A 49,065-nucleotide genomic window follows, 5' to 3' on the forward strand; every position below is an offset into this window, starting at 1 on the left:
GAGTTTTTTCAAAAATCAAATAGGAGTCCTATACATCTTTAGTTGTTGGAGATAATGACAACCGAATTTTACCAGAATTTACGCATTAGACAGACTTTTAATAGTCTCTAATGAACAATATTCCCATCCAGTGAGCAAGCCGAAAGTTGTACAATAGCAAAGATTTGGAATCTCGCAAGAATATCGAAACTCCTTCTGATGTTAGCTACTGTACTAAATCTTGCGCCAAGGTTCACTTTATCCTGTAAGGTGTTAAAAAAGTAAATGATAGAAACTTTCCTATTAAATTCTTTATTGTTACTTTCTCAAAGACCTACCCCTGAACGACAATTTTTGGATTTAAAAAATCAATTAGAAAGATTTGGATTTCAGGTAGTAATTGAGCTACCACCAAAGCGAGGTGCTTATGGGTTATTAGAAGTGGCTAACAAAAAAATTTGGATTAATCCAGTAGTTTTTGAGCTACACATTGGTACTCAGACCCTAGTTCACGAAGCTGTTCATGCCGCACAAGTATGTGCGGGAAAAGGAAAAATAAAAACTTTAGGTTTAGAGGTTCAGCCAATCAATTATGCTCGACCATTTTTTATGCGGTATACTAATATCCACAGGCAAGATTTAGAAAGAGAAGCTTATGCAGTACAAACTCAACGTAATAGTTTTGAACTGGCTATATCTCTTCTTCAGCAACACTGTAAATAATGTAGAAGTGTAGATATTTTCCCAGTTGAGGTACAGCTTAATTTGTATAAGTACTTATTTAACGAATTATAACAATAGTAAGTATCTTTGAAAACTTGAGATAAGCGATAAACTAAGAAAAATTCTTTGAGGAAGCGTTAATGGCACGGTCAAACGGGATTAAAAATGAAACGTCTGTACAGAAATTGCCTACAGTTTCAGATGAAGATATGGAAACAATTGAAGATTCGGTTGAACTAACAGTTTCAGATGAAGATACGGAAACAATTGAAGATTCACTTGAACCAATAGTTTCAGATAAAGATACGGAAACAATTGAAAATTCACTTGAACCAGTGGAAGATGCCCAGAATATTGACGATATATTGAACTCATTAAAAAGCTTACTGAGTACTTTAGAAAAGCTCCAAAAAGTCCGCCAAGAAGTGGGTGATATCAAACCTTTGATTGGCCGGATGCTCGATGGGGAACTGGTTGCTGGTGAAGAACTTGAGCAACTCAAAACAGGTGTAAGCGGTCTTTCTCGCCTTGTTCGCGCTTATAGTGACCATCAAGCAGCATTGGCTAAAGCCCAACCTGCTAGAAACTTACTAGATCAAGTGCTGAAAGAGCGTAAAGGTAATTAAAATAAGAAGCGATCGCCTTTTTTGAAAGAATGCGATCGCACCTCCATCACCTTTAGGTATGTCTACACCAGCAAGGTAGATCATTGAAGTAAGTAGAGTACAATATCTTACTATTGATATTTTTCTCAATAATTGGCTAATAACCTAAAATAGGTTATAATCACCAGAGTCTAGTATTACTTGCAAGGTAGGTATCGTAATGAAGACTAATAGAGAGAATCTCCCCTTAGACCAGATTCTCTTAGAGGATAGCTTACAACTGCTCAGTAATCTGCCAGATGAATGTATTGATTTAGTTGTATCCTCTCCACCTTATAATTTAGGCAAAGAATACGAATCAAGGCAGGCTCTTGAGATTTATTTGGAAGAACAGAAAGCCGTGCTGCTTGAATGTAGCCGAATTCTAAAAAACACAGGTTCGCTATTTTGGCAAGTTGGTGCTTTTTCTAACCGAGGAATGCTGATTCCTCTGGATATTCGCTTTTTTCCGATTTTAGAGTCATGCAGATTAATTCCTCGCAACCGAATTATATGGGCTAGACAACATGGTCTTCATGCCCAGAAAAAGTTTTCTTGTAGACATGAAACTATTCTTTGGTTTACTAAATCGGATAACTATAAATTTAATCTAGATCCTATTAGAGTTCCGCAAAAGTATCAAAATAAGAAACATTATCGGGGAAATCGGAAGGGGGAACTCTCATGTAATCCAGAAGGGAAAAATCCTGGCGATATTTGGCTATTTCGGAATGTTAAACACAACCATGAAGAACAAACTATACATCCCTGCCAATTTCCAGAAGACTTGGTAGCTAGAATTATCTTAGCTACAACCAACAAAAATGATATTGTTTTAGATCCATATATAGGATCTGGTACTGCGGCGGTGGTTGCTAGAGATCATGAACGCCATTTTATCGGTTCAGAAATTGAACCAAAATATCATCAAGTTGCCTTGCGTCGTCTCAGTGGAAATCCAGATAAAAATGGCTTTTTTCCAAATTTAAAAACATTACGCGATTATATTGAAAAAACTGGTCAATCTATTGATAAATTCAATTTTGATGTGCAAATAGGAAATAAAGCTTCAGAACGCAGCAAAGCAAAAATTTATCCAGAAGAGTATCACTTGCAAGAAATGGAAGATAGATTAATCTATGAGGAATCTGCTTTTGCAGCTAATCTAAGAGGCGAAGAAATTCCAGTAGATCCAAAGCTTAATGGTAATGGAAAAAAGACCTCTTTGCAAAATAAAGTTGTAAAACAAGCAGAAGAAGTAGAACAAATTGAACTGAGATTATGGAGTTAATAGATTAATTATTACAATAAGTTAAGTATACAGCGACTACGGGCTGAACGTCCCGCAATGACTTGGCATTGGCGACTAACTCTAGTATTCACAGTTCTAGAATATCTTTTATATAAATACTCAGTCCAGATGATAGGCACTATTGTATTTTGTTGTTCAAATAATCCAACCAGTCTGATTGGTACATCAAAAACTTGGTATTTAGTCAAAGCTGTTAACTGATTAACAGCTTGTTCGTAATAAAGAGTGCTATTGGAAGCAGGAAACATCAGAGCCTTTGTTACCAGAACTACCAAATTAGTTTGGTATCCAACAAATTCGGTTTTAGCTTTGAAGAACAATTCTGAGCGCAAAGTGTTATTGAGTAGGAAGGGATAGTTAGAAAACTGAATTTCAATGATAATGCCAGCTTTAGCAAAATCAACCTCTGTACCCAAAAATCTGTAAGGTGCTGGAATAGGTATATTCGATTGCCAACCATCATGAATAAAGGCAGCTTTAATGTATTCGTTCGTACCTACTGGATCGAATATTGCATTACCCTGAATTCCGGCTTGATCTGAAGCTTTGATGTGCAAAGGCATTCTAGTGAGCGTAGTAATAATCTCATGCCATTCGTTCTGGTATTTGGTATTAATGATTGTATCAGCTGCGTTAAAATCAACATATTGAATAATGATTATTATGTCTCCTTTTGGTATTTCAATAGTTCTTCGATAAAAGCAAGCGGATCTATTTCAAGAACTTGGGCAACTTGTAAAAATTCAATCACGTCAAGACGACGCTCTCCACGTTCATACTTTGATACATAGGATTGCGTAAGCTCTAGCTTTGCTGACAACTCTGTTTGAGTGAGCTTGGCAGCTTTGCGGGCTTCGATAAGTAGCTGGCGAAACCGATTGTACTCTTCGCTGAAAACTGATTTAGGCACTTTAGCTTGCCTTTTTTCTGGCGGATGGTTTATTCGCTCTCAATGACAGTTAGTACATAATATGTTTAAATCTATGGTTTCATTTGAAGGATATCAAATTTTGCAAGATATCTACCTATGATCATGAACGTTGCACCCGCCATTGTAGTACTAGGTCAAAATAGCGTGATAGTAGCACGCAAAATAATCAGCGTCCTACCAGGAGCGACCCTATACGGTTTAGCGGGTCGCACGTCTGGAGTTGATGTCAGCTTCACGAATTTTGGCGAAACGCTGCGCGAGTTATTTGCCCAGGGAACGCCTCTGATTGGTATTTGTGCCGCCGGCATTCTGATCAGAACACTAGCTCCCATGATCAGCGATAAACGACAGGAACCACCAGTGCTAGCTGTGGCTGAAGATGGTAGTGCTGTTGTCCCCCTCTTAGGCGGGCTTGCTGGGGTAAACGATTTGGCACGCCGTATTGCCGAAGCCCTTGATGTCAAACCTGCAATTACCACCACAGGCGATTTACGTTTGGGTACAACGCTGTTATCTCCTCCCCCTGGATATCATTTAGCGAACCCAGACGATGCTAAGAAATTTATCTCGGATTTGCTAGCCGGGGCGCAAGTCAAACTAGAAGGAATAGCATCTTGGTTAAGCAATAGTAAACTGCCTATAAATCCAAATGGAGATTTAACAATCCAAGTTACAGAAGGCTTGGTGACTCCTAAACCCAACTGCCTTGTCTACCACCCAACAACGATCGCGATCGCAATTAGTGGCATCATTGGTCATGTAGATCAAACAATAGCTTTAGTACAGCAACTACTAACCGATGCCGCACTTGCACCGACATCAGTCGCCGGCATATTTGCACCCATGATCGCTGCTGCCGATCCAGCAATCCACGCCGTAGCTAGCGCCTTTGGAGTGCCTGCCCGCTTTTTTACCCCAAATCAGCTAGAAAATCTACTTTCACAAGGTTATAGCCCCGCCCAAGCAGCAGCGATCGCCGCCACAGGCATATTCCCTCTTTCCTTCTCTCCCCATATTGCGATCGCTATTGCCCCCCAACCAATTGACCCCAACACCATCGGTCAGCCACGCGGACGGTTAGCGATTGTTGGCACGGGCCCTGGTGGATCGCAGTGGATGTCAAAAGAAGTGAAGGAGATACTCAAGTCTGCAACTGACCTAGTGGGTTACAAAACTTATTTAGATTTAGTTGGTTCTTTAGGTGATGGCAAGCAACGGCATGAGTCAGACAACCGCCAAGAAGAAGCACGGGCCATCCTCGCCCTTGATTTGGCAGCATCAGGACGATATGTAGCTGTAGTTTCATCTGGTGATCCCGGTATCTATGCAATGGCAACAGCAGTTTTCGAGGTATGCGATCGCTATGCCAAACCTGAATGGGACAGTATTGACATTCATGTAGCACCAGGCATCTCTGCTATGCAAGCAGCAGCAGCAGCGATTGGTGCACCCCTTGGACATGACTTCTGTGCTATTTCCCTCTCTGACATCTTGAAGCCTTGGGCTGCGATCGAACAACGAATTGCTGCTGCTGCCGAAGCTGATTTCGTAATTGCTTTCTATAATCCTGTTTCCAAAGAGCGCACTTGGCAATTGGCACAAGCGAGAAATATTTTGCTGCTACATAGAACACCGGATACACCAGTGGTGTTAGCACGGAATCTCGGTAGACCAGGACAGACTGTGAAAGTGATCACACTTGACCAGTTAGCACCAGCTACCGCCGATATGCGGACAATTATTCTCGTCGGTTCTACAAAAACCCGAACCATCAAGCGCAGCAATGATAGTATCTGGGTTTATACGCCGCGTCGCTATATCGACTAGCAGGCATATCAGAGTTTAATTGGGAGACTTCAAGCTTTGATGTAGTTACCTTTATCTTGTGGTTTCCCCTTCTTTTTTACTACCCAACTCACATAAACCGGATGATCCATAGTATTGAACCATACAAAAACCGTTGTTTATTGTATAATCAGGGACTAGTCTCTTACTTAGATGCTCATGCATGGCAGCGATCGCTCCTCACCGAGCGTATTCATGATCCTAGTCTAGATGACGTGTTAATTTTGCTAGAACATCCACCTGTCTACACTTTGGGACAAGGATCTAACTCAGATTTTATCAAATTTGATATTGACAACAGCGTTCATAATGTGCATAGAGTTGAACGAGGCGGCGAGGTTACTTACCATTGTCCTGGTCAACTGGTAGGGTATCCTATTTTAAATCTGCAACGTTATCGCAAAGACCTCCATTGGTATTTACGGCAATTAGAAGAAGTAATAATTCGCGTATTGGCAGTTTATGGATTGCAGGGAGAAAGAATTCCGGCTTTTACTGGCGTTTGGTTGCAAGGGCGAAAAGTTGCGGCTATTGGTATTAAAGTTAGCCGTTGGATTACCATGCACGGCTTTGCATTAAATGTTTGTCCAGATATGACAGGTTTTGAGCAAATTGTACCCTGCGGGATCTCTGATAAACCTGTAGGCAGTTTAGCAGAATGGATTCCAGATATTACTTGCCAAGAGGTACGTTCTTATGTAGCGGAATGCTTTGCAGAAGTGTTTAGCGTAGAATTAATTGAGTCTCAGTCTGAAGAATTTTTCCGCTCTGAGTAAATGTAAGCCTGTAACTATGTAATAAATACTATAGCAGTCCTAGTTAAGTTGTGAGACACTTATAAGAGTAGTCCATATTTAATATTATTCAAATAAATATTTTACTGTGGTTGTCAAAGCTAGAATCTAATTTTTACGGCTGTCAAGTACAACTTTACGCGTGAATTACTCAAATAATCTCCAGGTATATGCTCCATCATTAACGTCTTTGAGAGAACGTGATTGGACAGCTTTGATAGAACTATTTCATAGAGACGATAGTGATGAAATTGAAGCTGACATCAACAGGAGTTTGTTTTGGCTTATACCTGAACCTTGTTGGGAAGATGATCCATTTGATTTCTTACGCGAGTACCTTTAAATAGTGCTGAGTTGAATTTTACTAAGAAAGTCATGAGTTTAAAGAAACTCTTTAATTACGAATTATGAATTAGCGATCGCTTTGCGGATTGGCCAGTATTTTATCAGCTTCGTCAAATAGCAGGATTTAGGGATTCATACATAGACATTTTAATTTACACTAAAATAACCATTCTCAGTCAGCCGCTCAGGAAAGAGAATATAACCAATGCCTAACCTCAACCTCATTTCAGAATATAAAAGCTTTGGTGGTAAACTCGGCTTTTACAGCCATCCCTCCTCAAGGTGTAACGGTGAAATGCGCTTTGCTGTTTATCAACCACCACAAGCAACTCTAAAACCTGTGCCGATTCTCTATTTCCTCTCTGGGTTAACTTGCACGGAAGAGAATTTTATGGTTAAGGCGGGCGGGGTACAGCGCTTTGCAGCTGAGTACGGTTTGATACTGGTTGCACCAGATACCAGTCCGAGGAATACTGGCATTGCAGGTGAGGATGATGACTGGGATTTTGGCACGGGCGCAGGTTTTTATGTTGATGCTACAGAAGAACCGTGGTGTCAACACTACCAAATGTATAGTTATGTCGTCAACGAATTACCTGCTTTAATTACCGCAAACTTCCCCGCCCAAGCTGAAAAACAAGGCATTTTCGGTCATTCGATGGGAGGACATGGGGCGCTAGTCTGTGCAATGAGAAACCCAGAACTCTACAAATCAGTATCAGCATTTGCACCGATCACTGCACCTATGCGTTGTCCTTGGGGTCAAAAGACTTTCAGTCGTTATCTTGGCAGCAATCAAGAAAGTTGGCGTGTTTATGATGCGAGTGAATTAGTTAAGCAAGTAGGATATCACAGTCCAATTCTTATTGATCAAGGGACTGCTGATAAATTTTTAGTTGAGCAATTGCTGCCAGAGGTTTTTGAGCAAGCTTGTGCAGAGGTTAACCAACCCTTAAATTTACGTTATCAAGAAGGCTATGACCACAGTTATTATTTCATAGCCAGTTTTATTGAAGATCATATCCGCCATCATGCGATCGCTTTAGGAGTTAAGTGACTAAATAATTCGTAATGACGTTCACGAACTTGCTACCGCGAGTAACGACACTTGAGTGATATCGTGTCTGGTTAATCAAGCTGAATAAAAATGTTCGTTTGTAGTCAAGACTTCAGTCCCCACTACAAAAAGCAGAGCGCTATTCCAGATACCTCAAATTCCGAAGATTTCTTAATTTTCCTCTGCTTAAAGTGATGCAAGAGCCTTACAACGACTCTAAATAGATCAAAAGATCCGCCATTTCTTGAGCATTGGGCTGGAATTTTGGCATTGGCGGCGTGTCGCCACTAATCACTTGATGAATCAGTCCATAGTGAGATTTGCGCTTTGAGACAGCTTGTAAACTCGGCCCTACTCGCCCGTCTGCTTCCAAGCCATGACAACCAGCACAGTTGATTTGAAAGATAGCGTGTCCTTGAACTGAGTTTCCTGTCAAAGATAGAACACTCTTGACGTATGGATCGGAGGCTCGAACCAACTGAACACCAAAAAAGCCCAAAGGGACTGCTAGCAATATCGCTAAAGTAAACAAAACGATTCGCTGAATCAAAATTTCAGGTTTGGTAATTTGGTTATCCAAAAGGTTTGCTCTGAAAGTCGAGGTGTACTAAAAAATTTTCATTTCCTACACATAGCTTAAAAGTTCTTGATGGTGTCTGCAAGCACAGAAGATTATTTTATTGTAGGTTCGCCCTCCAAAAAGGCTGTAGGGCGAAGGATTCATCCGAAATTTGGTAAAATCAAAATCAGGAAACGAATATTTAATAATTGCAAAAAGGAGATTTACAGTGGTTGAACCCTTGCTATCAGGTATTGTCCTGGGTCTAGTTTTCGTCACCCTTGCCGGACTGTTTTACGCTGCCTATAAGCAATACAAGCGTCCCAACCAGTTGGGAGGCTAATGAGTGCTGAGTTAGGAGTGCTGAGTGCTGAGTGCTGAGTTAGGAGTTAGGAGTTAGGAGTTAGGAGTTATTACTCCCCCCTGCTCCCCTGCTCCTTCATTCCGAATTCTGTAAAAAGTTAGTGATGTGTTGCCGTAAACTTTCTCGCGGCAAATTTCCCAAGCGGGAAGCTCTGGCGGTGTCCAACTTTGCGAGGCGTGTTCAACTGCGATTTCCCCGCTAGGCTCTAAAATCTGATGGTGAGCGATCGCTTCTAAAACTGGCTCATATAATCCACTGGCATAAGGTGGATCAAAGTAGATTTTATCAAATTGCTTCCCTGATAAAGCCTTTAACTGTTGGGTAATATCTCCCCGCAATACCCGAAATTCTTGCTCGGTATTAGCTACCTGCTGCCAATTTTGTTGGATGGTGGCACAGGCTCGGCTCGATTGTTCAATTCCCACTACTAAGCTGGCTCCTCTACACAAAGCCTCTGCACCAATTGAACCAGTACCCGCGCACAAATCTAACCAGCGACACCCTGCAATTTCTCCTTGCCAAATATTAAAAACTGCCTCTCTTACCCGCGCACTGGTAGGTCTAGTTTCTTTACCTGGTAAAGTTTTTAGCTGTCGATTCCCGTAAATTCTCAGACTCATTGCTCATTGGGCATTTTCATTTATTAACAAATGATAAAGGACAAAGAACAAAAATAGTATTAGGCAGCAACTTTTTCGCGGACTTGAGCAACAAAATTGGACAGGATTTGTAATCCGATATTAGAGGATTTTTCGGGGTGAAATTGGACTGCCATCAGGTTTTCATGAGCGATCGCAGCTGTTACAATTTGAGTACCGTGAGTGACAGTTGCTGCACGGATTAGCGGGTCTATTGGGTCAACATAGTAGGAATGGACAAAATACACCCAAGGATCACACGGTAAATGCTCCCACAAAATACTTTTTGGCTGAGTCATTTCCAGTTGATTCCAACCTGTATGCGGAATAGTGATGTCAGGTTCTGGACGAAACCGCCGCACTTTTCCTTTGATAATTCCTAGTCCTGGTTGGATGCCTTCTGCACTTGATTCAAAGAGAATTTGTAATCCCAAACAGATGCCTAAGAAAGGTTTTCCCGATGCGATCGCATCTTTAATTGGTTGTTCTAAACCACGCGATCGCAAGTGTTGCACTGCTGGATCAAATGATCCCACTCCCGGCAAAACTATTGCATCTGCCTGCTCTAATTCCTTTGGAGAATAAGTAACATTAGGATTTGCCCCAGCTTTTTCCAAGCCTTTGCAGACTGAGTGCAAATTTCCCATCTCGTAATCTACGACCGCAATCACTGCCATTTACCTGCTCCCTTGTAAATTTATTATGGAGGGTTTTTCTATTCTAAATAATATTCCTATTCTAAATAACATTTGTTATGAATAAAATAATTCTATTAACTTCTTTTGACATTTGGCTGTCCGATCAACTCTCAAATTCCTCTGATGATTTATTACTTGAAGTTACCAAACTTAATTTGATACCTCATGACTTAACTTTTTTACGCCAGTTACCCGTAGATGTTCAACTTGCTAGTTCTCTGGTAATTGAAAAAATCAATGCAATCCAACCTGATTACATCATCTGTTGTGGCATGGCTGCAAGTCGCACACAATTAAGTGTGGAAGCAGGTGCTAGCTGTGGAGAAAGTGTTTTACAGACAGAAGTTGATTTAGAAAAATTGGTGGCGGGAGCAGTGGCAATTGAGATTAGCCACGACTGCGGTAAATTTGTCTGTGAAGGTCTTTACTATTCAGTGTTGGATTACCTACGCCAAAGCCAACTCACGGCGCGTTGTATCTTTGTTCACGTTCCGGTTCTTAATCAAGAAAACTTGATTGGGATACTTGCAGATTTCATCTTAATTATTGACAAACTAGCACTTTCATAAATTTGTCGCCGTCTGTATGGTGGAGAAAATATTTAAACTTATGTTGCCATTGTTACTAAATTTTCTGCTTGGCCAAACAACTCCTGCTACGCCACCACCTGAAGAAGTGGTGCAATTACAAGAAGTGCGTCCTTTGCCAGGACAATTGGATACAGTGCCAACCTTTAACAGTAATAGTCCAGAGTTGGTATTGAAAGAAGGGATTTTACTTTCGACTTTTCCACCAGATGGGAAAAAAGTGCCAACGGCGCATTTGAATTTTCCCTTTCGAGGACGATTTGATATTTTTGCCCATCATGTTGCTAAAGCTGAACCACCAGAAAATTTGCGTTCGCTCTATTTAGGGATAATTTTGCATAACCCTGGTTCGGAATTGGTGAAGGTAAATATTTTGCAGGCGGCGAGTTATTTGAGTCAACCCGATGCACCATTTATTGAGTTACCATCTTTTAGTGAAAATATTTTAGGTAAAGTTTTTGCAGGGCCAGGCGATCGCGTCATGTCTAATGTGCTTCGTGGAAAACGACAAGAGATTTTCCCCGCCCAAATTGAGATTCCGCCAGGGCAAAGTCGAATGTTACTAAATTTACCAATTCCTGTACAAGGACTAACACCACCCCTCAATGGTCGATCTACGTTGATGCGACTGTGGAGTAATGGGACTGTTTATGCAGCTAGCCTTGCAATGTTTGCACGCACAAATTCCGATGGCAGTGAGCGAGGCCTACGGCAACCCGTTCGCGTAGCGTCTCCGACAGGAGAAGCGGGATCGCCTACCTTAGAAGAGTGGCAAAATTTACTTGATAATAGTGATGTGGCTGGGCCACGAGATAAAACCCCCACTGCCTTAGAGGAAACTGACAAGCCAAGAATTTATGGGCGTGTTGCTGGAGTAGTTAATGGTTCCCAATGGCAAGCTTTATTAATAGATAATCCCAAAGCCAGATATCTAAATATTCCCCAGCCTGGTGAAGTGTTTTCATACCCTCTGAGTAGCCTGCATGGTGGTACTTTCGGAACTGGTCAAATTCAGAGTGCACCGATGCTGGTGCGTTATCCTGACACTGCATATCGCGCTCATGGCAACTATGGAATTCAATATAATCTAACGTTGCCGCTATACAACAATACTCAAAGTCCTCAAACTGTTAGTGTATCAGTGCAAACGCCACTAAAAGAGGATCAATTAGTCAAAATAGGGTTACGCTTTTTTAATATACCAGCCCGTCAAGTGTTCTTTCGGGGCACAGTGCGGGTACGTTACAACGATGACCAAGGTCTACCACGAACTAAATTTGTGCATTTAGTGCAAAGGAGAGGTCAAATGGGGGAACCGCTAGTTTTATTAAATATAAAACCAGGCGATCGCTCTTTAGTACAAGTAGACTTTCTCTATCCCCCAGATGCCACACCACCGCAGGTATTAACAGTCTCAACTGAGGCTGAACCTCGGTAATGATTGATGGGTAAAGGGTAAGAGCTTTTCTTCAATTACCTATTACCAATAAATATTAGTCAGCTCATTTACAATGTTTACTGATAGCAGGCATAGTATTTACCAAGCAGACAGTGTTTAAAAACAATTCAAGATTGTAGACACCTATTGAAGTTGCAGTAATAGATACTATGACTACTAAGGTGGTAGTCCAAGGCTTGATCTCACGCATAGATTCTTTTGTTTTTATTGATTGTGCAAAGCGTAGCCCAAATACTCTATCCGAATCTAGTCCTGGCCAAAATCTTAGTCCGGTAAGATTAAGTTTTGTATATACTTTTTTGACCAATGGTTATTGAAGCCTCTAGACATAAATGGCTTGGTTGGGGCGATCGCTCTTTAGTACAAGTAGATTTTCTCTATCCCCTGGATGCTACACCACCGCAAGTATTAACAGTTTCAACTGAGGCTGAACCTCGGTAATGAGTCATGGGTAATTTTTTGAATTTAAAGGCATTGCTGAATTAAGGGATGAATATCTCACGCAAAGGCGCAAAGGCGCAAAGAAAAATCCATAAAATCATCCCGTATTTATGCAACGCCAATTTAAATTATTTCATGAGAAATTTATTAAATGCATTAGAATGCTCTTGAACTGACAAATTTCAGAAGTGATGAAACGCAAATCTTACCAAAAATATCGGTCTGCTCATAATCTTTTCAAGACACAAATTCTTAAACACAACCCCCTTGGTTGGATATCTATTAATATTTACTGCTTGACTATACTTCATGTCTTTACTGGAGGACTAGCTTCTTTGTTGGGATTATTAATCCAGCATAATACTGCGGAGTCTGCCATTACTCACGAAATCGTCAATAAAAGTTCTTCCATCACAAATAATATTCAGAATAACGAAACTCAAATACAAGATTTTTCATCGCCAATACTAGAGCTTAATCACCGTATATCAACGCTTGCAACTACTTCTGCATTCATATCTAGTTGGCTAAGTCAGCCAGAAAAAGGCGTAATAAATATAATTGAAACACTTTCTCCTTATGCCTTGGCGTATCTTAGTTCTAGCCCATGGCCAGACATTCAGGAACGGGCAAAATTAGCAAAAGTACCTATCATAATGTACCATGATATTTTGCCAGAAAAAGAAGTATTCTTTGATGTTACTCCTAGTGAATTAGAAGAACATTTCCAATTAATAAAAGAGCAAGGTGTGGTTCCGATCAGCATTGAGCAGCTAACTACTCATTTGCAGACAGGAATGCCACTACCAGAAAAACCAGTTTTACTGACATTTGATGATGGTTATGGTGGGCATTATCAGTATGTTTATCCATTGTTAAAAAAATACGGTTATCCAGCAGTATTTTCGATTTATACTAAAGGTGTGGGCAATAATGTTGGTCGTTCTCATGTCAGTTGGGAACAATTACAGGAAATGGTAACTAATCCCTTAGTAACGATCGCATCTCATACCGTTACTCATCCAGCCGATTTAAGAACTTTGACCGATGAACAGCTAAGTACAGAAGTCTTAGAATCTAAAAAAATTCTAGAGTCAAAATTAGGTATTCCGATCCAATATTTTACTTATCCTGTTGGAAAATATGATGACAGAGTTGCCAGTTCAGTGCGTGAAGCCGGATATAATGTAGCGTTGACAATGAGTGATACAGATGAAAGATTTGCAGGTAGTTCAGATAATTTATTGGCAGTTTCTCGCTTTGGTCAATCGAAACTAAGACAAGTGATTGCCCAAGCATGGGGAGGGTCACAACTACCAAAATGGAAATTACTCTTGGATTTTACACATCCTATTGAACGGACTGATACTACCATTAATAAGATTAATCTCATCCTAATTTCAGGTGGTAAACCTAGTACTATTCATGCTTCAAGCCGTTATCAAGTCAAGGAAATTTTAGCTAAGGATAGCCCCAAAGCGATCGCAGCTGTAAATGGAGGTTTTTTCTCTTTAAAATCTTTAGATTCCAATGTGATGATTGGGCCTATTTTCAGCCAGGTTACAAAACAATTTATTCCCGGTAACAGTTATGATATCCAGAGAATGATTGGACGACCTTTAGTATTAATTAGTCCTTACACAGCACGTTTTATTCCCTTCGACCCTAGCAAGCACAACACTTTAGCAGGGATACAAGCTGAGATCCCAGAAGTCACGGATGCTTTTGTCGCAGCAGCATGGCTAGTTAAAAATGGCGAACCCCAGTCAGCAAATACCTTTAACAACCTTTATGGTTTTGACATAGCGCGTTACCGAGCTTTTTGGGGCATTAATCAAGCAGGATCTCCCACTATCGGTATTTCTCGTGAATCTGTTGACTCTGTATCTTTGGGATTGGCGCTAGCTAAAGCTGGGTTAAATGATGCAGTCATGCTTGATTCTGGTCAGAGTACTTCTTTAGTTTATAAGGGAGAATCTCTAGTAAATTACATTGCTCGCCCAGTACCTCATACAGTTGTACTTCTACAACCTTAGTAGGAAGTTTTTTAGGCGTTGCTGAATCAAAGGATGAAATTTTAATGTATTGAAATCCAAAACTCCTTATCCTCTCTGCGCCTCTGCGCCTCTGCGTGAGAAAAATCATCCCACAATTATGTTATGCAACGCTGTTTTTTAGTACACCAGCCCATCAAGTATTCTTCCGGGGAACGGTGCAAGTACATTATGAACAAAGTCAACTGCACACTCAGTTTGTGCATTAGGTGCAAAAGAGAGATCAACTAGGGGAGGTGTTAGCTTTTATCCCTTAACAGGCGATCGCAAAATCGAAGTCTTGGGGCGGTTCTGGGAATACTAAATACTGATGTCTTAAAAATTCAAAAGTATGATTAGCACTGTAATTAGCATTCCCGGCTATCAAGTCAGCGAAGAACTCTACAACGGTTCTAGAACCCTGGTTTATCGAGCAGTTCGAGAGATTGACTCATTACCTGTAGTCATCAAGCTGCTGAAAAATCCTTATCCCAGTTTTTCTGAATTAGTACAGTTTCGCAATCAATACACCATCGCCAAAAATCTCAACTCACCCTTGATCATCCAAACATACAGCCTAGAACCTTACCAGAATGGCTATGCGCTGGTAATGCAAGACTTTGGGGGAATTTCCTTGAAAACGGAGATGGGGGGAAAGCAACATCCACTCATGGAATTTTTACTTTTGACTATATCTCTGTGTGACACTTTGGATATTCTAATTCGCGATCGCATTATTCATAAAGATATTAAACCTGCCAATATTCTGATTAATCCAGAAACAAAACAGGTTAAATTAATTGATTTTAGTATTGCATCTCTGTTGCCACGAGAAACTCAAACATTAATTAGTCCCCATGTATTAGAAGGAACACTTGCTTATATTTCACCAGAACAAACTGGACGAATGAATCGGGGGATTGACTATCGCACAGATTTTTATTCTTTGGGTGTGACTTTTTACGAATTACTGACTGGAGAATTACCCTTTCAGTCAGAAGATGCGATGGAATTAGTGCATTGTCATATTGCGAAAGCACCGCCTTTAGTACATCAGATAAATTCTAAAATTCCATCTGTACTCTCAGAAATTGTGAATAAATTGATGGCGAAAAATGCCGAAAACCGCTATCAAAGTGCATTAGGGCTAAAGTATGATTTAGAAAAGTGCTTGGTTCAACTGAAGGAAACAGGCAAAATTGAGACTTTCCCAATTGCCCAACGGGATGCGTGCGATTGCTTTATTATCTCCGATAAACTCTATGGCAGAGAAGCAGAAATAGAAACCCTACTCAAAGCATTTGAGCGCGTCAGTAAGGGGACAACCGAAATAATGTTAGTAGCAGGCTTCTCTGGCATTGGAAAAACTGCGGTTGTCAACGAAGTTCATAAACCTATTGTTGGACAACGTGGTTATTTTATCAAAGGCAAATATGATCAATTTAATCGTAATATTCCTTTTTCTGCCTTTGTACAAGCCTTCCGGGATTTAATGGGGCAACTATTAAGTGAAACCGATACCCATTTACAGCAGTGGCAGGATCAAATTATCACAGCCTTGGGTGAAAATGCTCAAGTTATTATTGAGGTAATCCCAGAACTAGAACGAATTATTGGTTTCCAACCTCACGCTGTAGAACTATCTGGAATGGCGGCTCAAAACCGCTTCAATCTGCTGTTCCAGAAATTTATTCAGGTTTTCACCACACCAGAACATCCCTTAGTGATCTTTTTGGATGACTTGCAATGGGCAGATTCAGCATCACTAAAGCTGATGCAGTTGCTCATGGATGAATCCCAAAAGGGCTATCTGTTGCTACTTGGGGCATACCGAGATAATGAGGTCTTCCCGGCACATCCCCTAATGTTGACATTAGATGAAATAGCCAATGCCGGAGCCAAAATTAACAAAATCACACTCAGTCCACTGTGTCAAGTAAGTGTGAATCAGCTGGTAGCAGATACCCTCATTTGTCAACCGGAACTAGCACAGCTATTGATGCAACTGGTGTATCAAAAAACCAAAGGGAATCCCTTCTTTACCACCCAGTTTCTCAAGGCACTGCATGAGGATAATTATATTCAATTTAATTTTCAAATCGGGCAGTGGCAGTGTGATATTGCCCAAGTCAAGCAACTGGCGCTGACAGATGATGTGGTGGAGTTTATGGTACAACAGTTGCAGAAACTTCCAGCACCAACTCAGGAGGTTTTGAAGCTGGCGGCTTGTATTGGTAATCAGTTTGATTTGCATACCTTAGCGATTATTTATCAACAATCCCAAGCTGAAACCGCCGTCGCGTTATGGAAAGCATTACAGTTCGGCTTGATTTTGCCAACTAGCGAAGTTTATAAGTTTTATGTCGGGCAAGAAAACCAAGCACCTAATCAGAAAATCGCTCATTCTGTAACATATAAATTCCTACACGATCGCGTCCAACAAGCTGCTTACTCACTGATTCCTGAAGATCACAAACAGACAACCCATGTCAAAATTGGTCGCCTGCTGTGGCAAAATACCCCTGAAGCTGAACTAGAGAATCAGATTTTTGCGATCGCTAATCAGCTAAATATTGGCATTGAACATTTCCATCAACCTATAGAACGCCATGAACTCGCACAGTTAAATTTTATTGCTGGGAAAAAGGCAAAAGCCTCAACTGCATACAATTCAGCACTTGCTTATCTGAAAATCGGTATTCAGCTACTATCATCTGACCCTTGGGAATCTGATTACAATCTCACCTTAAGCTTGTATAGCGAAGCAACCGAAGCCAGTTATCTCTGCGGCGAACTTGACGCAATGGAAGATTTTGCCCAAGAAATTTTACAACACGCAAAAACTGTAACTGATACAGCTAAAGTCTATGAAGTAAAAATTGAAGCCTACACAGCACAAGGGAAATTCTTGGCTGCGATCGATACAGCCATGCAATTTTTGCAGCCGATAGGCATTGAGTTTCCCCAAGAACCAACGACTGAGGATTTTGTTCTCGCTTTGCAAGAGACTCAAGCTAGCTTGAGTGGCAAAACAGTTGCTGAATTGGTTGATTTGCCAGAGATGCAGAATTTGGAATTACGTGCAGCCTTGCGTGTTTTAGTCAAAGTAAATAGTCCTACTTATCTGGCAAAACCTGAACTCAATCGCCTGGTGGTACTGAAGAAAGCTACTCTTTGTGTAAAATACGGAAATACTTCCGCTTCTGCCTTTGCTTACTCAGGGTATGGACTCATGCTTTGCGGTCAACCAAGCAGTATCTCAACAGGTTATGAATTTGGAAAGTTAGCGTTGCAACTGGTGTCCAAGTTTCAAGATCAGGAATACGAAGCAAAAGTCCTTATTGTCGTTTATCTTTTTATCACCCACTGGAAAGAGCCTGTAACAGCAACCCTCAAGCCATTACTAAAAGCTTATACCAGTGGGTTAGATAGCGGGGATTTGACCTATGCTGGTTATGCCGCCCACGCTTATTGCTTCCAGGCTTATATCGTTGGTCAAGAATTAACCAAACTAGCTCATGAATTCGCAATTTATGGGGCAGCAATAGAAAAAATTAACCAAAAAGCCGCACTCAATTATCACAATATTTACCACCAAATAGTTTTGAATTTAATTGAGTCAAAAACTACTCCTTGGGAATTAGTTGGCACAGCTTACGATGAAAGGTCAATGCTGGCTTTACATGAGCAAAGTAATGATGGCACTAGTTTATGGAATTTCTTTGTCAACAAATTGATGCTTTGTTATCTGTTTCAAGCATTGGATTTGGCGGTGGAATATGCTGTCAAAGCTAAACAATATTCCGCTTCAGGATATGCTACGGTGATTGTCCCACTATTGAACCTTTATGATTCGCTGCTGCAACTGGCTTTATTTCCTACGTCGTCAGCCGAAGAACAACAGAGGATATTACAGCAGGTAGCAGAAAATCAGGACATCATGCAACAGTGGGCAAATTATGCACCCATGAATCATCTGCATCGATTTCAGTTGGTGGAGGCAGAAAAGTATCGAGTTTTAGCAGAAAAAACCGCAGCAATGGAATTTTACGATCGCGCCATTTCTGTTGCTAGAGAAAATGGCTACATCCAAGAAGCAGCACTTAGTAATGAACTGGCTGCCAAATTCTACCTCGACTGGGGCAAAGAAAAAGTTGCCCAAGCATACATGGAAGAAGCATACTACTGCTATGCTCGTTGGGGTGCAAAAACCAAAGTAGAAGATTTAGAACAACGCTACCCAGAACTTCTACGGGTGATTCTGCAACAGAAAACCCTCAAGTTCAACTCGCAAGAAACACTGTATTATACTGTGATATCCAGTGCCTCTATTCACTCCTCAACCCAGATATCAAGTTCCTCCAGCAGCATCAATTCGTCGCTGGATTTTGGATCTGTCTTTAAAGCCTCCCAAGCCATCTCTACCGCAATTCAGTTGGATCAGTTAATCCAGACACTAACTCAGATTATTCTCGAAAATGCTGGTGCTGATCGGTGTGCATTAATCCTCTTTCAGGATGGGTCATGGCAAGTGCGGGCGATCGCCACCCTAGAAGGCACTATGTTGCAAACAGCACCTTTAGATAATCATCCTGGTGTTCCAGTCAAACTGATCCAGTATGTAAAAAACACTCTAGAAACAGTTGTAATTGACGATCTCAAAACCCATCTGCCTAGTGTGATTGGGGAATATATGCGCCAGCATCAACCCAAGAGTGCGCTGTGTATGCCAATTCGCAATCAAGGGCAGTTACTAGGGATTTTGTACTTAGAAAATCAGCTAACAATGGGTGCATTTGTGGGCGATCGCCTAGATGTCCTACAATTATTAACCACCCAAGCGGCGATTTCCCTAGAAAATGCCCTACTCTACAATACTCTAGAGCGAAAAGTAGAGCAGCGTACTCAAGAACTACACAATAAAAATCAGCAGTTGTCTCATACTCTCCAGGAATTACAACAAACCCAAACCCAATTGATTCAAGCTGAAAAAATGTCGAGTTTAGGGCAAATGGTCGCTGGGATTGCCCATGAAATTAATAACCCAGTCAACTTTATCTCCGGCAATATGAACCATCTCAAAAATTATTTTCAGGACTTGCTAGACAGTATTAGTCTCTATCAGCAGCAATACCCACAACCCACTTCCGAAATTCAAGCTTATCTTCAGGACAGGGATTTAGATTATGTGATCAAAGACATACCAAATCTGCTGGATTCAATCCAACAAGGTAGTCAACGTATTCAACATATTGTCTTATCTCTGCGGAATTTTGCCCGCCTTGATGAAGCAGATATCAAAGCCGTAAACATTCACGAGGGTATTGAGAATACGCTGTTAATTCTGCAACACCGACTCAGTAAAATTCAAATCATCAAAGACTATAATGATCTCCCACAAGTGAGTTGTCACGCCAAACAAATCAATCAAGTAATTCTGAATATCTTGAATAACGCCATTGATGCCTTAAATGAAGCACAAATCACAACTCCTACTATTACAATTCGTACCAAACTGAGCAATTCTCTAACTAAGAGTGTGAGCATTCACATTGCCGATAATGGTACTGGAATTTCTGAGGAAATCCAAAAACGAGTATTTGACCCTTTCTTCACTACAAAAGCTGTGGGTAAAGGAACGGGATTAGGATTAGCAGTTGCCTACTCCATTATGTCAACTCATGGCGGACAAATTAACCTCGTTTCTAAATTAGGACAAGGGACGGAATTTGAAATTATTCTACCTGTCGAAGGATGATGTATTACCTCAATTGGGTGTACTGGTGCCACCATTGCGGTCACGCAAATACTCCCAAATTCTGCGGATTTCTTCTTGAAAGGTTTGGCGATCGCGTTCGGCTTGTTGGCGATCGCGTTCGGCTTGCAGCAAAGAAGCAAGCAAGATTTCACGATCTTGGTCAGTTTGAAGTTCAACTTCCCTTGTCGCTTGGCGATCGCGTTCGGCAACACGTAGTGCTTCTTGGTGTAAACGGGCAATATCACCTAATTCTCGAATACTGCGCTCTAATCGGGCGATGGTTTGGTAGTTGCCCCGTGTTTCCCTTCGATTGGCATCTTGTATTGTACGGATTAGGTCTAGTTGGTCGCCTACTTCTTCTAAGCGAGTGTCAATATCGTCCAGTCTGACGCTGATATCTTCTGGTTGACCCGAAGAAGTCATGATGTCTTTCACCTCTGTTTACCTTCCATAATGCCACAAAACCCCAACTTTCAATACTTCTCGGTTAAGCTCTAAGCATTGATCAAGCTTTTAACCCCAAGTTTGTGTATTTAGGATGAATACATATTCCGCTCCATCCGTTGCAATAGAGATAGCAAACTATAGCAGGTAACAAAGGGGCGGCATGACAACAGATCAAAAAATCAACCAAGAAACTGAGTTAAATTTGTTCCAGGATCTTATTGGAATCCTAATATTACTGGTAGAGGATGAGCCAGATATTGCAGACTTGCTCATCTTCATCTTGGAAGCAGCAGGTGCAGAGGTGATGGCTTTGACCGATGCAGAAGCAGCCCTTGATTTGGTGGAATCGCTTCATCCTGATATTCTATTGTGCAATATGAAGTTGCCCCATCATGATGGAAATTGGTTAATTGAGCAAATTCGAGTGCATTCTTGCCCATCCATAAGACAGTTGCCTGCGATCGCAATTACTTCTTATACACGGGAGGTATCAAGTCATAAGTCTTTAAATGCTGGTTTTAATCAATTTCTAGCCAAACTTGAGAGTCCAGATAAAATCGTAGATGAAATTGTTCACCTGCTATCTATTGCTCGTTAAATATAACTATCCAGTCTTCATCTCGTTTTTAACGCTAATTTCACCCAATCCATTTGTAATAGTACACAGTTTGGTGTGTACTATTACAAATAACTCTACCTTTGGAATCATATAACCCTAAGTGGGTAGGGTGAGATGTGGGATATATTTATTAACCTTATTGAAAACCTTTTGTTGACTTTTTCTGCCCCTTACTCTTGGGCTTAGATTTGTTAACTTCTCCTAAAGCTTCTTGAAATAAGTTGTGTAAATGTATGGGGACGCTAGCAATTTCTGGTAATTCTGGCTCAATAGGTTTATTAAAATCTTGCAACAGGGCATCTAAGTCACTTTCAAGGCGAAACTCTGGACGTTGCAGATACATCTGCAACACCTTTTCTAACTGAGTTGGATACTGTTGCGCTAACCGATGCCAGATAAAAGCGTTAATACTTTTATCTTCGAGGTAATAGCGAATTAATTTTTCAGCACCTTCAATACTTTGCCAATTCTCTGCCGCTAAAATTGCTTGTACCTTACTATATGTTGGTAAAAACATTTGTCCCCAACGGGGATGAGAAAGAGCCGTTACCTGTTCTGCTTTCTTGAGTTCGGCAGGCAAATCAACCTTTGGCATGACCATTTTGCTGTTAAACATTTGAGAAACTACGTTTGAGTCAGCACCAAATTCTTCTGCTGCTGCTTTGATTTCCTCGTCTCCAATGCCAGCTGCTTCTGCTACTTCAGCTAAAGATTTGGAAGTATCAATTCCTGCTGCTGCCAAGGTCTTTTCAGTAATTACTCCTTGTAACTCCGCTATTTTTTTATTAAGATGGTATCCAGATAAGGTAATTTCATCAGTGCTAAAAAAGTCCACAAACTGCTGATGATATTTTGCTACTGATTGCCAAGCTTCCTCTAGCAAATCTGGAGCATCGCTGTAAAGATTACTTTTATAGTTTTCTTTAAAATTACCAATTGCTACAGCGAGTTTTGGTTTACCCAATTTACCCATCACTGTGTAGGGGCCAGAAAACATCCAGTAGCTATTAGTAACAGGAGAAATGCGAGTTAGTAAGATTTCTCCTACTTTCAACCGAGATATTGCTTGTAGGGTTTGAGTATTGTTTGGCTTGACAATGTAGCGTTTGTCTGTTAGCCAGTTCGTCAACTCAAAGCCATCAGGTAGAATGTTAGCGATCGCAAATAAGCCAATAAAACTATGATGCCAGCTGTTGATCAGATTGCGATCGCTTTCTTCTAAATCTGGATGGCTGGCGATAAACAACTCTAATGGTGACTTATCACCAACTTTCCCTGCTGTCAGAAAGCTATCGATAGTTAAGTCCTGCTGTGTACTATCTCCACTTCCCCGGCGCAACTGTGCTGCTGCGTAAGTTTCCAGTGCTTGTGCCAGTTCGCCTTCAGCATCAAGGACAAAATCAACTAAAGCTTGTTTTAATTCGTGCGATCGTTCTAATATGACATCCACAAGTTAATCTCTCGGTGCAACAGACGTAAATTATAGCTTTTAAGAGAATTACAGCATCTAGCAATAGCTAGATTTCTGATTAGGAGATTTAGCCGTCAGCTTCTCTTAAACTAGATACAAGGTTACAACACAAGGTCAGTACAAATGGTTGCAAATGTCAGTTATAGCTATATTTCTCCTGAAGATTATCTAAAAGCAGAAGAAACCAGCCCTATCAAGCATGAATATCGGCAAGGAGAGGTTTATGCAATGGCGGGGGCAAGTAATAGTCATGTTATCATTTCTCTTAATGTTGCTTCAATGTTGAGAAATCATTTGCGTGGGAGTGGATGTCAAGCTTATATATCGTCACATATTGAGTCTCTTAACATTTATTACTACCCTGATGTCATTGTAAGTTGTGACCAACGAGATAAAGCTTTTGATAACTTTCTACGTTATCCCTGTTTAATTGTAGAAGTGCTATCTCCTTCAACAGAAGCCTTTGACAGAGGTGATAAATTTGCTGACTACCGACATCTGGAGTCACTTCAAGAATATGTGCTTGTAAGTCAAACGCGGATGAATTTGGAGTGTTTTCGCCGTAACCCAGAGGGACAATGGGTACTTTATCCCTATGCACAAGGGAATAATATACATCTGGCAAGTGTAGATTTTAAGTGTGCTGTTACAGATGTGTACGAAGATGTCACTTTTGAATTTCTTTCTACTGAACTTGGCTAAGTTGAGAAGATTGTGTGAAGCGATTAATCACATTGTATATTGGGTAATTGCCGAATAATACACCAAGGATGATTATTTGAGGTTGGTATTATAGGCTAATCCCTTCCACTTGGTGGGGATGTGTTAGAAATAGCCTAGACGCGCAGTAGCTTGGCGTCAGATATCACTCTGTTTGTTTTCTATGTGTCAAAAGTATACTGGGTCTTGGCTCCATTTTTCAAATTAACCTTCTCCTCAAACTTTGACCCGTCTTGATGAGATGAAAACTTTTCACTGCTGTGATAACTTCTTCGCCATTTTTCCAGATGATTGATAGATATTGATTTAGATGTGACATTCACACCATTTCCTCGCCAAGCAACTTCTGAATCTGTTGTAAAAACCCCGCACTCTAATTGCTCCAGTCTCATATTCCAATATTCACTAAATCGGCTTTTTAAAGTAATCACTTGCTCAAATACCTTGTTTCTGTGTTTATTTCTTCTTTTTCTTTCTGTCGCTCCTGTTGCTTCGGTATCAATAAACTTAGTTTCAATTAAAAACAAACTACCTTTAAAGGTCAGGAAAACAAAATCACATTTACCCAAATCTGTATAATCTGAAATCGGAGATTTTTCAAATAACAACAATTCAGCGCACGAGGGAAACAAGTCTTTAATATTCAGAAATAAATAAGCTTGTAATAAAAGTTCCTTATCATAAGGAAACAAGATTACCCCTTCAAAAAATTTTTGAATGTCCTCCTGAGTTTGAGGTTGAATTATTTTACAGTATGAAACAAATTTATGTAGATCGTTGACAATCATCAAGTTTTAACTCCTTCCCCCGGTCGCAGCCTTAATGGCTATGGCATAAAATGATACCATTGCCTTTAGGAAATTATCATCCGCATAAGTAACTAAAAAACCGATTGCAATCCTTAATACTTAAGGCAATTTACTGTTGACAGTTCAGTAAAACTGATTTTAAGCAGCTTTCGATACTGTGAACTTTTCACTTCTGGCATCAGCTACCAGTCAGCGATTTTATATGAGCAAGAAAACTGGCATTTTGCAAAGCTTGAACAGCTATTCTAGAATCTTGTACACAAAATTGCCAACCCAAACGAATAAGTTTACGAGAATTTTCAGTTTGGATAATTCCAATTACTGGCATTTTTGCCTTTTCTTTGTCTCCTGAATGTTCTTGCAAAATTGTTTTCAAGCGATGTAGTTCTTCGATATTACCTGCTTGCTGGGGAGTTAATTCCACCATCACCATTTGTACTGTTTCCACTGGTTCTACATCTTCAAGGATAAATTGAGTTTGTTCGTCACGTCGATCTACTTTTCCCCAAATAATTAATCTGGTATCAACTTGCAGTAGGGAACTAATGCGTTCATAAGTTTTGGGAAAAACTACAGCTTCTGATTGTGTAGTTAAGTCTTCTATTTGCAAAATTGCCATCTGATCGCCTTTTTTAGTAACCACTTTTTTCACGTTATTCAACATGACAACTGCACAAAGTTTTATTTCTTCCCTTTGTTCTCCGAGTTGCGAAAGGTTAATTGGTGTCAAAAGTGGCGCTATTTGCCGTAAGGATTTCAGTGGATGATCTGATACATAAAAGCCTAATAATTCTTTCTCCTTCTGTAACTTTTCTTGTGGGGGGAAATCCATTACGGGTTTAGTTTTGGGAGCAGTTTCAAGGGCATTATTTGCTCTTTTATTCTGAGTCGAAGAAAATCCGTCGCCCAATAAATCAAAGAGATTTCCTTGACCACTAGCTCTGTCTTTAGCGCGAGATTGTGCCCAATCATACACTAATTCTAAATCGTTAATTAACTGCTGGCGGTTTGGTTCAATTTTGTCAAAGGCTCCACAGTAAATTAGCGATTCCATAGTCCGGCGGTTAACAGCGCGTAAATCGACGCGATCGCAAAAGTCCGCAAGGGATTTAAACTCTCCTGTCTCATTTCTCGCCTCTAAAATACAAGCGATCGCATTCTGCCCCACGTTACGCACCGCCGAAAACCCAAACAGAATCTTTCCTGCCGTCGGCGTAAAATCAACACCAGAACGATTAATATCTGGCGGATCTATCGGAATACCCATATTACTACAGTTAGTAATATATCTCTGCACCTTATCTGTATCGCCACTGTTCGCCGTCAACAGTGCCGCCATATATTCCAATGGGTAATTAGCTTTTAAATATGCTGTTTGATAAGTTACATAACCATAGGCAGTCGAATGAGATTTATTAAAACAATTGGCAGCTATTAAACCATTTTTGATCGCAAAATTATGGTCATGCTCAACCCCAATATCATAGACATTTTGTTTGCCTAAGTATTTGCGTGTGGCTATTTTAATCATCCTACCCTACCCCCGAAAAATTTTGCGAAATTAATTAATTGATAAAATTATGAAACTTGTAATATTGATAGCGTGTATATTACAAAACTATATATATCCCTAGAAAACACTGCTATACTCCTACACGATAGTAGTTAATATATATCAAAACTTTGGCAAACTGTTCAATAGACAGTTTATAGCTATATATTTGCTGTTTTTCAAAACTTATTAAACACATTTGAATACACATTAATCCGCTTAGTTAAGATCGGTGGGGACTAAGGCGTGTTTTCAAACTGGTTGTATCCTAAAAAAGATGCGATCGCTATATAGTCATGATCAACAGAGGAAATTGGGGTTGGAGGATCTCTTCTGCGTAAGCCTTAACATGTTTTCATGATCCTGAATGCTTCAGCCTTTCCGAGTCAATCCGGTTTCTGTAAAAACAGCTTGTAGTGGTTTATCCCAAAGTTCAATTGGTATTTGGGATAAATAGGCAAAATCAAAGACAATTCCGACAGTCGGCTTTGTCTGCCACTGCGGTAAGCTGAGTAAGCGATCGTAATACCCTCCGCCATAACCCAAGCGATATCCTTGATAGTCGCAAGCTACACTGGGGACGAGAATCAAATCTACTTCAGCAGCATCTAAAATTGGAGCATCGGGGTGTGGTTCAGGAATACCATAAGCGCCGCTTTGCAAAGAATCGTTAGGTGTCCAAATATGCCAATATATAGATTTATCAACACAGCGAGGAAATCCCCAACGGTATTTGGTGTTTGCAAATAATGGACTGAGGTCAGGTTCTTGACGAAAGCTGAAATAAGCGAGTATTGTTTTTGCTTGGGTGAACAAAGTAGAGTTTTGTAAATGAGAGCATAAGCGATCGCTTTTTTCTCTCCACTCTCCAACGAGCATTGATTGACGTCTTTTGAGTAGAGTGCGGCGTAGCTCTGGTTTATTTAGTCGATGATTAACTTTTTCCATAAAAATTTATAGCGTCAAACAAATAAGCTGGGCATCGCCCAGCTTATACCACCCTACAATCACCAGTACATCGTTATGCAGCGTGTTGACGATACCACTCAATGGTATTCTTCAGCCCTTCTTCAAAACTCACCTGAGCCGTGAAATTAAAGGCTTGCTTTGCTCGTTCAGTATCTAAACAACGGCGGGGTTGACCATTAGGCTTGTCAGTTTGCCAAACAATTTCACCCTTAAACTCCATCAGCTCACAGATTAGAGTTACTAAATTAAGGATGGAGATTTCATAACCCGTTCCCAAGTTAACCGGTTCTGATTCGTTATAAAATTGAGTTCCCATAACAATCCCCCTCGCTGCATCTTCTGAATATAGAAACTCGCGGGTAGGACTACCATCACCCCAAACTGGGAGTTGCTTTTCTCGTTGAATTTGAGCTTCGTGAACTTTACGAACTAATGCTGGAATGACATGGGAACTTCCGGGGTCAAAGTTATCTTCTGGGCCATATAAATTTACTGGCAGTAAATAAATCCCATTAAAACCGTACTGCTGGCGGTAAGATTGCAATTGGACTAAAAGTGCTTTTTTAGCGATTCCGTAGGGGGCGTTAGTTTCCTCTGGGTAGCCATTCCACAGATCATCTTCTTTGAATGGCACTGGGGTGAATTTAGGATAGGCGCAGATTGTGCCAACACAGACGAATTTTTCTACTTCAGCTTGATAGGCAGCGTGAATTAACTGGGTTCCCATGATCAAGTTATCGTAGAATAACTCTGCGGGTTTTTCGCGGTTCAGACCGATGCCACCAACATGAGCTGCTAGGTGAACAATTATGTCTTGCTGGTCAACTGTACGTTGGCAATTTTCCCAAACACGTAGATCACAATCGTGCGATCGCGGTACTGTAATCTTCTCACGATCAGCTCCTGCCTTACACAGTTGATCTATCACCCGACGACCTAGAAACCCCGACCCACCAGTGACGAGAATGCGTTGATTTTTTAGTTCTAAGGCGGTCATATTTTTATCCTCTGTGATCTAAATCAGAAGTGCAAAGCGCCCAGTTCTTGGCGAGTAGTAGCAATATCATGTGGAAATTGCGAACCATTTCCATTAGGTGAAGTGTGACCCAATGCTTGTAAGTCTGCTTCTACCATTAGGGAAACGAGTTCTTCAAAGGTTATTGATGGTGTCCAGCCCAACTTCTGCCGTGCTTTGGTAGAATCGCCAATCAATAATTCTACCTCAGATGGACGGAGGTAACGCTGATCAAACTCTACATAATCTTGCCAATTGAGATTCACATAACTAAATGCCAGTTCCAGAAACTCCCGCACTGAGTGGGTTTCACCAGTAGAAATTACGTAATCGTCTGGCTGGTCTTTTTGCAACATCAACCACATTGCTTTGACGTAATCTTTTGCGTAGCCCCAATCTCGCTTTGAGTCTAGATTACCCATGTAAATTTTTTTCTGCTTACCAGCAACGATACTAGCCACTGCTCTGGTAATTTTGCGGGTTACGAAGGTTTCACCGCGCCGTGGTGACTCGTGGTTAAAAAGTATCCCATTACAAGCAAACAAATCGTAAGACTCACGATAATTTACGGTTTGCCAGTGGGCGTAAACTTTCGCACAGGCATAGGGACTGCGGGGATAAAACGGCGTTGTTTCAGTTTGAGGTATTGCTTGTACTAAACCGTACATTTCTGAAGAACCGGCTTGGTAAAATCGCACCTGAATTCCGGTACGCTGTTGGTAGTCCCGAATTGCTTCCAACAAACGCAGCGTCCCCATTGCTACAGCATCCACTGTGTATTCTGGTGAATCAAAGCTGACTTTAACATGGGATTGAGCGCCGAGGTTGTAAATCTCCACTGGCTTGACTTCTTCTAAAATGCGCCGCAAGGTCGTACCATCTGTCAAGTCACCGTAGTGAAGAAACAACCGCACTCCTTCTTTGTGGGGGTCTTCGTAAATGTGATCGATGCGGTCTGTGTTGAAGGTAGAAGTCCGGCGAATGATGCCATGAACCTCATAACCTTGTTCTAATAAAAACTCACTCAGATATGAACCATCTTGACCAGTAATACCAGTAATCAACGCTCGCTTCTGTTGCGTCATACTCAATTATCCCTTATTGTCTTTGATTAAAAAGTTACAGTCAATCTGATACAACCTAGCAGCTAATTGCTAAATTGCCTAATGGGAAACCTACGATTTATTGTCATTAGGAGACTTTTTCCGTAAATAAATATACTTAGTAGAAAGTAATTTAACACGTAAGTTCACCCTTAGATAGACCAAGATTGTTTAATTATGTATATTTTTTCTTTTCCCAGATAAATCAAGATTCTTTAAATATTGTGTATTATGTGAGTTATTTTTTATCAATACTTTATGTATCTCTGCTTTTGTGAAGACTGAATAAAATAGGTATTTTAAATTAGACTTCTGGATAGATAACCATATAAACAAAGATAAACAGTTGTTTAGTCTTACAGCAAGAATTGGTACTTAGGGGCATTAACTGCCCCAGAGAATCGACCCTAAGTAGTTACTCAGTATGCCCCGTTATTTTTGGGCAGAATGACCACATCAACAGTTTTCAAGATAATCCATAAATCAAGCCAGAAATTCCTAAATTTGACATAATGCAGGTCTATTTGAACTCGCCGAGGGTAGGGAATATCATTACGCCCAGACACCTGCCACAAACCAGTAATTCCTGGACGAATTGTTAAAATCTCATCAATGTAAAAACCGTATTTTGGTAGTTCTTCTGCTACTAGGGGACGGGGGCCGACTACACTCATGTCCCCTTTTAAAACGTTCCAGAACTGAGGAAATTCGTCTAAGCTAGTGATTCGCAAAAATCGACCAATTTTGGTAATCCGGGGGTCTTGTTTTAGCTTAAAACTGCTCTCAAATTCTTGTCGTAACTGGGGCGATGTTTCCATCATTTGCACGAGGATTTCGTCCGCATTGCTTACCATTGTTCGGAATTTAATACAATTAAACGGTTTGTAGTTTTTCCCCACTCGTTCTTGAATATAAAAAATCGGCCCCTCCGAGCTGAAAGCAATCAGCAAGGTCAAGATTAAGTAGACGGGGAAGAACAAAATCAACACCGACAGCGAAAACACTATATCAAACAGTCGCTTGGCAAACTCTCCGTTTAAACCCTGAAAAGGTAAACCTTTGGGTTTAACTTTTGGCGTCTTTGTTTTTTGACCGCGTTTTAATAAAGTACGCGTAGACGCTCTAGTGTCTTGCCGTACGCCTCGCTTGCCGGAGAGGAGTGAGCTCTGGGCAGTCATCATACTCCTTAATTAATCCACACCACACATAGTCCCAATATTAAAGCCAAAATGAGGTGCTTCTGGGGAAAATTACCAAAAGCCTAAAAAAATAACTATATTAACCCAGACCATCATTCCAAAAACGGTCTTTTTTCGTTGCACTTGTTTACAAAATCTAGATAACGGTCTGCAAAGATTTGCGGTGAAAACTGAGCGGCGTGCGATCGCATATACTCGGAACTGAATGAATCCTGATACATTTCAAACTTTTCTACTGCCTCCACTAAAGCTGCCTCTGTTTGCGTCCTGAAAAATATACCTGTTCCTGTATCCCCACAAGAGCGAATATCTCGCACTGTTTCTAAAGCACCTCCTGCACCGTAGGCAATCACTGGTGTGCCACACGCCTGTGCCTCTACCAAGGCGATACCAAAATCTTCACAAGCTGCATACACAAACGCCTTAGCTCTAGCCATATATTTTTTTACCACATTATCGGGTTGCCATCCCAGTATTTGGATATTAGAGTTTGCTATCTTGCGAATCCTTTTCATTTCATCTCCTGTACCAATGACTACTAATGGTCGTTTTAATTGATTAAAAGCCTTGACGATCAACAATACTTGCTTATAACTCACTAGCCGAGAAACTATCAGGTAAAAGTCTTCTTTCTGGGACAAAAATGGAAATTCCGCAATATTCACTGGTGGGTAAATGACTGCTGCTTCTCGCCGATAGCAGCGCCAAATCCGCCGAGCTGTGTGCTGCGAGTTGGCGATAAAGTAATCAACGCGATTGGCACTCAGTACATCCCACTGGCGCAAACGATGTAATAAATATCGCGTTACCCACCCTGCTAAACCACTACCCAATTTGCTGTAGCGGAGATAGTCGAAGGTCAAATCCCAGGCATAGCGCATAGGGCTGTGGCAGTAGCAAATATGCAACTGCTCCGAAGTGGTAAGAATTCCTTTAGCAACAGCGTGGGATGAAGACAGAATGATGTCATAGTGCCGCAAATCCAGTTGTTCAATTGCTAAGGGCCACAAAGGCAAGTACTTTTGTACACCGTTGCGAGCATCAGGAAAATGCTGGAGAAACGTCTTGCCAATGTGACGCTTATATAAATAACTTTCAGGGTTACTGGATTCAAAATCAATGAGGGCATATAAATCAGCATCAATGTGATTCAAAATTTCGCGCACAACGAGTTCTGAACCACCGGTGGCTTTGGGTGTCAGCCACTCATGAACCAGAGCATATTTTAAGGGCACAGCTAAACAATTCAAAATTCAAAATTCAAAATTCAAAATAGTTTTCTTAGACTCCGACTGAAAAGTTTCCCATTGTCATTAATTAATGGGAAGCGCCCCAGATTAGCCAATGGGACGCAATCTTTTCCTCAGAGGTTCCAGATGGATGCTGCAACCTGATAATCTCAGATTGGAGCATGGAGAATGGGGAGTGGGGAATAACCAATAGTTATTTTTCCCCTACTCCCTACTCCCTACTCCCTACTCCCTACTCCCCACTCCCCACTCCCTTGACAAAAACTGATATAGAAAGGAGAAATTTATGCGAATTCTAATTATGGGTGGCACTCGGTTCATTGGTGTCTATTTGACTCAACTACTAGTGGAACAAGGACATGAGGTGGTGCTGTTCAATCGTGGGAATCGGCCAGCACCTTCTTTACAGGGAGTAGGACAAATTATAGGCGATCGCACTGATGCTACACAGCTAAAAGCAAAATTATCACCAGAAAATTTTGATGTCGTTTTTGACAATAATGGGCGGGAACTTACTGATACTCAACCACTAGCAGAGATATTTCAAGACCGAGTGCAACATTTTGTGTATATGAGTTCTGCGGGAGTATATCTCAAATCTGACCAACTGCCCCATGTAGAAGGTGATCCCGTAGATCCTAAAAGTCGCCACCTTGGTAAGCATGAAACAGAAGTTTACCTAACGCAATTGGGATTGCCCTTTACTTCCATTCGTCCTACTTATATTTACGGGCCACGTAATTATAACGAGTTGGAAAGCTGGTTTTTTGATAGAGTTGTGCGCGATCGCCCCATTCCCATCCCTGGAAATGGATTGCATATCACCCAGCTAGGTCATGTAAAAGACTTGGCAAAGGCAATGACTCAGGTTTTGGGTAATGAACAAGCAATCAGGCAAATTTACAATATATCAGGCGATCGCTTTGTCACTTTTGATGGTTTAGCCCGTGCTAGTGCTGTAGCGGCTGGTAAATCACCCGATGCTGTAAAAATTGTTCATTATGACCCGAAAAAGTTTGATTTTGGCAAGCGCAAAGCTTTTCCAATGCGGGTGCAGCATTTCTTTGCTTCAGTGAACAAAGCGCAAACAGAATTAAACTGGCATCCTGAATATGATTTAATTTCTGGGTTACAAGACTCTCTGGAAAATGATTATTTGGCTAATGCAAAAGACAAAGCTGAAGTTGATTTCTCTGTGGATGAGGAAATTTTACAAGCTGTTTAATCACAAGATTCCCGACCTATCTAAAAAGTCGGGAATCTGAGCCTTATATTTCATCTGGATTGATACCCAATTCGCGCAATTTTGCTGCTAGTTTATCAGCCCGTCGTCTTTCTTGTTCTAGCTGCCAGGACTTACGCACTGTACAAAATGACTATCATGTGTATCAACGAAAATCCGTTGTTTCAGACCATTCGCTACTAGCTTTAGATCACTAGCGTAGGCGCAGCCCGCCGCAGGCATCGCTGGCTAATGGTGAAAAAATCAAACTTAAATGTCTGAAAACCCATATTCATATTTAATTGCTTCTGTCAATGCGTAAGTCCTAGCTGCGTAGAAATCCAATTTACCGTTTCATCGTACCAACATAACCACAAGCGTTCGATACCTTCGTATGTTTTCTCAATTGATTTGCTTTATTAAGACTCATCTCATTACAGATGCCTGCGACTATGCCGCAGTACTCAATGTCCTGTACCTTGATATTGAGTTGTAAAGCTGTTATGCTTTGCCAATCCAATACTTTTACGCACTTGCAGATGCGATCAAGCCATGAACACAACAGTTATTAGATTAGCGTCTGTTATAGTTTTCGCCTTTGGTATTTTCCAACGCGCGAATGCGGCTCAAATCAATATTGATTTTGAGGATACCGATCTCATTGCAAATTTTGGCGTTACTAGTCTTTCTAGCCGAGGATTTACATTTGTATCAGCTGAAGATCCAGGACTCGGTACACTTATAAATGGTAATCCTTGCAGTCCCAATTGTGCTGCAAATGGTACTAAAACTCTGACTATTTCAGGTTTTGGTGCGGGCGTTGGTTCAGGAGGTACGAGAACCCAACCAGTGAATTTAAGTAACGATAAAGGTTTACCTTTTCAATTGCTTGCTCTTGATATTGCTGAGTTGACAAATACCTCAATATTCAATGCAGATCGGATTCAATTGACGGGTAATGTTATAGGTGGCGGAACGCTCACCCAGGTGTTATTTCTTGATGGTATAAACGATGGTCCTGGAGGTGTTGCTGATTTTGAAGCAGCAGTATTAGATACGGCTTGGAGTACAACATCTTTACTCTCGCTAAAGTTCCAGGGCTTTCGCGGCGGTACATTTTCTTTTTTTAATGAAGGTTTTCTACTGGACAACATCAAAGTAAATGTCGCTGTCCCCGAATCTTCTTCGGCATTAAGTCTTATGGTTTTGGGTGGCTTAGGCTTGGGTTCACTTATCAAACGGAAACTGTTAAATCAGCCAAAAAGAAGCTTATAACTGAAATTACTTTCTGTAATTGGTGTTATTGGTTGATAAAATGAACGAACTGCAATATCCACTACACAATGTTCTAGAAGCCCGTGCGCGTTTAGGTGAAGGCCCCATCTGGGACTCAACCAAAAACCTACTTTACTGGGTCGATATCTATAACCATCGAGTGCATCAGTTTAATCCTGCTACGGGGAAAGACCGCTTTTTTGATGTGGGAGATGTTGTAGGCGCGATCGCAATAGCAGGTAAAGATAGATTAATTATGGCACTCCGTCATCACCTGGCATTTCTCAACACACAAACAGGTGAAGTTACCCCCATTTTAGAAATGGAAGCACATTTACCAAATAACCGTTTTAACGATGCTAAATGTGACCCTCAAGGCCGTTTCTGGATCGGTTCGATGTGTTCTTCGGACAAACCCCAGGGTAGTCTTTATCGCTATGACCATGATGGTTCATTGCATGTAATGGAAACAGGATTGACTATCTCTAACGGTCTGGGTTGGAGTCCTGATCAAAAGACATTTTATTTGACAGATTCTCCCCAGCAAAAAATATATGCTTATGACTTTAATTCAGTAACAGGAAACATTAGTAATCGTCGGATTTTTGTTGATTTAACTAATGAATCTTTCTACCCAGATGGGTTGACGATAGACAGTGAAGGATATCTCTGGTCAGCCATGTGGGATGGATGGTGTGTGATTCGTTTTAACGCCAAGGGTGAAGAGATATTGCGGATCAAGCTACCTGTGCAATTGCCGACTAACTGCACCTTTGGGGGCGAGAATTTACAAACACTTTACATCACCACTGCTTCAGTTGGACTCAGCCAAGCGGAGATTGATAAAAGTTTTTACTCTGGTGATTTGTTTGCTCTTCAAACTGATGTTACTGGATTAGCTGGGAATGATTTTTAGGAACTAATTAGTAGTTGTATGAAAATGAGGCGCTAAGTTGCCTCTTACATTCGCATAACTCGATTCTTTACTTGTTTGCGAATTCTATAAATTCCGAGTTTTGAACTTTTGATCTTGAAGTGTCGAGTTAAAAGGTGCAACTTCCGAGTTAAAAGGTGCAACTTCCGAGTTAAAAGGCTCAAGTTTCGAGTTAAAAGGTGCAACTTCCGAGTTAAAAGGCTCAAGTTCCGAGTTAAAAGGTGCAACGTCCGAGTTAAAAGGCTCAAGTTCCGAGTTAAAAGGTGCAACTTCCGAGTTAAAAGGCTCAAGTTCCGAGTTAAAAGGGAATTCCAAATAGAAAAAAATTAGTCCTATGCAGCTTTTTGGGGTTCACTTTGTACCTAACGGTATATTTTCCCTATTTGGATTTTGTAGTATGAGGTGAATTGCCCCAGATATTAAAGTCAAGGCAAAAGACTGCTAATAATTAGGGTGAGCATTAAACAAACCGAAAGGAAACGTTTGCAGTTAAAGGCTCTGGCAGTGGTTTTCCTTGTGCTTGGTAATCTTCAATCAAAAGTTCCAGCACTTCCTCACCATTATTAAGAGCATCCGCGTAGGTATTTCCATGAGTGTGTGCATAGGGGCCAAACTCAGGTAGGCTGACAACGTACTTTTTATCTTCCAGCGACCACTGGATCACAATAGTATATTGCAATACGGTTCAGTTAAGGGCTACTGGTACAAAATTTTGGGTTTTTGAGACGCGATAAATCGCCGTCTCTACAAATGTTTTGGTCTTATCTGAACTGTACTGTACTATATTGTGGTTTCATTCATGTTCTCGTTTGTTACCTAGTGATATATCCCAATTCAAAGTAAAAGCAGCGCTAATGCCATGCTAGGAGTCAAGGTTTTGATTGTCTTGCCGCACCAAATAATCTAAAACCGCGCTAATGCGGTCAAGTGCCGCGCTGGTCGTTCGCTGAAACTCTTGTAATTGGCTAATGTCAGTGTGCTGCTCTCTGATTTCAGCACGTTGCTCTCTCATCTCACGAGCTAAAAGCTCAAGTCCCTGCTGGTGGATGTTTGCTGTTTCTACTAACGCACTTACTGACTGCTTTAATTCGGCATTCATCATCACTTGATTATCAAGTTGCTGTGCTACTCGGTCTAATGTCGCCTCTATCCGGTCTAATCTATCTGGTTGATTTTGCATTTTGGCGGTTTTTACTATCGATACAATAGACGTTTTCAATCAGCAGTGCTAGCTTTTTGCGGCAAAAGATAAATACCCCCAGAGATTAAAGTCAAACCTACAGAAATCCAAAAGGCAATCAGAGACGGAATTTGCCACACTTCAGATAGGGGCGCAATCAGAAGCGCGATCGCTATTATTTGACTAACGGTTTTGAGTTTACCCCAAATATTTGCCCCGGTAATTGTCGTTTGATTTACCCGCCAACCAGCGATCGCTAATTCCCGCGCTAAAATCAAAAACACTCCCCAAGCCGGCACTTTTCCTAATTCAATAAAAACCATCAACGGCGCAAGTACCAGAAATTTATCCACTAAGGGATCAAGAAATTTACCCAAGTCAGTAATTTGGTTAAGTTTCCGCGCTAAATAACCGTCTAACCAATCAGTTAACGCAGCAATGATAAAAATCGCCAAACATATCCATCTAGCTTGAGGTGTGGGGTTGTACAAGCCATAAAGCAGAAATGGTACACCCAGAAGGCGAGAGAAGGTAATCCAGTTGGGTATAGTCATAGGGAATCCAAAAATAAAAATTCAAAATTCTAAAGCAACAAGCAACTATGCAAAATCTATGCAAATTAGTGTATCTGAGTATGCTTGCATGGGAAAATCTCTTTTCTGTAGCTCTCTTAAAACAATACTATGACTGAATACACAGACTCCCAATTCCGCATCGAGCGCGATTCGATGGGCGATCGCCAAATTGCTAGTAGCGTTTATTACGGCATTCAAACACTGCGGGCAATGGAAAACTTCTCCATTAGCGGCATCAAACCTTTAGCTACTTACGTAGATGCTTGTCTGATAATTAAAAAAGCTACAGCAATTGTAAATGGTGAACTGAGTTGCATTCCCCAAGATATTAGTCAGGCGATTGTTCAAGCAACTGATGAAATCCTGGCTGGGAAGTTGCGCGATCAGTTTGTCGTCGATGTTTATCAAGCTGGTGCTGGAACTTCCCACCACATGAACGTCAACGAAGTTCTAGCAAATCGCGCTTTAGAAATTTTGGGTGAAGAAAAGGGTAACTATAAACTTGTTAGTCCCAATGACCACGTTAACTATGGGCAGTCTACCAATGATGTGATTCCTACAGCAATTCGTATTGGTGGTTTATTGGCATTATCCCAGACATTACACCCAGGTTTAGAACAGGCGATCGCATCTTTAGAAGACAAAGCTGTAGAATTTCAAGATATCGTCAAATCTGGCAGAACCCACTTGCAAGACGCTGTACCAGTGCGTTTGGGTGAGAATTTTCGGGCTTGGGCGCAAATCCTTACAGAACACCAAAACCGGATTTACACCGCCTCTGGTGATTTGATGGTGCTAGGTTTGGGAGGTAGTGCAGCCGGAACGGGGTTAAATACTCATCCTTTGTATCGCGCTCGTGTAGTAGAAGTTCTCTCAGAATTGATTGAAACTCCCCTAGAACCTGCGCCCCATCTCATGGCAGTCATGCAAAGTATGGCACCATTTGTAAATGTTTCCGGTGCTTTACGCAACTTAGCGCAGGATTTAGTCAAAATCTCTCACGATTTGCGGCTGATGGATTCGGGGCCAAAAACTGGCTTGAAAGAAATTCAACTACCTCCAGTGCAACCCGGTTCCTCGATTATGCCAGGGAAATATAACCCAGTCATGGCAGAGATGACATCAATGGTATGTTTTCAGGTAATGGGTTACGACAGTGCGATCGCTTTAGCCGCACAAGCCGGACAATTAGAATTAAATGTGATGATGCCGCTAATTGCCTATAACCTAATTCACAGTATCGAAATTCTCGGCAATGCGATCGCCGCACTCACCGAACGCTGCATCCAGGGAATTACTGCTAACCAGGAACGTTGTTTAGCTTATGCCGAAGGCAGTTTAGCTTTAGTAACCGCACTAAATACCCACATCGGTTATTTAAATGCCGCAGCTGTCGCCAAAGAATCTTTAGAAACTGGTAAACCCCTACGGCAAATTGTTTTAGAACGAGCATTGATGAGTGAAGCAGACTTAGCGACAGTGTTAAATCTAGAACAAATGAGTGGTATCTTACCGCTCAAAACAGAATAATAAGTTATGGGGCATTGGGCAATTCAATTTTGGATTTTGGATTTTAGATTTTGGATTAAATTTCAATCTAAAATCCAAAATCTAAAATCCAAAATTCTTACTCCCCACTCCCCACTCCCTCTATCCTCTATCTACACCATGCAGACTCAAAAACCATCTGTTAGTCTCATCCGGGCTACATCCTACGAACGAGAGTCCTTACGGGAATCTTTAGTAACGCTACTGGAACCTTTTGGGGGAATGGCGGCCTTTGTGAAAAAAGGCGATCGCGTTTTACTCAAACCCAATCTACTTACAGGGACGCGTCCTGGTAAAGAGTGTATCACCCGTGCCGAACTGGTTTACGAAGTTGCCCAGATGGTAATTGAGGTTGGCGGTAAACCCTTTTTGGGCGATAGTCCGGCTTTTGGTAGTGCTAAGGGCGTAGCAGTAGCAAACGGCTATCTGCCTATTTTAGAAGAACTCAATCTGCCCATCATCGATTTTCACGGTCAACGTTACCAAACCATTAGTGACAATTTTAACCATCTGCGGCTGTCTAAAGAAGCAATGGAAGCAGACGTAGTGATTAACTTACCGAAAGTGAAATCACACATGCAATTGACATTAACATTAGGCGTAAAAAACTTGTTTGGTTGCGTCCCTGGCAAAATGAAAGCTTGGTGGCACATGGAAGCTGGTAAAGACGCAAATAGATTTGGTGAAATGTTAGTAGAAACTGCCAGGGCAATTAACCCTAACTTAACCATATTAGATGGGATTATCGGTCATGAAGGTAATGGCCCCAGTAATGGTGAACCTCGTCACCTGGGCATTTTAGCAGCTGCATCAGATATATTTGCTTTAGATCGGGCAATGGTGGAAATCCTCAATGTTTCTCCTGAACAAGTGCCCACAGTTGCAGCTTCCCAAAGGCTAGGAGTTTGTCCAGAACTTGCTGATATAGAGTTTCCGCATTTAAATCCTGACTTATTAAAAATAGAAGATTGGCGGCTGCCAGACAAGTTGATACCCATCGATTTTGGTATGCCTCGCGTAATTAAGTCTACGTTTAAGCATCTTTACACCCGATTTATCAAAGAACCAATGAGTGTTTACGGAAAGTAGTAGTGCTGGTGCTGAGTGGGGAATCTCACTTCTTTACCGAAACAGTGCTGAGTGCTGAGTAACGAGTGCTGAGTAAAAAAAGTAATAATCGCACTCAGCACAAAAGGTCTAAAGCCCCTGCCTAAAGGCAATGGAAAAAGAAATAGATATTTATTTCGAGATGCGTAGCGCATATTTAATGCGTCCTTACTTCAATCCCCTAGATTTATCTATGGGGTTACTCAGCACTCAGTACTCAGCACTCAGCACTCCTGAATCAGCACTCTTGACTCGGAACGGGCTAAACCCTAGCTATCCGCTAACGGAACTGTTTTGCCCAACGCCCAATTTACAAGTGCAAACTTCGTTACAGCAATTTCATTTATTAGCAGAGTAACCTGTAATTACCCTCCGATTGCTTAACAGACCGCCCTACTATAATGGCGGTTTTTTTTTAACTAGTTAATTATTTATTTAGTGATATCACTGAATATATGCTGCACAACACAATTAATATAACTGTATTTTTTCGGTAGTTAGGAGTGGTTATAGAAATCATTCTATCTGTTTGTTATCTGGTGTCAAATATTTTTGTGTATAACTACAGTAGAACAATCGAAAATACTTAATACCTATCAGTGGGTTTGCTGATTTTGTGTTCTGTATCACAAATTAGCGATTATATTAAAATGACCTTACAAAAGGCGTTGCAGGATGTTATAGTGATGAAGTAAAGAACAAAAACACCTTGTTAATTAATCTTTAAGCAGCAAAAAAATGTAATTGATAATGCTGTTGATATAGGTTGTGCCTATGTGATCCGTTACACAATGCAGGTAAACATCTGAAAATATTAACCACAAAATAAAATATGATTGTTTACTTGTGACTTTGTATTAAGAATTTCATGGATAAAAACGCTATTATGACGGTTATAAAACTGGTTTAGCTTATTAACTAGACGTTTTATGGTTGCAAAATAGCTAAAATAGCATCAAGACTCTCGATCAGAGACTAGACCTACACAGTGATACGAATAACTTCAATTTTGTATGAATTCAAATAGCCAGCCTGCCAATTCTGCCGACACATATTCCCAACGTTTGGCAGATATTGTGGGAACTGCGATCGCTCTTTTAACTCTCATCCTACCCGTCTTTGTCATCGCCCACTATTCTTCGACTAATGTTCAAAATAACCAGCAACCCCTGATCCAAAACCTACAAGGAAGTAAAGAGTGATAAAACTTCCCAGTAATATTTCACCATCAGGAGAGCTACAAACAAGGAGAAAACAGATTTTGAGATAATATCTGTAAACATGAATGTAGTTCATCTGTCTTAAATAGAGTAAGGGCAGAAATCCCTCCAACAACAATTAAGGGCGGGGGAAATCCATAAAACCCTCTTGGAAAAAGCGTTGCGAAGTTTCTTCGCAACGCTTTTTCCATTGTTTGGCTAATTCCAGGGGACTGAGGACAGAATAAGGTAATGGGGTACAGGTTACAGGGCGCAGATCATTCCCTGTCACCAATGCAGTGAAATGAATACCTTGGGAAGAGACCCATATTGTCCTAAAATTCTACACGGGGAGCGAAGCTGAGTGCCCCCATGAATTCACTGTTAGCGGAGGAGTTTTTTGTGGACTTATCTCGTATTGCTGCCCAACCAAAACCGGGTCTAATCAACGTTTTGATTGAAATTACAGGCGGAAGTAAAAATAAATACGAATACGACAAGGAACTAGAAGCTTTTGCTCTAGACCGAGTACTTTCTTCGTCGGTACAATATCCTTATGACTACGGCTTTGTACCCAATACTTTGGCTGAAGATGGCGATCCCCTAGATGGTATGGTCATAATTGACGAGCCAACCTTTCCAGGCTGTGTGATTGCCGCACGACCGATTGGCTTTTTGGAGATGATTGACGGCGGCGATCGCGATGAAAAAATTCTTTGTGTTCCTGACAAAGATCCGCGCTACGCTCAAGTAAAATCCCTGAAAGACATAGCGCCGCACCGCTTAGATGAAATTGCCGAATTTTTCCGCAGTTATAAAAATTTGGAAAAAAAGGTGACTGAAATTCTCGGTTGGCAAGATGTGGACAAGGTTGCAGCTTTAGTAGAAAAATCCATTAAAGCTTATAGAGGATAATAAAAGAGTTAGGAGTTAGGAGTTATAAATTTATTCCTTACTCCTAACTTCTAGATTTAATAACTTTCCCTTGTTACATCTCACAAAAACTGCCACCAACCCCAAACCAGAATGCAGCGCACTCTCCTATTGGCAAAAATTCATAACTGCACCCTCACGGGGGCAAATATCAACTACGTGGGTAGTATCAGCATTGATAAAATTCTCCTGGAAAAAGCTGGCATTTTACCCTATGAGCAGGTGCAAGTAGTGAATAATGCCAATGGGAAACGCTTTATTACTTATGCGATCCCCGCTCTAGCCCATTCAGGAATAATTGAGCTCAATGGAGCTGCGGCACGTTTAGGCATTATTGGCGATCGCTTGATTATAATGACTTACGGGCAGTTCACTCCAGAAGAGTTAAAAAATTACTCTCCTACGGTAGTCATTGTGGACGAAAAAAACAAGCTGTTGGAAGTGCGGCGCTACAATGACTTGCTCAGTAAGGTCTAATTTCAAGAAAAATGTCAAATTTTGAGTTGTCGGGTTCCGAGAGCTACATAAGAGAAAAGTCAACTACCCTGCTAAATAGCCCAGAAGGTGAGTTTCTCGTGAAATTCTGGGGTGTAAGAGGTTTAATTGCCACTCCAGGCAGCAACACTAGCCGCTATGGTGGTAATACTGCTTGTGTAGAAATCCATGTAGGCGGGAAACGTTTGATTTTTGATGGCGGTACTGGCTTACGCATACTGGGTAAAACTTGGCAACAACTGCAACAGCCAGTAGAAGCCCATTTATTTTTTACTAACTGTCAATCAAATCGTATTCAAGGTTTTCCCTTTTTTGCTCCCGCATTTATTGAGGAAAATTGCTTTCACATTTACGGCACAGCTGCTTCAAATGGAGCCTCAATCAAACAATGTCTGTACGATCAGATGCTCCAGCCACACTTTCCTTACCCTTTGCAGGTAATGCAGTCGGAATTACAGTTTTACAATTTGACTTTAGACAGTGACGTGAGGCTGGATGATGTGATCATTACAACCGCATTGATTAATCAAACTCAGCGGTCAGTTGGCTACCGTGTCACTTGGCAAGAATATAGTGTTGCCTACATCACGGATTTGAATCCGAATGCGGAGCAAATAGAGCGAGAGCAGGTTTTACAGTTCATTAAAGGCGTTAACTTACTTATTGCCAATGCTACCTACACTCCTCCGACATCTCACAATCATGACTGTGCTGATTTACTCTGGCAAGCTGCGATGAATACGGCTCTTAGTGCTGGTGTCCAAGGGCTAGCCATTTCTCATCATCACCCAGATGACGATGATGATTTTCTTGATCAGGTTCAAGTTGATGTTAAATCTGCCTTTTCTGAAGCATTACTAGCCCGTGAAGGTCTGGTATTAGCTATTGATAAGTGATTTAGACTCGTTGGCAGAGTATCCCTAAAAAATTAAATAGGCAAATCAGCAACGCTATGGATGTTTTCTAACATTAAGCATGGGCTACTACGTTTAATCAAGCCAGTTAGGACTTTCCCAGGGCCAATTTCCACTACTCGCTGGATGCCGTTGGCTGGGAATTGTAGAGAAATTTCTCGCCAGCGGACTGAACCAGTCATTTGTTTGTTTAAACGCTGCTTTAAAATATCGCCATCAATAGACGGAATTGGTTCTACATTAGATAAAACTGGTATAGTAGCTGTTTGGAATTCTACAGATTCTAAAATGTCTTGGAATTCTGTAGCGGCAGCTGCTATTAAATGTGAGTGAAATGCTCCAGAAACTTTTAAAGGAATAGCACGCTTTGCTTTAACTTGAGAAATCACTGCTTGTACAGCCTCAGTCTTGCCTGAAATTACCACCTGAGCCGAACTATTGTCATTTGCCACCACGACATCAGGCGTTTGGGCAATGACTTTTTCCAACTGTTCATGGTCAAAGTTCATCAAAGCCGCCATCATACCACCGATGGCACTATCCATGAGTTCCGCACGACGCTTTACCAGATATAAACCAGCCGACCACTCAAAGACACCCGCGATGTAAAGGGCAGTATATTCTCCTAAGCTGTGTCCAGCAACTAAATCAGGCCAGTGTCCTCGCTCTCTCAGAAGGTCAGCAAGAATGCTTTCTACCACATAAAGACTCGGCTGGGTATATAGAGTATGTGATAACTTTTCTTCTTCGCTTTGACAGATTTCTGTTACAGACCAGCCCAAAATTTCCTCGGCTTGGGCAAATTTGTCTTTAGCGGCGGGTATATCTAATAAGTCCATTCCCATTCCCAGTGCTTGGGAACCTTGTCCGGGAAACACCCATGCAGTTTTAGTCATTGGTCATTAACAAAGGACAAAATATTTACGGAATTTTAGATTTTAAATGAGAGCAAGCAAATTTAAATGCGAGAACAAATGTAAAATCTAAAATTCTTGATCGAAGAAAGAGGATTCTATAGATGGGGTCAATCTAAAATCCAAAATCCAAAATCCAAAATTGAGTCACCTTCCCCATTGAAAAATTGCCGCGCCCCAGGTAAGACCGGCACCAAAACCAGATGTAGCAACGATGTCATTGGGTTTAATTTTGCCTTGTCGTACTGCTTCATCTAAAGCTAAGGGGATGGAAGCAGCAGAGGTATTGCCGTACTGGGCGAGATTACTGATAATCTTGTGTTCTGGGATATTTAGGCGTTGGGCAACGGCATCAATAATCCGCTGATTGGCTTGATGCAATAGCAGCCAATCTATTTGGTCAACACTGAGGTTGGCTTGAAACAAGGCTTTGTCAATGATTTCTGGCACTTTTTGGACTGCAAAGCGGTAGACTTCTTTGCCGTTCATAGTAATGGGTTGGTAAGTACCTTTAGTGATATTTACACCTGAGAGTAGTTCTTGGGAAGTGCCTGCGTATGCAAGGTTGAGGTGATGGTTTTGAGTCCCATCACTTTTAAGTGCAAATCCCAATAAGCGATCGCTTTTGTCAGCCTGCAATACTACTGCTCCTGCACCATCGCCGAATAATACACAACTGCGCCGATCTTGCCAATCTACCCAGCGAGAGAGAACATCTGCCCCTATCAACAGTACATTTCGATAAACACCTGTTCTGATGTATTGGGCTGCTGTAACTAGACCAAACACAAAGCCGGAGCAGGCAGCTGTCAAGTCAAAAGCTACTGCGTTGGTGGCTCCTAATTGAGCCTGTACTTGACAAGCACTACCAAATAGATCATCAGGGGTAGAAGTCGCCAGCAGAATCAGGTCTAAGTCTTCTGGTTTGATTCCCGAAGCTGCGATCGCCTGAATGCTGGCAGCAGTGGCGAGTCCACTCAATGACTCGGATGGCAGCGCTAATCGCCGTTGACGAATTCCGGTTCTTGTAGTAATCCACTCGTCTGAAGTTTCAACCAGTTCAGTCAATCTCTGGTTGTGCAGGGAAGTTGCTGGTACTGCCGAGCCACTTCCCGTAATTGCTATACCTAAGTTTTGCACTCCTAATCTCCCGAGCTATTAGCTTTTTGTCTTTTGTCCCTTGTCTTTCGTCCTTTGTCTTTCGTCCTTGGAAATGACTAATGACTAATGACTCATGACTTATAACTGAATCGCTAACCGCTCTCGCGCTCTAGGATATATTGGGACTGAATTCGTTGTACTACCTGGTTGTCAACAGCTTCTTTTGCCATGCGAATTGCATTAAAAATTGAAGGTGCTTGTGAGCTACCGTGACCGATAAAACAGACTCCTGCTACGCCTAACAGCAAGGCTCCGCCGTGTTCTGCGTGATCCATCCGTTGCTTAATCCGCTTCAGGTTTGGTTTTAATAGTGCTGAACCGATTTGACCGTGCAATCCTTGGGGTAGTTCTTCCCGTAAAATTTGCAGGATAACTTCTCCGACTGCTTCGGCAAATTTTAACAATATATTGCCGACAAAGCCATCACAGACAATCACATCAAAGCGACCGGAAAGGACATCACGCCCTTCGGCATTGCCAATAAAATTAATTTGAGAATTTTCGCTTAACATTTGGTGGGCGCGAACGGCTGCGTCATTGCCTTTAGAGTCTTCTTCGCCGATATTCAACAAACCTACCTTCGGTTCAGTTGTACCTAAGACATACTGACTGTAAGCCGATCCCATGACACCAAACTGCTCTAAAAACTTCGGACGGCAGTCTACATTCGCACCGACATCAAGCACCAGCACTGGCTTACCAGCGATAATCGTGGGAAAAACTGTCCCAATTGCTGGGCGGTCAATTCCCGGCAATCGTCCTAAGCGGAGCAAGGCTGATGCCATAGCTGCCCCAGAGTGACCTGCGGAAAATACGGCATCTGCTTGCTGCTGCTTGACCAAATCCATCGCCACATTGATGGAAGCCTTGGGTTTGCGTCTAACAGCGTTTAAAGGCTCCTCATCCATTGCGATCGTTTCCATAGCAGTCACGATCTCCACCTGCCCTAAGTTTGTTTTTGGCGGCAAGGCGGCTTCAATTTTTTGGGGATCACCAACTAACAAGATATTCACACCCAATTCTTCTCGTGCTCGCAGTGCGCCAGCAACGATTTCACTAGGTGCGTGATCCCCCCCCATTGCGTCAATTGCGATCCGTACGCGAGTCGATCCCATTGCTCAGAGCTTCTAGAAACCTTACAAATTTTACCAGATGGCTTTGCTTAAAAAGCTTAACTTTCTTAGAGCTAAATTACTTCTGTAATTATTGCAACAATTTTTGGTGGCAAGCTCAAGGTAGCACGAATTGTTGGGTATTGGACAATTGGGAATAGTATGCATTCACCAAAATAGGTCGTTTTAGGCTTTTATTGATCATTCTTTGATGGAAACTAGACCCGTACCGTAGGGGCAATACCCTGCGGGAAGCTAAAGCTACATGAATTGCCCCTACGACAGATATGGTTCTTCAAATAATCCATGTTTCGTCTTCCCTGTCAATGCGTAAGTCCTATACTTTTAAAACTAACTCTTAAAATTGAAACCCACATTCTACAGGTGTGAGGACTAAACAAGTGTCGTTTAAAATTGTGGTAATTGGTACTTCTTTGGGCGGATTATCAGCATTGAAAATTCTCTTGGTAAACTTACCACCAGACTTTCCAGTGCCGATCGCGATCGTGCAACACCGTCATAAAGAGAGCAGCAACACACTCAAGGAATTATTACAAGAATCCACTTCGTTGTTGATTCGAGAAGTGGAAGACAAAGATGAAATACTACCAAAGTATATTTACTTAGCTCCAGCAAATTATCACTTGCTGGTTGAACTAGGTCACTTTGCTCTTTCGACTGATGAGCTTGTTTCTTATGCCCGACCATCTATCGATGTGCTGTTTGAGTCGGCAGCTGATATCTACACTGAGCAAGTTATTGGTGTAATATTGACAGGAGCAAACCAAGATGGTGTGCAAGGCCTTAAGAAAATAAAAGCGCGGGGAGGGCTTGCTATTGTACAGGAACCTGCCACCTCTGAGAGCTACGTTATGCCACAGGCAGCAATTTCTGCTGTTGCAGTAGACTGGATTTTGACACTAAAAGACATTGCTTCCCAGATGGTCAAGCTTTGTCACTAATCACGGACATGAACCCATGCAGATGGAACCCAAAGTAAATATCCTTTTGGTAGATGATAAACTAGAAAATTTGCTAGCACTAGAGGCGATCCTAGAAAAACTAGGGGAAAATCTCGTAAGAGCGACTTCTGGGGAAGAAGCTTTGAGGTGTCTGCTGCATCAAGATTTTGCGGTGATTTTGCTGGATGTGCAAATGCCAGGGATGGATGGCTTTGAAACTGCTACCATGATTCGCAATCGGGGGCGATCGCGTCACACTCCGATTATCTTTCTTACCGCCTTTAGCACCAGTGACCAAATGCTGTTTAAAGGCTATGCCTTGGGTGCAGTTGATTATTTGCTCAAACCATTAGACCCCAATATCTTGACTTCTAAAGTCACAGTATTTGTTGAACTATTTAAGAAAACAGAAGCCGTCAAGCAACAAGCAGATCAGCTAGTAGCTGTGAATGGGTCACTCAGGCAAAGTGAAGAGCGATTGCGATCGCTGAGTACCTGCTCACCCGTTGGCATTTTTGAAATTGATACTGAAGGCGGCTGTAGATATACTAATCCCCGCTATCAAGCAATTTGTGGCTTGATAGCGGCAGAGAGTTTAGAAAAGAGCTGGTTGGAATCTGTTCATCCAGAAGACAAAGAACGAGCAGTTGCCAGTTGGTCTGCCTATATTCAGGAAGATCGCGACTACTCGGAAGAGTTTCGCTTTCAAACTGCTCATGGTAGCATCCGTTGGGTTCAGGTTCGCTCATCACCAATGCTTTCCGGTCAAGGAGAATTGTTGGGGTATGTAGGCACCCTCGAAGATATTACTGAACGCAAGCAGGCAGAAGAAGTCCGCGCTCAAGTGATTCGAGAACAGACGGCAAGACAGGAAGCAGAAGCAGCAAATCGGATGAAAGATGAGTTTCTCGCCGTTCTCTCCCACGAACTCCGCACACCCTTAACCTCAATGCTGGGCTGGTCAAAAATCCTGCGCTCTAAGAAACTTGATGACAAAGCTACTTCCCGCGCTCTAGAGGCGATTGAACGCAACGCTGTATCTCAGATGCAACTAATTGAGGATATCTTGGATGTATCCCGGATTATCCGTGGTCAGTTGCGGTTAAATGTATCTGCTGTGAATCTGATCTCCGTGATGGAAGCAGCTCTGGAAGCAGTGCGTCCCCTGGCAGAGCCAAAAGATATTCAATTAAATACTTTCCTGGATACTTCGGTAGGGTCAGTTTATGGCGATCCAGCCCGTTTACAGCAAGTTGTCTGGAACTTACTAACTAATGCCATTAAGTTTACATCTAAGGGTGGTAGGGTAGAAGTTAGGCTATCAACCTATTTTGGATTTTCGATTTCAGACTGTGGATTGGGATCTGATGGTGAAAATTTAGACTCTTCAAACATTGATGAAAGCAGTAATCTAAAATCCGTCTTGGAAAGTTCTGATGATCGGGAAGCGACCCTCAGACTTTCCGCAAAATCTCAAAATAAAAAATCTCAGTACGCTCAAATTCAAGTTATCGATACAGGTATTGGCATCAGTCCAGAGTTTTTACCGAAAGTATTTGAGCGTTTCCGGCAAGCAGACAGTACTACAACGCGATCGCACAATGGATTAGGACTAGGATTAGCGATCGTCCGTCATTTAGTAGAACTGCACAAAGGCACAATCTTTGCCCAAAGTCCGGGCACAGGACAAGGAGCAATCTTTACTGTGAGACTACCACTGCTACAAGACAATAGGGGCAGCAGGGGGAATAAAGAAGCAGTAGAAGAAACTTCCTCCCTTGTAGATTCTATGTCCTTTGCTGGATTAAGGGTTTTAGTTGTAGATGATGAAGCAGATACCCGTAACTTTCTCAGTTTTATGTTTGAAGACTATGGGGCATTTGCCACTGCGGTAGCATCAGTCGATGAAGCGCTAGCAGTACTTGAACAAGCAAAACCAGATATCCTGATTAGCGACATCGGCATGTCAGAACAAAATGGTTATACGCTGATTCGGAAACTGCGGTCTTTAGAACCAGAAAAAGGTGGATGCATCCCGGCGATCGCTTTAACAGCATACACGCGAGAAGAAGACCGCTTAGAAGCGCTTTCAGCAGGGTTTCAGCAGCATTTATCTAAGCCCATAGACCCCACTAAATTGATTGCTGTGGTTGCCAGCCTATTAAAAATACCTGTGGAAGTTCCAGTAAGTTTATTTTGAACTGGGGAGCAGG

47 protein-coding genes and 1 pseudogene are annotated in these 49,065 nt (G+C 41.5%); 27 read left to right on the forward strand and 21 right to left on the reverse strand.

The genetic code is table 11. The features are described from left to right. Positions 1-264 precede the first annotated feature (264 nt). The 3 genes from F8S12_RS19560 (at position 265) to F8S12_RS19570 (ending at position 2,637) form a co-directional block, all read left to right on the forward strand. Positions 265-702, forward strand: a complete 438-nt coding sequence (locus F8S12_RS19560) for a hypothetical protein (RefSeq protein WP_196517758.1) — start codon at positions 265-267, stop codon at positions 700-702. A gap of 140 nt (positions 703-842) precedes the next feature. Then, the gene (locus F8S12_RS19565) at positions 843-1,328 is read left to right on the forward strand and encodes a hypothetical protein (RefSeq protein WP_196517803.1); all 486 of its coding nucleotides are present in this window, start codon (positions 843-845) and stop codon (positions 1,326-1,328) included. A 199-nt stretch (positions 1,329-1,527) separates the two neighbouring features. Beyond that, positions 1,528-2,637 (forward strand): DNA-methyltransferase, encoded by a 1,110-nt coding sequence (locus F8S12_RS19570; protein ID WP_196517759.1) that lies wholly within the window; start codon positions 1,528-1,530, stop codon positions 2,635-2,637. Between the two features lie 11 nt (positions 2,638-2,648). Here F8S12_RS19570 and F8S12_RS19575 read toward each other — a convergent pair whose 3' ends face one another. Beyond that, on the reverse strand, positions 2,649-3,344 hold the full coding sequence (locus F8S12_RS19575; protein WP_331001413.1) for a BglII/BstYI family type II restriction endonuclease: 696 nt from the start codon (positions 3,342-3,344) through the stop codon (positions 2,649-2,651). After that, positions 3,320-3,568, reverse strand: coding sequence for a helix-turn-helix domain-containing protein (locus F8S12_RS40755; protein ID WP_196517760.1), 249 nt, complete (start codon positions 3,566-3,568; stop codon positions 3,320-3,322). The genes F8S12_RS19575 and F8S12_RS40755 overlap by 25 nt, the downstream gene beginning before the upstream one ends. A 117-nt stretch (positions 3,569-3,685) precedes the next feature. On the opposite strand from F8S12_RS40755, the gene cobJ reads away from it, so the two are divergent. From cobJ to fghA, 4 genes are all read left to right on the forward strand, one after another. Further along, positions 3,686-5,416, forward strand: coding sequence for a precorrin-3B C(17)-methyltransferase (gene cobJ, locus F8S12_RS19585; protein WP_196517761.1), 1,731 nt, complete (start codon positions 3,686-3,688; stop codon positions 5,414-5,416). A 101-nt stretch (positions 5,417-5,517) separates the two neighbouring features. Next, on the forward strand, positions 5,518-6,210 hold the full coding sequence (gene lipB, locus F8S12_RS19590; RefSeq protein ID WP_196517762.1) for a lipoyl(octanoyl) transferase LipB: 693 nt from the start codon (positions 5,518-5,520) through the stop codon (positions 6,208-6,210). Between the two features lie 160 nt (positions 6,211-6,370). Beyond that, positions 6,371-6,571, forward strand: a complete 201-nt coding sequence (locus F8S12_RS19595) for a hypothetical protein (protein ID WP_196517763.1) — start codon at positions 6,371-6,373, stop codon at positions 6,569-6,571. Positions 6,572-6,778: 207 nt separating this feature from the next. Further along, complete coding sequence (fghA, locus tag F8S12_RS19600) at positions 6,779-7,630, forward strand: S-formylglutathione hydrolase (protein WP_196517764.1); 852 nt, start codon at positions 6,779-6,781, stop codon at positions 7,628-7,630. A 205-nt stretch (positions 7,631-7,835) separates the two neighbouring features. Here the strand turns inward: fghA and F8S12_RS19605 are convergent, their stop codons facing one another. Further along, positions 7,836-8,210 (reverse strand): c-type cytochrome, encoded by a 375-nt coding sequence (locus tag F8S12_RS19605; protein WP_196517765.1) that lies wholly within the window; start codon positions 8,208-8,210, stop codon positions 7,836-7,838. A gap of 208 nt (positions 8,211-8,418) precedes the next feature. Between F8S12_RS19605 and petG the strand changes: the two genes are divergently transcribed. Next, positions 8,419-8,532 carry a cytochrome b6-f complex subunit V gene (petG, locus tag F8S12_RS19610; RefSeq protein WP_063721252.1) on the forward strand — a complete coding sequence of 38 codons (114 nt, stop codon included), beginning with the start codon at positions 8,419-8,421 and terminating at the stop codon, positions 8,530-8,532. 53 nt (positions 8,533-8,585) lie between these two features. Here petG and rsmD read toward each other — a convergent pair whose 3' ends face one another. After that, positions 8,586-9,173, reverse strand: coding sequence for a 16S rRNA (guanine(966)-N(2))-methyltransferase RsmD (gene rsmD, locus F8S12_RS19615; RefSeq protein ID WP_196517766.1), 588 nt, complete (start codon positions 9,171-9,173; stop codon positions 8,586-8,588). Positions 9,174-9,232: 59 nt separating this feature from the next. Then, positions 9,233-9,868, reverse strand: a complete 636-nt coding sequence (gene hisH / locus F8S12_RS19620; RefSeq protein ID WP_196517767.1) for an imidazole glycerol phosphate synthase subunit HisH — start codon at positions 9,866-9,868, stop codon at positions 9,233-9,235. 77 nt (positions 9,869-9,945) lie between these two features. Here hisH and F8S12_RS19625 point away from each other — a divergent pair, with 77 nt between their 5' ends. From F8S12_RS19625 to F8S12_RS19645, 5 genes and pseudogenes are all read left to right on the forward strand, one after another. After that, positions 9,946-10,458: a pyroglutamyl-peptidase I family protein gene (locus F8S12_RS19625; protein ID WP_196517768.1), complete on the forward strand. Its 513-nt coding sequence runs from the start codon at positions 9,946-9,948 to the stop codon at positions 10,456-10,458. Between the two features lie 40 nt (positions 10,459-10,498). Beyond that, entirely contained in the window at positions 10,499-11,914 is a 1,416-nt protein-coding gene (locus F8S12_RS19630; protein ID WP_196517769.1) for a DUF3370 domain-containing protein, read from the forward strand. A gap of 366 nt (positions 11,915-12,280) precedes the next feature. After that, a pseudogene (locus tag F8S12_RS19635) lies at positions 12,281-12,376 on the forward strand (DUF3370 family protein); the annotation flags it as partial. A 191-nt stretch (positions 12,377-12,567) separates the two neighbouring features. Beyond that, positions 12,568-14,412 (forward strand): polysaccharide deacetylase family protein, encoded by a 1,845-nt coding sequence (locus F8S12_RS19640; protein WP_196517771.1) that lies wholly within the window; start codon positions 12,568-12,570, stop codon positions 14,410-14,412. 349 nt (positions 14,413-14,761) lie between these two features. After that, positions 14,762-20,167: a trifunctional serine/threonine-protein kinase/ATP-binding protein/sensor histidine kinase gene (locus F8S12_RS19645; protein WP_196517772.1), complete on the forward strand. Its 5,406-nt coding sequence runs from the start codon at positions 14,762-14,764 to the stop codon at positions 20,165-20,167. Positions 20,168-20,176: 9 nt separating this feature from the next. On the opposite strand, the gene F8S12_RS19650 is transcribed toward F8S12_RS19645, so the two are convergent. Next, positions 20,177-20,602, reverse strand: a complete 426-nt coding sequence (locus tag F8S12_RS19650; protein ID WP_442946812.1) for a hypothetical protein — start codon at positions 20,600-20,602, stop codon at positions 20,177-20,179. A 172-nt stretch (positions 20,603-20,774) separates the two neighbouring features. On the opposite strand from F8S12_RS19650, the gene F8S12_RS19655 reads away from it, so the two are divergent. Further along, positions 20,775-21,212: a response regulator gene (locus F8S12_RS19655; protein ID WP_196517773.1), complete on the forward strand. Its 438-nt coding sequence runs from the start codon at positions 20,775-20,777 to the stop codon at positions 21,210-21,212. 157 nt (positions 21,213-21,369) lie between these two features. On the opposite strand, the gene F8S12_RS19660 is transcribed toward F8S12_RS19655, so the two are convergent. Then, positions 21,370-22,683, reverse strand: a complete 1,314-nt coding sequence (locus F8S12_RS19660) for a hypothetical protein (protein ID WP_196517774.1) — start codon at positions 22,681-22,683, stop codon at positions 21,370-21,372. Positions 22,684-22,827: 144 nt separating this feature from the next. Here F8S12_RS19660 and F8S12_RS19665 point away from each other — a divergent pair, with 144 nt between their 5' ends. Continuing rightward, positions 22,828-23,406 (forward strand): Uma2 family endonuclease, encoded by a 579-nt coding sequence (locus F8S12_RS19665; protein ID WP_196517775.1) that lies wholly within the window; start codon positions 22,828-22,830, stop codon positions 23,404-23,406. A gap of 179 nt (positions 23,407-23,585) precedes the next feature. Here the strand turns inward: F8S12_RS19665 and F8S12_RS19670 are convergent, their stop codons facing one another. From F8S12_RS19670 to F8S12_RS19700, 7 genes are all read right to left on the reverse strand, one after another. Then, a complete protein-coding gene (locus tag F8S12_RS19670) occupies positions 23,586-24,212 on the reverse strand; it encodes a hypothetical protein (protein ID WP_442946813.1) in 627 nt (208 codons plus the stop codon). A gap of 199 nt (positions 24,213-24,411) precedes the next feature. Continuing rightward, positions 24,412-25,764, reverse strand: coding sequence for a helix-hairpin-helix domain-containing protein (locus tag F8S12_RS19675; RefSeq protein WP_196517776.1), 1,353 nt, complete (start codon positions 25,762-25,764; stop codon positions 24,412-24,414). A gap of 393 nt (positions 25,765-26,157) precedes the next feature. Then, complete coding sequence (locus F8S12_RS19680; protein WP_196517777.1) at positions 26,158-26,733, reverse strand: 5-formyltetrahydrofolate cyclo-ligase; 576 nt, start codon at positions 26,731-26,733, stop codon at positions 26,158-26,160. Between the two features lie 73 nt (positions 26,734-26,806). Beyond that, positions 26,807-27,751, reverse strand: a complete 945-nt coding sequence (locus tag F8S12_RS19685; RefSeq protein WP_196517778.1) for a GDP-L-fucose synthase family protein — start codon at positions 27,749-27,751, stop codon at positions 26,807-26,809. 23 nt (positions 27,752-27,774) lie between these two features. Further along, positions 27,775-28,854 carry a GDP-mannose 4,6-dehydratase gene (gene gmd / locus F8S12_RS19690; RefSeq protein WP_196517779.1) on the reverse strand — a complete coding sequence of 360 codons (1,080 nt, stop codon included), beginning with the start codon at positions 28,852-28,854 and terminating at the stop codon, positions 27,775-27,777. A gap of 437 nt (positions 28,855-29,291) precedes the next feature. Continuing rightward, on the reverse strand, positions 29,292-30,050 hold the full coding sequence (locus tag F8S12_RS19695) for a sugar transferase (protein WP_196517801.1): 759 nt from the start codon (positions 30,048-30,050) through the stop codon (positions 29,292-29,294). A 113-nt stretch (positions 30,051-30,163) separates the two neighbouring features. Then, a complete protein-coding gene (locus F8S12_RS19700; RefSeq protein ID WP_196517780.1) occupies positions 30,164-31,306 on the reverse strand; it encodes a glycosyltransferase in 1,143 nt (380 codons plus the stop codon). Between the two features lie 301 nt (positions 31,307-31,607). On the opposite strand from F8S12_RS19700, the gene F8S12_RS19705 reads away from it, so the two are divergent. The 3 genes from F8S12_RS19705 to F8S12_RS19715 all read left to right on the forward strand — a co-directional run bounded on the left by F8S12_RS19705 (position 31,608) and on the right by F8S12_RS19715 (position 34,734). After that, positions 31,608-32,546, forward strand: a complete 939-nt coding sequence (locus tag F8S12_RS19705; protein ID WP_196517781.1) for an NAD-dependent epimerase/dehydratase family protein — start codon at positions 31,608-31,610, stop codon at positions 32,544-32,546. A gap of 549 nt (positions 32,547-33,095) precedes the next feature. Beyond that, positions 33,096-33,818 carry a hypothetical protein gene (locus tag F8S12_RS19710; RefSeq protein WP_196517782.1) on the forward strand — a complete coding sequence of 241 codons (723 nt, stop codon included), beginning with the start codon at positions 33,096-33,098 and terminating at the stop codon, positions 33,816-33,818. Between the two features lie 40 nt (positions 33,819-33,858). After that, positions 33,859-34,734, forward strand: coding sequence for an SMP-30/gluconolactonase/LRE family protein (locus F8S12_RS19715; protein WP_196517783.1), 876 nt, complete (start codon positions 33,859-33,861; stop codon positions 34,732-34,734). Between the two features lie 84 nt (positions 34,735-34,818). Here F8S12_RS19715 and F8S12_RS19720 read toward each other — a convergent pair whose 3' ends face one another. From F8S12_RS19720 to pgsA, 4 genes are all read right to left on the reverse strand, one after another. Beyond that, positions 34,819-35,067 carry a hypothetical protein gene (locus F8S12_RS19720; RefSeq protein WP_196517784.1) on the reverse strand — a complete coding sequence of 83 codons (249 nt, stop codon included), beginning with the start codon at positions 35,065-35,067 and terminating at the stop codon, positions 34,819-34,821. A gap of 145 nt (positions 35,068-35,212) precedes the next feature. Next, positions 35,213-35,416, reverse strand: coding sequence for a type II toxin-antitoxin system HicB family antitoxin (locus tag F8S12_RS19725; protein WP_442946814.1), 204 nt, complete (start codon positions 35,414-35,416; stop codon positions 35,213-35,215). 198 nt (positions 35,417-35,614) lie between these two features. Next, on the reverse strand, positions 35,615-35,932 hold the full coding sequence (locus F8S12_RS19730) for a hypothetical protein (protein ID WP_230968121.1): 318 nt from the start codon (positions 35,930-35,932) through the stop codon (positions 35,615-35,617). 35 nt (positions 35,933-35,967) lie between these two features. Next, positions 35,968-36,486 (reverse strand): CDP-diacylglycerol--glycerol-3-phosphate 3-phosphatidyltransferase, encoded by a 519-nt coding sequence (pgsA, locus tag F8S12_RS19735; RefSeq protein ID WP_196517786.1) that lies wholly within the window; start codon positions 36,484-36,486, stop codon positions 35,968-35,970. Between the two features lie 129 nt (positions 36,487-36,615). Between pgsA and F8S12_RS19740 the strand changes: the two genes are divergently transcribed. The 7 genes from F8S12_RS19740 (at position 36,616) to F8S12_RS19770 (ending at position 42,685) form a co-directional block, all read left to right on the forward strand. Beyond that, positions 36,616-38,037 carry an aspartate ammonia-lyase gene (locus F8S12_RS19740; protein WP_196517787.1) on the forward strand — a complete coding sequence of 474 codons (1,422 nt, stop codon included), beginning with the start codon at positions 36,616-36,618 and terminating at the stop codon, positions 38,035-38,037. A 138-nt stretch (positions 38,038-38,175) separates the two neighbouring features. Then, positions 38,176-39,144: a DUF362 domain-containing protein gene (locus F8S12_RS19745; protein ID WP_196517788.1), complete on the forward strand. Its 969-nt coding sequence runs from the start codon at positions 38,176-38,178 to the stop codon at positions 39,142-39,144. A gap of 130 nt (positions 39,145-39,274) precedes the next feature. Further along, positions 39,275-39,520 (forward strand): hypothetical protein, encoded by a 246-nt coding sequence (locus F8S12_RS19750; protein WP_196517789.1) that lies wholly within the window; start codon positions 39,275-39,277, stop codon positions 39,518-39,520. Between the two features lie 655 nt (positions 39,521-40,175). Beyond that, a complete protein-coding gene (locus F8S12_RS19755; protein WP_196517790.1) occupies positions 40,176-40,364 on the forward strand; it encodes a hypothetical protein in 189 nt (62 codons plus the stop codon). Between the two features lie 399 nt (positions 40,365-40,763). Next, positions 40,764-41,276, forward strand: a complete 513-nt coding sequence (locus tag F8S12_RS19760; protein ID WP_196517791.1) for an inorganic diphosphatase — start codon at positions 40,764-40,766, stop codon at positions 41,274-41,276. 111 nt (positions 41,277-41,387) lie between these two features. Further along, positions 41,388-41,771, forward strand: a complete 384-nt coding sequence (panD, locus tag F8S12_RS19765) for an aspartate 1-decarboxylase (protein WP_196517792.1) — start codon at positions 41,388-41,390, stop codon at positions 41,769-41,771. 11 nt (positions 41,772-41,782) lie between these two features. Then, positions 41,783-42,685, forward strand: coding sequence for an MBL fold metallo-hydrolase (locus F8S12_RS19770; protein ID WP_196517793.1), 903 nt, complete (start codon positions 41,783-41,785; stop codon positions 42,683-42,685). Between the two features lie 32 nt (positions 42,686-42,717). On the opposite strand, the gene fabD is transcribed toward F8S12_RS19770, so the two are convergent. The 3 genes from fabD to plsX all read right to left on the reverse strand — a co-directional run bounded on the left by fabD (position 42,718) and on the right by plsX (position 45,893). After that, positions 42,718-43,599, reverse strand: coding sequence for an ACP S-malonyltransferase (gene fabD / locus F8S12_RS19775; RefSeq protein WP_196517794.1), 882 nt, complete (start codon positions 43,597-43,599; stop codon positions 42,718-42,720). A gap of 165 nt (positions 43,600-43,764) precedes the next feature. Next, positions 43,765-44,757, reverse strand: a complete 993-nt coding sequence (locus F8S12_RS19780; protein WP_196517795.1) for a beta-ketoacyl-ACP synthase 3 — start codon at positions 44,755-44,757, stop codon at positions 43,765-43,767. A 113-nt stretch (positions 44,758-44,870) separates the two neighbouring features. Further along, positions 44,871-45,893, reverse strand: a complete 1,023-nt coding sequence (gene plsX / locus F8S12_RS19785) for a phosphate acyltransferase PlsX (RefSeq protein WP_196517796.1) — start codon at positions 45,891-45,893, stop codon at positions 44,871-44,873. Between the two features lie 398 nt (positions 45,894-46,291). On the opposite strand from plsX, the gene F8S12_RS19790 reads away from it, so the two are divergent. Further along, entirely contained in the window at positions 46,292-46,852 is a 561-nt protein-coding gene (locus F8S12_RS19790; protein ID WP_196517797.1) for a chemotaxis protein CheB, read from the forward strand. Positions 46,853-46,868: 16 nt separating this feature from the next. Further along, positions 46,869-49,052, forward strand: coding sequence for a hybrid sensor histidine kinase/response regulator (locus F8S12_RS19795; protein WP_196517798.1), 2,184 nt, complete (start codon positions 46,869-46,871; stop codon positions 49,050-49,052). Positions 49,053-49,065 lie beyond the last annotated feature (13 nt).

The organism is Nostoc sp. WHI (assembly GCF_015714725.1).
Classification (GTDB): Bacteria; Cyanobacteriota; Cyanobacteriia; order Cyanobacteriales; family Nostocaceae; genus Nostoc.

What these genes read in the sequence shown, in the direction of transcription:
- F8S12_RS19560 (WP_196517758.1), top strand. Translation starts at nt 265, where the DNA reads ATGATAGAAACTTTCCTATTAAATTCTTTATTGTTACTTTCTCAAAGA.
- F8S12_RS19565 (WP_196517803.1), top strand. Translation starts at nt 843, where the DNA reads ATGGCACGGTCAAACGGGATTAAAAATGAAACGTCTGTACAGAAATTG.
- F8S12_RS19570 (WP_196517759.1), top strand. Translation starts at nt 1,528, where the DNA reads ATGAAGACTAATAGAGAGAATCTCCCCTTAGACCAGATTCTCTTAGAG.
- cobJ (WP_196517761.1), top strand. Translation starts at nt 3,686, where the DNA reads ATGATCATGAACGTTGCACCCGCCATTGTAGTACTAGGTCAAAATAGC.
- lipB (WP_196517762.1), top strand. Translation starts at nt 5,518, where the DNA reads ATGATCCATAGTATTGAACCATACAAAAACCGTTGTTTATTGTATAAT.
- fghA (WP_196517764.1), top strand. Translation starts at nt 6,779, where the DNA reads ATGCCTAACCTCAACCTCATTTCAGAATATAAAAGCTTTGGTGGTAAA.
- rsmD (WP_196517766.1), bottom strand. Translation starts at nt 9,173, where the DNA reads ATGAGTCTGAGAATTTACGGGAATCGACAGCTAAAAACTTTACCAGGT.
- hisH (WP_196517767.1), bottom strand. Translation starts at nt 9,868, where the DNA reads ATGGCAGTGATTGCGGTCGTAGATTACGAGATGGGAAATTTGCACTCA.
- F8S12_RS19625 (WP_196517768.1), top strand. Translation starts at nt 9,946, where the DNA reads ATGAATAAAATAATTCTATTAACTTCTTTTGACATTTGGCTGTCCGAT.
- F8S12_RS19630 (WP_196517769.1), top strand. Translation starts at nt 10,499, where the DNA reads ATGTTGCCATTGTTACTAAATTTTCTGCTTGGCCAAACAACTCCTGCT.
- F8S12_RS19640 (WP_196517771.1), top strand. Translation starts at nt 12,568, where the DNA reads ATGAAACGCAAATCTTACCAAAAATATCGGTCTGCTCATAATCTTTTC.
- F8S12_RS19645 (WP_196517772.1), top strand. Translation starts at nt 14,762, where the DNA reads ATGATTAGCACTGTAATTAGCATTCCCGGCTATCAAGTCAGCGAAGAA.
- F8S12_RS19655 (WP_196517773.1), top strand. Translation starts at nt 20,775, where the DNA reads ATGACAACAGATCAAAAAATCAACCAAGAAACTGAGTTAAATTTGTTC.
- F8S12_RS19665 (WP_196517775.1), top strand. Translation starts at nt 22,828, where the DNA reads ATGGTTGCAAATGTCAGTTATAGCTATATTTCTCCTGAAGATTATCTA.
- F8S12_RS19670 (WP_442946813.1), bottom strand. Translation starts at nt 24,212, where the DNA reads ATGATTGTCAACGATCTACATAAATTTGTTTCATACTGTAAAATAATT.
- F8S12_RS19675 (WP_196517776.1), bottom strand. Translation starts at nt 25,764, where the DNA reads ATGATTAAAATAGCCACACGCAAATACTTAGGCAAACAAAATGTCTAT.
- F8S12_RS19680 (WP_196517777.1), bottom strand. Translation starts at nt 26,733, where the DNA reads ATGGAAAAAGTTAATCATCGACTAAATAAACCAGAGCTACGCCGCACT.
- F8S12_RS19685 (WP_196517778.1), bottom strand. Translation starts at nt 27,751, where the DNA reads ATGACCGCCTTAGAACTAAAAAATCAACGCATTCTCGTCACTGGTGGG.
- gmd (WP_196517779.1), bottom strand. Translation starts at nt 28,854, where the DNA reads ATGACGCAACAGAAGCGAGCGTTGATTACTGGTATTACTGGTCAAGAT.
- F8S12_RS19695 (WP_196517801.1), bottom strand. Translation starts at nt 30,050, where the DNA reads ATGACTGCCCAGAGCTCACTCCTCTCCGGCAAGCGAGGCGTACGGCAA.
- F8S12_RS19705 (WP_196517781.1), top strand. Translation starts at nt 31,608, where the DNA reads ATGCGAATTCTAATTATGGGTGGCACTCGGTTCATTGGTGTCTATTTG.
- F8S12_RS19710 (WP_196517782.1), top strand. Translation starts at nt 33,096, where the DNA reads ATGAACACAACAGTTATTAGATTAGCGTCTGTTATAGTTTTCGCCTTT.
- F8S12_RS19715 (WP_196517783.1), top strand. Translation starts at nt 33,859, where the DNA reads ATGAACGAACTGCAATATCCACTACACAATGTTCTAGAAGCCCGTGCG.
- F8S12_RS19730 (WP_230968121.1), bottom strand. Translation starts at nt 35,932, where the DNA reads ATGCAAAATCAACCAGATAGATTAGACCGGATAGAGGCGACATTAGAC.
- pgsA (WP_196517786.1), bottom strand. Translation starts at nt 36,486, where the DNA reads ATGACTATACCCAACTGGATTACCTTCTCTCGCCTTCTGGGTGTACCA.
- F8S12_RS19740 (WP_196517787.1), top strand. Translation starts at nt 36,616, where the DNA reads ATGACTGAATACACAGACTCCCAATTCCGCATCGAGCGCGATTCGATG.
- F8S12_RS19745 (WP_196517788.1), top strand. Translation starts at nt 38,176, where the DNA reads ATGCAGACTCAAAAACCATCTGTTAGTCTCATCCGGGCTACATCCTAC.
- F8S12_RS19750 (WP_196517789.1), top strand. Translation starts at nt 39,275, where the DNA reads ATGGAAAAAGAAATAGATATTTATTTCGAGATGCGTAGCGCATATTTA.
- F8S12_RS19755 (WP_196517790.1), top strand. Translation starts at nt 40,176, where the DNA reads ATGAATTCAAATAGCCAGCCTGCCAATTCTGCCGACACATATTCCCAA.
- panD (WP_196517792.1), top strand. Translation starts at nt 41,388, where the DNA reads ATGCAGCGCACTCTCCTATTGGCAAAAATTCATAACTGCACCCTCACG.
- F8S12_RS19770 (WP_196517793.1), top strand. Translation starts at nt 41,783, where the DNA reads ATGTCAAATTTTGAGTTGTCGGGTTCCGAGAGCTACATAAGAGAAAAG.
- fabD (WP_196517794.1), bottom strand. Translation starts at nt 43,599, where the DNA reads ATGACTAAAACTGCATGGGTGTTTCCCGGACAAGGTTCCCAAGCACTG.
- plsX (WP_196517796.1), bottom strand. Translation starts at nt 45,893, where the DNA reads ATGGGATCGACTCGCGTACGGATCGCAATTGACGCAATGGGGGGGGAT.
- F8S12_RS19795 (WP_196517798.1), top strand. Translation starts at nt 46,869, where the DNA reads ATGCAGATGGAACCCAAAGTAAATATCCTTTTGGTAGATGATAAACTA.